Raw genomic sequence first — 50,473 nt, 5'->3', positions numbered from 1 at the left:
CCCTCATCGCCCTCGCCATGCTCAGCCTCGGCGGCCACAAACCAGTGCTCCCCGGCCGGGTTTAACCCACGGTTACGACAGGAGAGCCAAAATCTCCGTCGAATTCGTTCACGCCGGAGACGTGGTCGGGGACATGGTCGGTGCAGACGGGGCTGCGGGCTTCTAGCGGGCGTCGTGGGCGCCGAGGTTCGTGGAGTGCTTCTCGGTGCCGCATTCCTCGCACTGGAACCAGATTTCCTCATCCGCCAGCGTCTCGCCGGCTGGAGCGCGCGTGCGCATCCGCCCGTGGCATGCCTTCTTCACGCAGGGGGGACTGAACTCCATGCCGACCTTCTTCTTTTGGACTGCGTCACAGTGCTGGGGGGGAGCGCTCTCAGGCGAGAAGAAACGTGAGAGTCAGCGCACCGGATGTCCTGTCCAACCCCTCCGGGTCCGTGAATGGCGACGAGGGTGCATGACAGGCTGCCCGAAACGTTACCCCGGATTCGCGCCCGAGACCAGAGTGGGTTTCCGGGGAGTGCGCTCCAGCCGGCGGCTCACCTGCTGAACAGGAGGGGAAGTGTGTTCGTGAGAACGCCGAAGGCCAGCACCGTCGCCCCGATCACGGCCGGGATGAGGCCGGAGGACGCGCCCAGGCGCCGCGCCCGGAAGCCGAACCACATCGCCGGGACGGTCGGCGCGATCAGGACCAGCACGGCGGGAATACCGGCCAGCAGCAGGACTCCGATCGGGATCGGCGATTCCGTGCCGCTGTCGTAGCCCTGGAGGCTGAGCAGGGCGTCGCCGAGGATCATGGCCGCGACGAAGGAGACCGGCAGCACCGCCACGCAGATCCACGCGTAACGAACCATGCGACGGCCCTCGACCGGCGCGCGGTGGGCCGGAGGGTGGACGCCTCGATCAGATATGGACATGCTGCTCCCGTCGTCCGTCCCAGAATGCCCGGAAGGCGCCGCCCGGTCTAGGCTCCGCGGAACCCGGGAGTTCCGTGCTAATTTCGCCAGACTATGTCCGTACTTCCCGAGGGATCCTCCCCTCCTGCCGACGCGTCCCGGCAGCACCGACCGCTCTCCCGGGTGGCTGTCGCCGATATCGCCGTGCGCCTGTTCCTCGAGCAGGGCTATGAGGCGACGAGCACCGTGGACATCGCCGAGGCGGCGGGGGTCTCCCGCAGCACCTTCTTCCGGCAGTTCCGCTCGAAAGACGATGTGATCTTCGCCGACCACGATGAACTGATCGCGCTGATCGGCGCCTACTTCACGGCCCCGCACGACGATCCCTGGCGTGCCGTCACCGAGGCCGCCACCATGGTCTTCAAGCGGTTCCGCGAACGCCTGGAGATCGTGCGCATCCGGGACCAGGTGGTGCGGCAGACCCCCGTGCTGCGAGACCGGGAAACCATCATGGCGATCCGGTACGAACGCATTTTCGCCAGCTATCTCCGCGCCGCAGTCCCCGATGTTCCGGCCCTGACGACGATTCGATTCGCGGCCGCAGTGACGGCCACGCACAACTACGTTCTGCGCCGGCTGATCCGCGGCGCCGAGCAGGTCGGGACCGACGCGCTGGATGCCGAGCTGGCGGAAGTCAGTCGTCTGTTCCACCCGGATGGGGTCGCGAACGGCCGTGGCAAAACGCAGACGGATGCCGTGATCGTCGCCGTTTTCCCGGCGGCCACACCGCCGGGCGCGGTGGCCCGCGCCATCGAGGCGCAGCTCCGTTCCGCCTCCGTAGCGCCCTCGGCGTGAGACTGAGTATCACTTGACCTGAGACTGAGTCTCAGGTACAACTTGTACTTACGCATTTCATGACCGGCGCAAGGGGGCACCGTGCACAATGGGCTGAGCACACAAGTCGACGTCAGCAACCGAACCGTCGGTGGCCGCCGATTCGCCCTGGTGGCCTTCAGCCCTCCTCCCGGCGCACTCCTCTCCTGGACCTGGGACGCGCTCACGGCCCTGCGCGACGCGGTGGACTCGCTCGACGCCGGCCAGGTGGACGCCGTCGCCTTCACCGGCGAGGGGGCCATCTTCGGGGCCGGCGCCGATCTCGGCCCGTTCCGGTTCGCCACCTCCCGGTCAGACGGCGAACGCATCGCCCGCGAGGGCTACTCGGTGCTGGACCGGATCAGCCGGCTCGGCCTGCCGACCTTCGCCTTCATCAACGGCACGGCCCTGGGCGGCGCCCTCGAACTCGCACTCCGCGCCGACTACCGCACCGTGGCCCGCTCCGCCCGTAGCATCGGCCTGCCCGAGGTGCGGCTGGGGCTGGTGCCCGGCTGGGGCGGCCTCTCCTCGCTGAGCGAGCTGATCGGGGTCGCGGATGCCGCCGACATCGCGGTCACCCGGTCGCTGTCCGGGCGACACCTCGCCGCCGGAGAGGCCCTGCGGCGAGGCCTGGTCGATGTGGTCCTGGGCGACGAGGACTTCGTCACGGATTCCCTCGCCTGGGCGGCGGAGGTGCTGGCCGGAACGGAGACCCCCGCCCCGACGGCGGCCGCGACCGCCGCGGCATCCGTGGCACGGCCCGGATCGCGCCCCGCCTCGTGGGACCCGGCCGACGTGCGCGCCGCCGTGGCCAGGCGGATCCCCGGGGCCATCCCGGCCGTCGACGCCGCACTCACCCTTCTGACCACCTGGCAGGCCGGCACCCGAACGGCCGCCGAGACCCGCGGGTCCGCCGCCGGCACCGCCGGTACAGCCCACGCCGGACCCTCCACCCGCACGGAGCAGCGGCTCGCCGGCGGCGGCGACCCGGTCGCGGCCGAGACCATCGCCGCGTTCGGCACGCTGCTCTACAGCGACGAGTGCCGGGCCAGCATCTACGCCTTCTATGCCCTGCAGGCCGCCCGTAAGCGCAGCCGCCACGGCGGGTCCGGTGAGTCGGCCGCCGCGGTCGGCGTGGTCGGCGGCGGGCGCATGGCCACCCAGCTCGCGCTCGTCTTCGCCGAGCGCCTCGACGTCCCCGTGCTGATCACCGACCTCACGCCCGACCGGGTCAGCCAGGCCATCGACTGCATCGCCGACCAGCTCGAACGGGCCGTCGCCCGGGGCACGATGACGGATGCGCAGAGCGCCCGCGTCTCCGCCCTGATCAGCGGCACGACCGACGTGGCCGACCTGTCCGGCTGCGACATCGTGATCGAGGCGGTCTTCGAAGACCTGACCGTCAAACGGGACGTCTGGGCCTCGATCGAGGCGGTCGTGAAACCGGGCGCTTTACTGCTCACCAACACCTCCTCGCTCTCGATCGCCGACCAGGGCGCACACCTGCTCCACCCGGAACGCCTGGTCGGGTTCCACTTCTTCAACCCGGTCGCCGTGCTGCCCCTGGTGGAGATCGTGCGGGCGCCCGACACCAGCCAGGAGACCGTCGAGGCGGCCTTCACCCTCGCCGGCCGCTTGGGCAAGACGGCCGTGCTCGTGGCCGACTCGTCCGGGTTCGTCGTCAACCGCCTGATCACCCGCTGGTTCAGCGACGCGCTCGCCCTGATCGATGCCGGTGCGGACGCGCAACTCGTGGACACCGCCCTCGTCGGCGACGGCTTCCCGATGACGCCGCTCGCCCTCATCCGTCACATCGGCCCGGCCGTGCAGCTGCACATTCTCGACACCATGGAGCAGGGCTTCGCCGACCGGTTCACGGTCAGCCCGAGCCTGCGCCGGATCGTGCAGCTCTCGCTGCCCAGCTACGTCGGCCCCGACGGCGTGCTCACGCCGGCGGCCGCCGCGGCCGTCGCGGAGATCCTGCCGCCCGTCGACGCACGTCCGGTCGTGCCCGGCAGCCAGGCGGACGTGCGCCGGCACCTGCTGCACGGCCTCGCCGACGAAGCCGGGCGGATGCTCGCCGAGGGCACCGTGCAGACGGCCGCCGACATCGACGCCTGCATGATCCTCGGGGCCAACTACCCGCACCACACCGGCGGGCTGACCCCGCTGCTCGACCGGTCGGGGGCCTCGATGTCCGCGCACGGCGTCCTCTTCCACCCGGCCGGGGTGGCCACCGTGGCCACCCGCTGAACCCCTCGCCTGTCCTCCACGAAAGGGAAACCGTGCCCGACTACGACGTCTCCATGCCCCTCGACACCGACTACTACGGTGTGTTCGCCGACGTGCCCGCCGCCGACCGGGCCTTCTGGGACCGCGCCCGCACGTTCGCCACGGAGACGCTGGACGAACTGACCGAGGCCTGGGACAAGGCCGAATACCCGATCCACCTGGCCCGCCGGCTCGGCGAACTCGACCTGCTCACCGACGGGGTCGAGGGCCCGGGCCTGACCGAGATGTCGCCGCTCGCCGCCGGCCTCGTCAACATGGAGATCTCCCGCGGCGACGGCTCGATGGGCACGGTGGTCGCGGTCCAGGGCGGACTGGCCCTGCGCAGCATCGCCCTGTTCGGCAGCGATGCGCAGAAGGAACAGTGGCTGGTGCCGCTCGCCCGAGCCGAGAAACTCGGGGCCTTCGCCCTGACCGAGCCGGACCACGGCTCCGACTCGGTGGGCCTGGAGACCACGGCGCACCGCGACGGCGACGAGTGGGTCATCAACGGAGAGAAGAAGTGGATCGGCAACGGCTCGGTCGGCGACGTGACCGTCGTCTGGGCCAGGGACGACGACGGTAACGTGCGCGGTTTCCTGGTCGAGCAGGACACCCCCGGCTATCGCGCGGAGGCGATCACCGGAAAGGGATCGCTGCGCGCCATCCATCAGGCCCGGATCTGGTTCGACGACGTGCGGGTGCCGCTCGACGCCGTCCTGCCCGGTTCCCGCACGTTCAAGGATGCCTCCGCGGTGCTGTTCGCGACACGGCTGGGGGTGGCGTGGTCCGCTCTCGGCCACGCGACCGCCGTCTTCGAGGCGGCCCTGAACTACTCGACCCAGCGCATCCAGTTCGGCAAGCCGCTCGCCGGCTTCCAACTGGTGCAGGAGCGCCTGACCATCATGCTGTCCCAGCTCACGTCGATGCAGCTGCACTGCCTGCGCCTCGCCGAACTCGACGCCGCCGGCACGCTGCGGCCGATCCAGGCGTCGCTGGCGAAGTACCACAACACCCGCGCCGCGCGGGAGATCGCGGCCATCGCCCGCGACATGCTCGGCGGCAACGGCATCCTGCTGGAGAACCACGTCATCCGGCACCTGGCCGACATCGAGTCCATTCACACCTATGAGGGCACCGAAAGCGTGCAGTCCCTCCTGATCGGGCGCGACCTCACCGGGATCAGCGCCTTCCGCTGATTCACCGCGCTTCACCGCGCTTCACCGCGCTTCACCGCACTTCGCTCGGCGATTTGCTCTGCCGATTTCGCTCTGCCGGCACGAATCTCTCGCACGACACGCGCACCAAACGACGGACAAGGGAGTCCCCATGTTTGAACAGATGACGACGCTCGAGCCCGCAGCCGGGCTAGCCAACGATTCCCCGCTCACCCCGCTGCGATTCCTGCAGCGGTCGGCGGAGGTCTACCCGAACAAGGACGCCATCCTCTACGGCAGCCGCCGCTACAGCTACACCGAGTTCAAGGCGGCGGCCGAACGGATGGCGCGGGGCATCCGTGCCCGCATCGCACCGGGTGACCGGGTCGTGTTCCTGGCCCCGAACGTGCCGGAGATGCTGATCGCGCACTTCGCCGTGCCCCTGGCCGGCGGAATCCTGGTGGCCCTCAACTCCCGGCTGGCCCGGCCCGAGATCGAGTACGTGCTCAAACACTCCGAGGCGTCACTCTTGTTCGTCGACGCCGAGCTGGCCGCCACGGTCGGCGACGCCCGGCCGTCCTCGAAGTTCCTTCGCGGCGTGATCGAGATGGCCGACGCCGAATTCGGTCTCGCCGCGAGCGGGCTGGACTTCGGCCAGCAGACCCTCGAGTCCTTCCTGGCCGACGGCGACGCCGCCGCCCTGACGGATGCCCGGCCGCTGCGCTGGGACGTCGACGACGAGCGGGCGCCGCTCACCATCAACTACACGTCCGGCACGACCGGCAAGCCCAAGGGGGTTGTGTACTCGCACCGCGGTGCCTACCTCAACTCGTTCGGCGAGGTCTTCCACAATTCGTTCACGAGCGCATCCGTGTACCTGTGGACCCTGCCGATGTTCCACTGCAACGGCTGGTGCACGCCCTGGGCTGTCACCGCGGCCGGGGCGACCCACGTGTGCCTGCGCGCCGTGCGCGCCGACAGCGTGTGGGGCGCCATCGACACGCTCGGCATCACCAATCTCTGCGGCGCCCCCACGGTGTGCAGCCTGATCGCGAACGCCCCCCAGGCGCACGAGCTGGACCGGCCGCTCAGCATCACCACGGCCGGGGCGCCGCCCGCGCCCAGTGTGATCGAGCAGCTGGAGCGGCTGAGGGTGAACGTCGTGCACGTGTACGGGCTGACCGAGGTCTACGGGCCGTACACGATCTGCGAATACCAGCCGGAGTGGGACGACCTGCCCGCCGATGAGCGTGCCCGAAGGATCTCGCGCCAGGGCGTCGGGATGCTGCAGGCCGAGAGCGCCCGGGTGGTCGACGAGTTCATGGTCGACGTGCCGAAGGACGGGGTCACGATCGGGGAGATCGTGCTGCGCGGCAACAACGTCATGCTCGGCTACTACCGGGATCCGCAGGCGACCGCCGAGGCGTTCCGGGGCGGCTGGTTCCACACCGGTGACCTGGGCGTGATGCACCCCGACGGCTACCTCGAGCTGCGGGACCGGGCCAAGGACATCATCATCTCCGGCGGTGAGAACATCTCCTCGATCGAGGTGGAGAATGCGATGCTCTCGCACCCGACCGTGCTCGACGTGGCCGTGGTAGGCATCCCGCATGAGAAGTGGGGCGAGCGTCCCAAGGCCTACGTGGTGCTCCGGCCCGACCACGCCGCCACGGCCGTCGACCTGCTGACGCACACGCGCTACCTGATCGCGAGCTTCAAGGTTCCCGACGACGTGCAGTTCGTCGAGACGCTGCCCCGCACGGCCACGGGCAAGGTCATGAAGATGATGCTGCGCGACCTGCACCTCGAGCTGGAGCAGTAGAGCGCATCCGTCGCGACGGTCTGATCGGGCCGCCGCCACCAATTCGGTAACGGAAGTGACCAATGCTCGGGTTCGTGCTGGCAATCGCGACTCACCCCCGTACGCTGTCAAAAACAGAACCAGCCTCGCACGGCCCTGCACGGAGCAGGATCACCAGCGCGGAGTGACGACTGGCCCGCTGAAAACCGGGTGAACCACCAGAACCACCGAAGCGGAAACGCAGCGGCAGAACCAGGAAACACGCAGCCATGACCGACGACGAACTCCTTCTCGAAACCGATTACACCAGCTATGCGAACTCGTGCCGTGACCCGCACATCACCCCGGCGAACGACCTGGTCGAGTGCCGGCGCCAGAACGGCCACGACGACACCCACGCCACCCGGGCCGGCCGGAACGCCATTCGCTGGTCCGGATACACCGGCCAGGCTCCGCACGCCGCCTGACGCTTTCCCGGCTTCGGTTCCCGGCGAACCGGGACCCGGCCGGGACCGGCGAGGCTCAGGCCAGCAGGCCGGAGGGTGCCGCGGCGGCGGGCCGGGCACTGGGGGACCACGAGTGCATCTCCTTGATGTCCCCGTGTCGAGCGAGCTGGCAGTCGGTTTCGTGCACGATCTCCGGCCAGACGAAATTGTGGTCATCGCGGATGGTGGCCGTGCCGTAGACCCCGCAGTCCCGGCAGTACGCGATCGAAACCCAGTCGGTGTCTTTCATCACTTAAGGGTGAGCCACGACCGGCGGTCCCGGCAAGAGTCCGGGGCACAAATCCTTGATTTCGTGATGCTTTCGCAGGATGCCAACCAGCTGGGAATCGTTTGTCGGGCTCGGGCCGCACCGCCGCCCGAACGAGGGGTAGCACGTCTTGCCCCGTTAGGCTGGGGGCGGCACGCTCGATGGATCTTCGACGTGCTCACGCTGATGAGCTGAGCTCGACGGAAATAAGGCCGAAATGAAGCAGAACGTATCCGAACTCCCGCGCATCCGCGCGATGATCCGCAGCGACGGCACGGGGGACCTCACCATCGATGGCGTGAGCCAGCACATCGTCGCCGCCGACGAGGCCGGCGTTCGCGAGGAGATCATCAACCGGGTCACGGATGCCGCCCTCAAGGTCGGCCGTCCGGTGCGCCTGACCGCCGAGGACGAGCAGGGCCAGTCGCCACTGATCGTGCACCCTGACGGGGACGTGGAATCCGACGGCGCCTTCATCCCGAAGCCCGCGGCCGCCGCCGCCCGCTCGTTCGGGGTCACCAACCCGCCTGCTCCCGCGGCCGATCCGGCCGATCCGGCCGATCCGGCCGAGCCGACCGGGACCATGGTGATCGACGTGGTTGCCTCGCCGCAACCGTACCGTGCCGACATGGCGAACGCCACGCCCCACGCCGACATCGAGGCCCTGTTCCTCGAGGCCGACACCCTCGGTGCGAGTGACGGGTTCCCGACGGATGCTGACGCGACGGATACTGACGCGACGGACGCTCACGAGACCGACGCCGACGCGCCCGACCGCGACCTGACCGGCTCCGAGCCGGCGCCCCTGGATGCTGTCGTGCTCGAGGCCTCCCAGGCGGACTTCGTGCCGGCCCGACCGGCCGACCCGTTCGAATCCGTCATGGTCCAGCCGTTCGAGAACCTCATGTTCGATCCGTCGACCGACCTGGATTCGGACCTCAAGGACTCGGACCTCGACTCAGACCTCGACTCAGACCTCGACCTCGGCTCCGAGGCCGACGCGCACAGCGTTCCCCGCTCTGCCTCGGCCTTCATCGGGCTGGTGCCGGCTGCCCCGGCTGCCCCGGCTTCCTCGAATGGCGTCTCCGGCGACGAGGCGGGCCCCAATCTCTCCGATTTCATGAACTCCCGTCCGGCGATGGTGGCCGGCCCGGCGATTCTGGGCTGGCAGGGAACGGTTCGCCGCCTGACCGGCGGCGTGGTGTCCCCGGCTCCGGGAGGCGCGGAGATGGCGCACCGCGCCGCCGTGGCCTCGGTGCAGCGCCGGCTGGTCGGTCCGCGCACCATCGTCGTGCTCAACCCCAAGGGCGGCGCGCACAAGACGACGGCCACTCTCCTGATCGCGGCGACCTTCGGCATCCATCGCGGTGGGTACACGCTCGCCTGGGACAACAACGAGACCATGGGCACACTCGGTGTGCGGGCACAGACCGCTTCGCACACCAACACCGCCGTCGACCTGCTGCGCGACCTGGACAACTTCGCCTATTCGAGCTCCGCCCGCGTCGGCGACCTCGACAACTACGTGCGCAACCAGGGCGATGCCCGGTTCGACGCCCTCGCCTCCGACCTCGATCCGGCCGGAGCGGCCAGCATCGACGACGTGGCCTTCGGCAAACTGCACGCTGCCCTGAGCCGGTTCTACCGCGTGCTCATCATCGACACCGGCAACAACATGCGGGCCTCCAACTGGGAAGCGGCCGTCGAAACGGCCGACCAGCTCGTCGTCGTCTCGACGATCCGCGAGGACACCGCCTACGGGGCGGCCGCCCTGCTGGACGGGCTGCGACAGAAGGGCCACGCCGACAAGGTCGCGCAGGCGGTCACCATCCTCGCGTCGCCGGCCAAGACGGCGGACCACCAGTTGTCCAAACGGCTGCACGACCACTTCAGCCAGCTGACCCGCGCGGTGGTCGACGTTCCCTATGACGCCGCCCTCGTCGCCGGCGGATCGCTCAACATCGACGCTCTCGACCCTCGCACCAGGGAGGCGTGGCTCCTCGCCACCGCGGCGATCGCCGAGGGCCTCTGACCCGGGGACTCAGCCGGTACAGATGTCGTTCCGGCATACTGGCGAAGGCCCGGCGTTGGGCGGCTGTTCCAACCCGCCTCAATCCAGCCACACCAGGCTTTGACGAATAGAAAGATCAGCGTGCGTAAACTTCCTGCCCTCATCTCCGTTGCCACCGTCGCCGTTCTCGCGCTCGCGGGCTGCAGCGCCTCTCCCTCGACCGACAAGGCGGCCGGCGCGTCGTCGATCTCCTGCACCGATTCCGGGAAGGTCTCGGATTCCGTCAAGGTCGCCGGGAAGGCCAACGCGGAACCCACGGTGAAATTCTCGAAGCCGTTGAGCACGAAGACCACCGAACGCAGCGTCATCACCGAGGGCAAGGGTGGCGCCGTGAAGACCGGCGACGTCGTCGAACTCGCTTTCGCGGTCTACAACGCGACCACGGGCGAGAAGATGAACGCCGGCGGCTACGGTGACGCCGCCGGCGCCTCCATCACCCTCGACGAGAAGTCGGGCGTCTTCCCGGCCATCATCAAGGGCGTGGCCTGCTCCAACTACGGAGCGCGTGTCGCCGTCGTTTCGCCGCCGGCTGACGCCTTCGGCGGTGCCGGAAACGCGGACCTCAAGGTCGGCGCCAAGGACAACATCATCTTCGTCATCGACGTCAAGGGCCAGATCCCGACCCGCGCCAGCGGCAAGGACCAGAAGCCCCAGGACGGCTTCCCGACCGTGGCGCTGGCCAAGGACGGCGCCCCGACCGTGACCATCCCCAAGGCCGACGCCCCAGCCGACCTGAAGACCGAGGTGCTGAAGAAGGGCGACGGCCGCAAGGTCGCGGAGGGGGCGACCGTGACCGTGCAGTACTCGGGCGTCGTCTGGTCCAGCGGCAAGGTGTTCGACCAGTCCTGGGGCAAGGGCGGACCGACCCCGATGTCACTGAGCAGCGTCGTTCCCGGGTTCGCCCAGGGCCTCGTCGGCCAGACGGTCGGTTCCCAGGTCGTCATCATCATCCCGCCGGCGCTCGGCTACGGTGATGCGGGACAGACCCAGGCCGGGATCACGGGCACCGACACGCTCGTGTTCGTCGTCGATATCCTCGCCGCGGGCAAGGCGTAGGCCCCGCGGGTTTCTCCGACTCGGGCCTTCTCGAACTCAGGCCTTCTCGAACCGGCCGGTCTTCTCGGTCAGCCGGATCCGGTAGATCACGGCGTGCGGGGATGACCCCGCGGCGGCGTGGTCCGGGGGCAGCACGGATGTCCCGGGACCCGGCTTCGGCCGGGGCCCGGGCCCCGGTTTGGGCACCGATTTCGGCTCCGGTGCCGGGCCCGGCAGAACGGTGCCGTCCGGGCCCAGGTGCGGCTCGGCGGTGACGCTCGTGACCAGCGGCGCGAACCGGGTCAGCAGCACCCGCATCCCGGCCGCGGCATCCTCACCGGTCAATTCCTCATAGCTGCCCCAGCCGATCACGCTGCGCCAGTTCGCGAGATCGTCGACCTCCTCGACCTCGAAGCAGACCGACGGGTTCGCCCGCATCATCTGCACCTTGCTTCCGGATGCGCTGTGGCCGTACACGGCGTCACCGTCGTAGGCGTAGGAGATCGGCACGATATAGGTGCAGCCCTCGGCGTGGCAGCCGATTCGGCCGACCACGGCCTGGCGCAGCACAGCGTCGATCTCAGGCTCGTTCAGTTCACCCAGCATGCGGCCAGTGTGGCCCCGCGCCGGGCACCTCGCCAGTGGCTGCGGCCGCGGAGTGGCCGTCACGCACGGCGCCGTGTCAGGATCGAGGCATGAAACGCACCGTGGCCGCGCACCTCTCGCTCGAGGCCCTGGCGCCCGCACGCCTCGTGTTGTCCATCGCCGTGGCGGGCGGCCCGACCGCATCGCGGGAATCAGTCGGCGCGGCCGGTGCGGCCGGTGCGGCCGACGCTGCCGGTGCCGCTGCCGACCGGGTCGAGCTCCTCAGTGTCATGCAGGGTGGCGCCGAGGTGCCGGTTCGGGAGGTCACCGACGAGCACGGCACCCGCCTGCATCTGGCCGAGGTGGCAGCGGGCCCCGTCGAGGTGGATTACCACGCTGACCTGGCCGGCCCGGCGCATCCGTCGCCAGGGGCCGACATCGACCTGGTGCGGTACCTGCGGCCGAGCCGCTACTGCGAGTCCGACAGCCTCGGTCCCACCGCCCACGCCGAATTCGCCGGGCTCGAGGGGGCCGACCTGCTGCACGGGGTGACGTCGTGGGTCGGGCAGAAGCTCAGCTACGTGCCCGGGGCCAGACTGCCGACCGATGGCGCCGTGCGCACCCTGCTGGCCCGCCGGGGCGTCTGCCGGGACTACGCCCACCTGGTCGTGGCGCTGCTGCGGGCGCGCGACGTGCCCGCTCGGCTGGTCTCCGTCTACGCGCCCGGGTTGGCGCCAATGGACTTCCGCGCCGTGGCCGAGGCCTTCGTCGACGACGCCTGGCAGGTGGTCGACGCGACCCTGCTGGCGCCCCGGCAGTCGCTGGTGCGGATCGCGACGGGCCGCGACGCCGCAGACACGGCGTTTCTCACCACCATCGGCGGCGGGGTGCTCCTGCACTCGATGGCGGTGTCGGCCGTGGTCGACGAGCTGCCGAGGGACGACCTGACGGAACTCGTGCGGCTGCGCTAGTCGTACCCGCCTTCGGGCCGCTGCCGCTGCCGCTGCCGCTGCCGCTGCCGCTGCCGCTGCCGCTGCCGCCGGACCATCGTCGCGGAACGAATTCGACGGAGATTTTGCCGGAATCGGGCCCAAACCGGCCGGAAACGTGGTTTTAACTCAAAATCTCCGTCGAATTGGTTAGTGCTTGCCCGCTCGGGACCGCTGGTCCTGGCCGACGGCGGCGATGCGGTCGATGATCCAGGAGGCCAGGGTCGCCGTGATCACACCGACCAGCGTGACGCCGCCGAGCATCAGCCCCACCGTGATGAGCCTTCCGACACCGGTGACGGGAAAGTAGTCTCCGTAGCCCATCGTCGACACGGTGACGAACGCCCACCAGACGGAATCGCCGATGGTGGTGATGTTCGCGCGGGGCGAGGCCCGCTCCGCGTCGAGCACCGCCAGCGCGCCCATGCAGATCAGCAGGCTGGACGCCCCGACCAGGTAGAGGCCGACCCGGGACCGAACGGCCGAGCCCGGGGTTTTCTGGAACACCGGCAGCATCGTGACCAGTCTGAGCAGGCGAAGCGGCCGGAGGACCGGCAGGAAGACCACCAGCAGGTCGAACAGATGGGTGATGAACCAGCGTCCGCGCTGCGGCGCCAGATAGAGGTTGACCAGGTAGTCGGCCAGGAACACCAGCCAGGCGAGCACCAGAATGGCGAACGTGAGCGTGTACCGGGGGCCGTCGAGGTCGGCCAGCACGCGCCAACTGTAGCTGAGCAGGAAGAGCACGGATGCGGCGAGCAGCGGCCACTGCACGAGCCTGTCCCAGCGCGCCTGATCCATGAGCACACCATAGTCACGGGGGTGCCGGTGCGCGCGGGCGGCGACCGCCGTCGCATCCGTTTATTGCCCGGATCGGTCATTGTCGAAGCCGGTGCGGGTGGTTAAAATGTTGAGTCTGTGGTTCACCGCGTTTCCACCTCGTGTGTCGCCCCCGACCAGGCAGGGATCAACCGAATGACCATCATCGAGGCCACTGGCCTGACCAAGACCTACCGTTCCAAGTCCGGGCCCGTGCGGGCGCTCGCCGGACTGGACCTGTCCGTGCCCCGCGGCAGCGTGAAGGCGCTGCTGGGGCCCAACGGCGCCGGCAAGACCACGGTCGTGAAGATGCTGACCACCCTGATTCGACCGGATGCCGGCACCGCCTTTGTCGACGGCATCGACGTGGCCGCCGACCCGAAGTCCGTGCGGCGCATCATCGGCGTCTCGGGCCAGTACGCGGCCGTCGACGAGAACCTGACTGGTTTCGAGAACCTCGAAATGGTCGGCCGGCTCTATCACCTCGGCGGTACCGCGTCCCGGCGTCGCGCCCAGGAACTGATCGACCTGTTCGAACTCACCGCGGCCGGGAACCGCCCGGTCAAGGGGTTCTCCGGCGGCATGCGCCGGCGGATCGACCTGGCCGGCGCGCTGGTGATCAACCCGAAGGTGCTGTTCCTCGACGAGCCGACCACCGGGCTCGACCCGCGCAGCCGGATCGCGCTCTGGGCTGTGATCAAGCGTCTGGTCGCCGACGGCACCACGGTTCTGCTGACCACCCAGTACCTCGAAGAGGCCGATCAGCTCGCCGACGACATCGTCGTGATCGATGACGGCCGGGTGATCGCCGAAGGGACCTCGGACCAGCTCAAGGCCCAGATCGGCGGGCACCGGCTCGAGCTGGCCCTGGTCGAGGGTGACGATGGCCCCGCGGCCCGGGAGATCCTGGCCCGGTACGGCGCGGGTGTGCCGACGTCGACCAGCGACGGCCGCGGACTCGAGGTCGCGGTGATCGACGGGCCCCACGCGCTGAAGCATGTCCTGTCCGAACTGGGCGCCGCCAACATCCGTCTGCACGACGCCGGGATGCGCCGGCCCACCCTCGACGACGTGTTCCTGAAGCTCACCGGGCACAAGGCCGACCGGGCCGCCGACGCGGCGGAGGACGGCGAATTGGAGAAGTCGAAATGAGCGCCGCCGGCAGCCTGGCGGCCTGGAACCCGCTCGCCCTCTGGTACTCCGACGGCTGGACGGTGACCAAGCGCAACCTGATCAAGATCAAGCGGTCCCCGGACGTGCTCGTCTTCGCGGTGATCCAGCCGATCATGTTCGTGCTGCTGTTCAGCCAGGTCTACGGCGGCGCGATCTCCGTGCAGGGCACCGACTACGTGCAGTTCCTGATGGCCGGCATCTTCGCGCAGACCGTCGTGTTCGGGTCGACCTTCTCCGGCTCCGCGATGGCGCAGGACCTCAAGGAGGGAATCATCGACAGGTTCCGCAGCCTGCCGATGAGCTCGTCCGCCGTGCTGATCGGACGCACCAACGGCGACCTGCTGCTGAACACGATCTCGATGGTGATCATGATGGCCACCGGGCTCTTCGTCGGTTGGCGGGTGAATTCGTCCCCGGCGGAGTTCTTCGCCGGGGTCGGGCTGCTGCTGCTGTTCAGCTACTCCTTCAGCTGGGTGATGGCGCTGCTCGGCATGAGCGTGAAGTCACCGGAGGTGATCAACAACGCGTCCTTCCTGATCCTGTTCCCCCTGACCTTCGTCTCGGTCGCCTTCGTCCCCAGCGATACCCTGCCCGACCCGCTGCGCATCTTCGCCGAGTGGAACCCGGTGTCCGCGCTCGTGCAGGCGGCCCGGGAGCTGTTCGGCAACGAGGGCACCGCCCCGGTTCCCGACATCTGGACCCTGCAGAACCCGATCACCACGGTCCTGATCGGGGTCACGGTCATGCTGGTCGTTTTCGTGCCGCTGTGCATCCGCAAGTTCGCCTCGATCAGCTCCCGCTGATGCCGCATCCGGCCGACATCCGGCCGCCCTCGATGACTGGAGTCCTGACATGAGTATTGGAATCGTGCACGCGTTCGGCGGATTCGCCGTTCCCGAGCTGGCGGCCGCACGCCGCTTCTACGGTGAGACGCTCGGGCTCGAGGTGACGGATGACGCCATGGGCCCGCTGCGCCTGCGCCTGCCCGGCGGGGCCGAGGTGATCGTCTACCCGAAGCCGGACCACGTGCCGGCCGTCTTCACCATCCTCAACTTCGTGGTGGAGGACATCGACGCCGCGGTGGCCGAGCTCACGGCCCGGGGAGTCGCATTCGAACGCTACGAGGGGATGGACCAGGACGCGGCGGGCGTCTCCCGGAACGGGGACCCGAAGGTCGCCTGGTTCACCGACCCGGCCGGCAACATCCTCTCGGTGTTGCAGAACGCGGCGCCGCAGAACGCGGCGCCGCAGGATGCCGCAGCGTCGGGTGGGACCGCAGAATGAGCGGCGAAGTGCCGTTTCGCACCGACCGCCGCACCGGACAGCTGCGCTCGCCCCGCAACACCGCGCCGGCCGGGGCGGGCCCGTGGGACGTGAAACGCGTGCTGAAGCCGTTCTACGCCCCCGCGAATCGCGACTGGGAGCTGATCGAGGTGCCCGCGCAGCGCTTCATCGCGGCCGACGGCAGCGGCGACCCGGCCACCGCGCCCGCCTATGCCGAGGCCGTCGAGGCGCTCTACGCGGTCGCCTACGCGATCAAGTTCGCCGGCCGTCGCACCCTCGGCCAGGACCTGGTCGTGGCACCGCTCGAGGGCCTCTGGTACGCCGACGACGCATCCGTCTTCACGGCCGGCGAGAAGGCGAGATGGCAGTGGACCATGCTGATCAGCCAGCCGGACTGGGTGACGGATGCCTTCATCGCCGACGCCATCGCGGTGGTCCGGGCGAAGAAGAAGCTGCCCGCCCTTGCGAGCGTGCGGGTGGAGGCCCTCGACGAAGGCCTGTGCGCGCAGCTGCTGCATCTCGGGTCCTACGCCGATGAGGCGCCCACGCTCGCCGGCCTGCACGGGGAGTTCCTGGCCGAGCACGGGCTGCGGATGAACGGCCGGCACCACGAGCTCTACCTCGGCGACCCGCGCCGAACCGAGCCCGCCAAGCTCCGGACCGTACTCAGGCAGCCGGTCGCCCCGGTGTGACACGGCTAGTCCGGCAGGCGCCCCAGCTCCGCCTGGATCAGGAGGGCGAGTTCGCGCAGCAGGACGATGTCGATGTCGGCGGCGGGCCGGGGCTCCGGGTCGAACACGCTGAGCACGCCGATCCGCTCGCCGGTGTCTGCCTCGATCGGGAACCCGGCGTAGAAGCGGGTCTGCGGGGCGCCCGTCACGAGGGGATGGTCGCGAAACCTCTCCTCCGCCTGAGCGTCGGGCACGACCGTCGCTCCGGGCTCGCTCACCGCGATGGCCGTGATCGACCCTGCCAGCGGAAAGACCCGCGGGGCCCGGCCGATGTTCGTCTTGTCCCAGAGCCGGTCGCCGTCGATGAAGGTGAGCGCGGCCGATGCGGTGCCGTACGATCTCTTCGCGATGGCCACGATCCGGTCGAGCCTGGCGTCCGGGTCTCCTTCCAGAATGCCGAGCCGGTCGATCGCGCGACCCGGATCGGGTGAGCGCTGCTCGGCGTCACGGGCCTTCGAACGGCCGTTGCCGGACGTGTCGACCTCGAGGTGTTCGGCGTCGAGGGATGGCCCCATCCGTGCGGCGAGGAGTTCGGCCCACCGGCTGTAATGCGCCGCAGTACGCACCCGCCCGGGCGTCACGGCCAGGTTGGCCGTCATCGGCACGAAGTGGGCCTGGGGGCGTTGGGAGCAGACCCAGGCACTGATGTCGTTCTGGGACCGGGCATTCTTCTCAGCCACGGCGCCGAGGGGGGAATCGAAGGCGGCTATCGACCGGATCGGCTGCACGCCGAGCACGAAGATCCTCGTCGTGAGCGAGGATTCCAGTTCGATCCGGTCCAGCAGCGCCGTCAATTCCCGCTGCCACACCCGCGCGGGAATCAGGCTGACGGCGTCGCTCGTGCCCAGGCTCACGACGATGGCGTCGTACCGCCAGAGCCCCAGCCCGTCGAGTTCGGCCCGGGCCGTTCGGATGGTGACGTGCGGGTTCGGGACCACATCGACATCCGTACCCCGGCCGGTGCGGGCGGACAGGGCTCGCGCGAGCGACCCGGGCAGGGCGACGTCGTGACTGAGCACCCCCCAGCCGACTGCGGGGCCGCTGCCGAAGATCAGGATGCGATCGCTGTTGATTCCGGGGGAGTGGGCGCGCTGGCCATCCGTCGGACGCGGGATGCCCGCGTAGTCGCGAGTCGTGGCCGCGGACCACGCACGCATGAGCGGGACCAACACCCACCGGATGAGTTCGGGCACTCGTGCTCCTTGGCCTGAAATGGGTCTTCAGCCTGCACTGAGGGCAGATGGCTGAGCCTATCTCAGGTGTGTGGTTTGCGGTGACCTGGTTTGGCCGCGGTCGGCGGTTCCGTGCTTGGGGTCGTGCGGGTCAGCGGCCGCCGCGGCGCTTGCCGGCCCGGGGGCTCGGCGTGTTGCGGGTGCGCCCGGTCACGCTGGTGGCCTTCTTGGTGACGGGCTTGGCCTTCGCGGCGGCCACCCGCACGGCCTTCGCGGCCGCCTTGGCCTTGTCGGTCTTCTTTTCCTTCCGCACCTTTTCGGCGCCGGCCGGCACGGTGTCGACCCTCGAGCTGTCCCGGGTGCGGCCGCGCACGATGCCGATGAACTCCTCAACGTCTTCGGTGGTCTCCCGTGTCAGCCAGGCCAGGGACACCTGGCTCTCCGAGACGTCCTCGACCGGGCGGGACACGACATCCTTGCGGCTGTGCAGTCGCGCCAGCGAATGGGGCAGGATGACGATGCCGACGCCCGCAGCGACCTGCTCCATGGTGTCGTCCAGGTCGCGCATCTTCGGCAGGGGGCGGCGGGTGCCGTCGCGCACCTCGGTGGCGACATCGCGCCATTCGGGCACGGCGTCCGGGTCCTGGAGCAGGTGATCGTCGGCGAGGTCGGCCACGACGACGCTGTCGGCGTCGGCGATGAAATGGTCTTTCGCCGCGACGACCACGGGGATCTCACGGTAGAGGGCGATCAGGCTCAGGTCGGTTTCGTCGACGGGCAGGCGCACCAGGCTCACCTGGGCCCGGCCGTCGCGCAGCACCGCATCCTGTTCGGACGGGTCGGTGCGGAAGACCTCAAGGGGCTGGTCGGGCCTGCGATCGGCCCAGATCCGGGTCCATTTGGTGGGGGTCACACCGGCGGTGAAGGCAATGGAAAAGGTCACCGGCATCCTCATACTTTCTGGCTCTCGTATCGTGTCTTCCGCCGGAACGACAGGCTCTTACGGCTATACGGGTCTTCTCAGGCTATACGCTTGACTGATGACCGAGAAGAAGACCCAGACCATGAAGCCCTCCACGGCGGCCCAGAAGCTCGGGATTCTGCTCGAAGCAGCACCCGAGGATTTCCAGGCCGCACCCATCTCGCGCACCGAGCTGGCCGCGCTGGAGGCGAACCCGCCCGCCTGGTTGCTGGACCTGCGCGCCAACGGCCCGCACCCCAAGCAGGTCGTCGCCGCCAAGCTGGGCGTGTCGATCTCCGGCCTCGTCCGCGGCGACGTGACCGAGCCGCTCACGAGCGCCGAGATCCTGGCCCTGCTGCAGCAGCCGCCGACCTGGCTGGTCACCGAGCGGGCCACCCAGTTCGAGGTGCGCGAAGAACAGATCCGCGTCAAGGACCGCGACGCCGAGCGCGCACGCAAGATCGCGCACGTCGCCCGCCAGGCGGCCCAGAACGAGAAGGCCGGCCGCGGCCGCTAGCCCGCTCGGCCCGGCCCCTGTCGGCCCGGCCTGTTCTGATCGGCGCGCCGTCTAACCAATTCGACGGAGATTTTCGCGCTGCGAACCGTTTTTCGCCCGTTTGAGCCCTTTTTGGCCAAAATCTCCGTCGAATTCGTTCGGGCGAACGGATGCCGCGGTCCCGGCGCGTCTAGGCGGCCGGCGCGGCGTACTGTGCGCGCAGGAACGTGACGATCTCGCCGAGCTCGGCCTCGGAGATGGAGTGTTCGAGGCCCTCATAGATGCGCTCGGTGAGCGTCGAGTGGCCGGGCAGCCAGGCCTGCGTGCGGTCGATCGCATCCTGAGGGATGACCGGGTCCGCCGTGCCGCGACCCCAGAACACCGGCAGGCGGCGTTCGGCGAGGCGTTCGTCGCCCGTATGCGTGCTGCGCCCCACGAAGCCGCTCAATTGCACCGCGAAGTCGAACCGGTCGGGGGCCTGGCGCAGCAGCTGAAGCGCCATCGCGCCGCCCTGCGAGAAACCGAGCAGGCCCACGGATGACGGCTGCTCCGGCAGGGTGTCCAGCCATTCGAGCACTCCGGCGGTCGCCGCCTCCAGGGCGTCGGCGCTCGGCGAGCCGGGGTTGACCTTGGCCCCCGCCGCTCCGATCGGGAACCAGGCCCAGCCCGGTCCGGCCGCCAGCGGGGCGCGCAAAGCGGCGATGACCGGATGCAGCGGCAGGTGCGGGGCGAGGGAGAAGAGGTCTCCCTCATGCGAGCCGTAACCGTGCAGGATGAGCAGCAGCGGTCGCCCGGCCCGGTCGGCAGCTGACGCGGACCACAGCACGGCGTCCGGGTTGATCGGTTCGGCGCGGACCGTGCGGGCATCCCCGGTGGCGCCGGGGCTCTCGGCGTTGGCGGTGTCGTCGTTGCCGGCGCCGGTGCTGTCGCTGCTCTGATCGTACTGGTCCATGGCGGTCCTCCTGCTCGAGGTCGACATCGTGACCGTCGACCAGTCAATCCTTCCATTGCGGTGCGGTTTTCGGCACCGCGATCAGGGCCGCCCGGCGGCATCCGTCGCCCGCGAAGGTCGCTGACGTGTCGGTGTCACGACCCCGGGCGGCCGCAAATCGGCATCCGGTCGCGGCGTAGTACAGAATGGCTTCATGAGCGTGCGCACCCCTGACCCTGATCCGGACTGGACGCCTGGCCCCGAGGACGCTCCGCCGCCGAGCACCAACCAGGGCTGGCTGAGCGACGTCGAGCTGGCCGAGGTGCGTCGTCGGCTGCCGATCCTCTACATCGAGGCCGTGCCCGTGCGGGTCGACGGTCTCGGCCAGGTCGTCGAGGTCGGCGTGCTCCTCCGCGCGCGGTCGACCGGCGAGATGACCCGGATGCTGGTGTCCGGCCGGGTCCTCTACGGCGAGACCCTGCGTGACGCGCTCTTCCGTCACCTCGAGAAGGACCTCGGGCCGATGGCCTTCCCCCAGCTGCCGGTGAGCCCGGTGCCGTTCACGGTCGCCGAATACTTTCCGATGCCGGGCATCACCGCGTTCACGGATGACCGCCAGCACGCGGTCTCGATGGCCTACGTCGTTCCCGTCACCGGCACCTGCGACCCGCGCCAGGACGCCCTCGAACTGACCTGGATGACGCCCCGGGAGGCAGCCTCGGACGCCGTGGCAGCGGAGATGGAGGGCGGTCGCGGCGCCCTGCTGCGGATGGCGCTGGCCTCGGTCGGACAGCTCCGCTAGATCGGGCTGCCGCACCAGCTCGGGCCGGTGTGCCAGAACGGGCCGGTGTGCCAGCTCGGGCCGGTGTGCCAGAACGGGACGCAGCGCGGGCTTCGGGCTCCCTCAGCGGGAGCCCGAAACCGGGCTACTCGTCTGCGGGACTACTCGGACGTGACGAGCGAGAGCCGGCGAGCGAGCGACCGGGGACGCACCAGACGCACCTCGTGCAATTCTTCGCCGAGGACTTCCTGGTCCTGGTCGTGGCCGTCGGCGGCGTAGCCGTTGCGCTTGTAGAACGAGTGCGCGCGGGGGTTCACTTCGGCGACCCATAGGTAGGACGGGCCCTCGTCGACGACGGCGTCGAAGAGCTGCTGGCCGATGCCGGTGCCGTGATACGCATCGAGCAGGTAGATGAAGTAGAGCTCCTGCGGCGCCGGCTTGTCGGTGTCGCGGGCCGGGCCGCTGCCCGCGAATCCCACGATCTCGCCGTCGACGAGGGCGGCGACCTGCCGGTACTGCGGCCCCTGGGAGCTGAACCTGCGCCACATCGCGGCGAGACGGGCCGGCTGCAGCTGCTCGAGGGCGGCCGTGCTGAGCAGCTGGTCGTAGGTTTCGTGCCAGCAGGTGGCGTGCACGCGGCCGAGGCTTTCGGCGTCCGCTTCTTCGACAGGACGGATGACTGCAGTGGTGACCATGACCCGAGACTAACCCAGCGACGCGGTGCTGAATTACACCCCGGGGTCACGGCCTGATCACGCCGCAGAACGCGCGCCGGCTCCCGTCGCGGTCGCCTGCTGCCGTGGCCAACTCAGGAGATCCGCGGCGGGCAGGTGCGCAACCGGCGGATGGCCGCGTGATTCCGGGCCGAGCATCCGGCGCCGTCACGTTTCTCCTGAGTTAGCCACGAGGGGGAGGGGCGACCCTGTCGCTGAAGTGTGGCAGCACTGCTGCGGCGGGGTGCACAATCGTCTCAACTGCCACTCCGGCAACGCAAAACGGGCCGGCCTCGTGAGAGACCGGCCCGTTCAGACGGCAAGACGTGGTGCTGAGGGGTTAGCCCTGCGCGCGGCGCGGAGCCGAGCGGCGTGCGCCTCCGGTGGAACCGGCACCGCGGACGAGGCCGCCGACCTGCAGGCCGCCGGAGCGACCGGAGCCCTGAGCCGAACGACCCTGGCCGCCGCCGTTGCCCGCGGGGGCGTGGCTGTGACCGGATGCCGCGGGGCGGCCCGAACGCTCCTGGCGCGATCCGCCGGCCGGCGCGGCATCGCCGCCGCGTCCGCCACGGCCGTTGCCCTGGCCGCCGCGTCCGCCGCCGTCACGCTCGTCGCGGTTGACGCGCTTGCGCTGGGCGTTGGCGCCCTGCGAACGGCCGCCCTGGGACTGGCCCTGCGGCTGCTCGACGCGGGGGACCGGCTTGACGTAGGCGGCGACGTCGCCGACGAGGGCGTCCACGGCCGGGGAGCTCGCGGTCACGCGCTGCGGGGACACCTTGATGGCGGCCTTGCGGAGGAGTGCGTCGGTGTCGCGACGCTGCTCGGGGAGGACCAGGGTCACAACGTCACCGGCGCTGCCGGCGCGGGCGGTGCGGCCCGAGCGGTGCAGGTACGCCTTGTGCTCGGCCGGCGGGTCGACGTGGATGACGAGTTCGATGTCGTCGACGTGCACGCCGCGGGCCGCGACATCCGTGGCGACGAGCACCTTCACGTCGCCGGCGCTGAACGCCGCGAGGTTGCGGTCACGAGCCACCTGCGAGAGGTTGCCGTGCAGGTCGACGGAGGGGATCCCGGCGTCGGTGAGCGACTTGGCGAGCTTCTTGGCCTGGTGCTTGGTGCGCATGAAGAGGATCCGGCGGCCGGAACCGCTGGCCAGCTTCTCGACGAGCGCCTTCTTCGATTCGACGCCGTCGATCTCGAACACGTGGTGGGTCATCGCGGAGACGTGGCTGTTGGCCTCGTCGACCGAGTGCATGACCTCGTTGTGCAGGAAGCGGCGCACGATCTTGTCCACGCCGTTGTCGAGCGTGGCCGAGAACAGCAGGCGCTGGCCGCTGCTGGGCGTCTTGTCCATGATGCGCGTGACGACGGGCAGGAAGCCCAGGTCGGCCATGTGGTCGGCCTCGTCGAGCACGGTGATCTCGACGGCGTCCAGGCTGATAAAGCCCTGCTTCATCAGGTCTTCGAGGCGGCCGGGGCAGGCCACGACGATGTCGACGCCCGCCTTGAGCGCGGAGACCTGGCGGCCCTGCGAGACGCCGCCGAAGATGGTGGTCGTGTTGAGGCCGTAGGCCTCGGCCAGCGGGGTGAGTGCGTTGGTGATCTGCGTGGCCAGCTCGCGGGTCGGGGCGAGGATCAGGCCCAGCGGACGACCGGGGCGGCGCTTGCCGCCGGCGAGCTTGCCGCCAAGGCGCGACACCATGGGCAGCGCGAACGCGAGCGTCTTGCCCGAGCCGGTCTTGCCGCGGCCGAGAACGTCGCGACCGTTGAGGGTGTCGGGCAGGGTGTCGATCTGGATCGGGAAGGGGCTGTCGATACCCTGACTCGTCAGGACGGAGACGAGAGGGGCCGGCACGCCAAGCGCGCTAAAGGACGAAATTTCAGACAAAGTGGTGCCTTTCGGGCATCAGATTCCCCCGGTATCCGTTCCGCAAGGGCGGTAACTCGGAGACCAAAGAGGATTCACATGGCGAAGGTGCCGATGGGCACATCCGTTCGCCGTAAGAAGGTTTCATTCGAAAAATCCGGCCGGCCCACGAGTGGGTGGCCGCAATAAGAAGAGGGCGTTCTACGACGCAGCGAGCGCAACTACGCACTCGCAAGCCTTCAGTCTAGCGGATGCTGTCAAGCCTCCGGGTCGAACGCCCGGCTGTGCAGCTGCGCCGGGTGGCGTTCCTCACCCGGGGAGAGCTCCCCGACGGGCACCTCAGCGGTCACGATATTGCCGGCCTGGGGCAGGGGACAGGCCCACATCGGGTCGTACGCGCAGGACGGGTTGTAGGCGAAATTGAAGTCGAGGATGAGGGTGTTGTCGTCGGCGCCGGCCCCGAGGTCGGCCCCCTTCACGGTGTCGAGAAGGTAGCGGCCGCCGCCGTAGGTCCCACCCGGCTTGCCGGCCAGCCCGTCCCGGAACGGCAGGAACAGCCCGCCGCCGTAGCAGGAGAGCCGCCACAGGTCGATCGCGCCCAGGTAGGGCAGCCGCACCGAGCCGACCAGGTCGAACGGCACCTTGCCGTCCGTACCGGTGTCGACGGCGATGTGCACCGGCTGTTCCGCCCGGTGCACCTCCACCTCGAACCGCCAGTCGGGGTCGTACGCGGCGACCGGCAGCCCGGTGAAGACCGCTCGGTCGTCGGGCAGCAGAGGCGACGACGGATGTCCCGCGAACAGGTCGTCGCGACCGCTTCGCCACAGCTCGTGGCCGGCGGCCGGGTCGTGCGCGCTGATCTGGCGCACGCCGGCGTACAGCCCGAACACCCGCCGGCGCCAGTCGGCCACCTGCAGGGCGCCGAGGGTGGTGCTCACTGGGTCACGCCGGTGTCGGGGACCGAGTCGGCCGGGGCCTGCTCGGCCGGGGTCTGCCCGTCCGGGGCCTGCCCGTCCGGGGCCTGCTCGGCCGGGGTCTGCCCGTCCGGGGCCTGCCCGTCCGGGGCCTGCCCGGCCGGGGCCTGCCCGGCCGAGGCCTGCCCGGCCGAGGCCTGCCCGGCCGAGGCCTGCCCGGCCTGCTCGGGGGACGGCTGCACATCGACGCCGAGGTCGAGCTGCCAGGTCGGCGCGAGGCGCTTCAGCTGGCGCATCCGCCACTGCCACAGGGCCCAGAACACCGGCCAGCTGGCGACGGTGAGGGCGCCGGTGCGGAAGATCAGCTGGTCGCGGAAGAGGGTCTTGCCGGTGCCGGCCGGGTCGGGGGCCACGGCCATCCGGTGGTCCCACAGCGTGACCGCGGCCAGGGCGCCGGACACGCCGCGCCCGGTGTCGCGCAGAATGCGCACCCCGTCCGGGCGGGTCGTCGCCATCGCCAGGCGGATCACCTGGTCACCCATCGGCACCAGGCCGAGCGCTGTCATGCTGACCGGGTGTTCACCCGGTTCCCAGGCCGTGGGGAAGCCGTCCGCCTCGAGGGATTCGACGCTCACCACGGGGGAGCTCACCTCCCGGAACACGGCGGGGCTCCGCAGGGCGCGCCAGGCGGCATCCGGGGAACAGTCGAGAATCTCTTTCAGAAGAACGCGCATGACCCCAGTCTGTTGTGCTTCGGCATGCAGTACAACTAAGAGGGTGGCAATTCGATACTGGCTGGGCGTCGCGTCACGCGAACACGTGCTGCGCGCCGTCTCGGTGGGGCTCGTGCAGGCCCGCCACAGCGCGCGTGCGGCGCTCGAAGACATGGGCGAGTCCGACGGGATGGTCTACTACTCGCCGAAAACCGACCTCGACGGCGACCGGCTCCGCGAGTTCACCGCCATCGGGCGCATCGCCCCGGGGCTCGTGCACCAGGGCGAGTCCGCCGCCCCCACCTCCTACCGGCCGTGGCGCCGCCGCGTCGACTACGACCCGGATGCCATCGCCACCTCGATCCGGCCGCTGCTCTCGGTGCTCGAGTTCACCCGCGACGATCCGAACTGGGGCTACCGGCTGCGGCGGGGCCTGCTGCAGCTCTCCCGGCACGACTACGACGTGATCCGGCGGCAGATGCGCCGCCTGTAACCGCCCCAGCTATCCTCGTGCCGCACTCACCCGCGCCATACTTCGCCGAGTTCGCCACTTGCGGTCGAGTTCGCCGCACACACCTGTCGAAGTCGACCGGAAGTGGCGACTTCGGCGCGGGTCGCCGGGTGTAGCCGCACGGATGCGCCGGGTCCCGCGCCTGCCTGCCGCGTTCGCTCGCACTCCGCGCGCCAGTTCGTCCCGGTCCACCTTCGCCGAGTTCGCCACTTGCGGTCGAGTTCGCCGCACACACCTGTCGAAGTCGACCGGAAGTGGCGACTTCGGCGCGGGTGGGGCGCGGGTGGGGGGCGAGTGGGCGCGAGCGGCGACGAGTGGCCACGAGGCACCGGGTGTGCGGCCGCACGGAGCCGCCGGGTGTGCGGCCGCACGGATGCGCCGACGCGGCCCGGTGCGCCGGCGATTGTCGGCGGGATCGGCGATTTTCAGAGCAGAGTGCCAGTGAGGCCGCCCTGTCGCGCCGGCATCCGTTGATTAGACTTCGAGCATGACAGGCGAGTTGTGGTGGGTGCCTTCGGCGGTCGTCTTCGGCGGGGCGGGCGCGATCGTGGTGCTGCTGGGGGCGCTTGCCCGCCGCCGCGGCCGGACGCACGCCCGGGAAGACCGCTCCCTGGCGGACGGGCGGGTGCGGGCGGCCTCCATCGCGCTGGTTCGCGCGGACGACGTGGTCCAGGCCACCGCCGACGAACTCGGTTTCGCGGAGGCGCAGTTCGGGCAGAACGCCACCCATGACTTCGCCGCGGCGCACGACGCCTCCCGCCGGCAGGTGCGCGACGCCTTCGCCCTGCAACAGAAACTCGACGACAGCGAGCCGGAGAACGAGAGCGAACGCCGCCACTGGACCGAGCAGATCATCGTGCTCGCCGACGAGGCCACGAAGCGACTGACCGAGCAGGACCGCGACTTCTCCAGCCGCCGCGGCCTCGAACGTGACGCGCCCCACCTGCTCGATCAGCTGCGCCGGCGCCTCACCCGGGTCGCCGAGCGGGTCAAGGCCGGGGAGGCCAGCCTCAAACGGCTCGGCGCGACCTATGCCCCATCGGCCCTCGCCCCGATCAGCGGCAATGTGGTGCGTGCGCAGGCCGCCCTGGACGAGGCCAGGCTGGCCACGGATGCCGCCGCCGCGCGGCTCGACCGGGCCTCCTCCGAACCCGTGGGCGACCAGTTGCGCGAGGCCGAGCACGGTCTCTACCGCGCCGGCAAGCTCCTCGACGCGATCGAAACCGGCGAGGACCAGCTGCATATCGGCTTCGCCTCGCTGACCCGGGCCCTCGTGGATGCCGACGCCGAGCTGGCCGAGGCGCGCCGGCTGCGGGACACCCACGAGGAGACCGAGGCGCGCACCGAACTCAACCGTGTGATCGCGGTGTCCGACCGGGTGGTCGGCGAGCTCCGGCATCCGTCGCGCCTGAGCGATCCGGCGGCCGACCTGGCTCGGCTGCGGGAAGCGATCGACGGCCTGGACGTGACCCGCTCCGAGGCCCGCAACCGCCAGTTGCGGCTGGAGAACGCCCGCGGGGCGCTGATCGGCGCGCTCCTGGCCGCCCGCAGCCAGATCAGGGTCACCCGCGACTTCATCGCCGCGCACCCCGGACGCGTCGGGTCGCCCGCCCGCACCCGCCTCGCCGAGGCGGAACGGCAGTTGAGCCTGGCCACCGCGGAGGCCGACCCGGTCGCCGCCCTGGACACCGCCCGCCGCGCGATGACCCATGCGACGGATGCCGACGCGCTCGCCCGTTTCGACACCCTGTAGCGCGCTCTGCCCGCTGCGCAACCGCGCCGTGCGCCGCGGGCCCCTGTGCCCCGGACCCGCGCGCCCCGCGCCCCGCGCCCCGGACCCCCGGACCCTCGCGCCCCGGACCCCCGCGCCCCGCTACCCTTGTGGCGTGATCAACGCCCAGCCCCAGCAGAAGTACCAGGTTCGGTTCGACGTCGGCCTGGCCGGATTCGAGGCCCTCGCCGGTGCGGCGGATGTGGTCGTGCTGGCCGACGCCCTGCCGCCCGCACCGGGTGAGGCCGGCCCCACGGTGTCGCTGGCCGCGCACCAGGTCATCACGGCGAACCTCGACACCAGTTCCCGGGTCGCCGAGTGGGTGCTCGCCCGCCAGACCGAGAAGGGCGACCGGTTCGCCGTCGCCGTGATCGCCGTGGGCGGGCGCCGCGCCGATGGCGGCGGCCGGTTCGCGGTGGAGGACTTCCTGGTCGCCGGGGCCGTGATCGACGCCCTGTCCGCGCTCGGCATCGACCACTGCTCACCCGAGGCGGCCGCCGCGTCCGCCGCGTTCTCCGGCCTCCAGCGGGCCGTGCGCCACCTCGTCACCGCCTCCGAAACCGGCCTGGCGCTCGCCGCAGACGGGCGCCAGGCCGAGGTGCAGGCCGCGCTCGCGCCAGACCTGTCGACGACGGATGCCGGAGCCGGCCGGCCGGGAATCTCCCGGGTGCGGGAATTCGCCTTCCCCGTCTGAGGTTTGCTCCAGCACGACCGGAATCCCGTCCGGAATCCCGTCCGGAACGGTCGCCTCGAATCGAAGGAGCAGCTCCCATGCAGGCAGTACTCAACGGCGTCGTAGTCGCCGAAGCACCCCAGTCCGACCTGCTCAAGATCGAGGGCACCTGGTACTTCCCGCCGACGAGCGTGAATGCGGACCTGCTCGTGAAGAGCCCGACCCGGTACACCTGCTCCTGGAAGGGCGAGTGCCAGTACTTCAGTGTCCTGGACGGCGAGACCCTGCTTCAGGACCGCGCGTTCAGCTACCCGGCCCCGCCGGCGGCCTCCTTCGCCCGGGTCGGCCAGGACTACAGCAACTACATCGCCTTCTGGAAGGAAGTCCGGGTCTCCGAGTAGCGGTCGCTGAGTAGCGGTCTCAGAGTCGCCCGTGATGCGCCGGGCGGTTGCTCGGCGGGTGGCGCGCGGCTCGAGGCTCTCGGGCTGCGGCCTTCGGTGCCGCCCCGGGTTCCAACGCACTGCCGGTGTTGGCCACCTCAGCTGCCGGTGGCGGCCGCGGCGCGTCTCCGGGCCACCGCGGTGATCTCGCGCCGGGTCCAGTTGATCAGGAACGCCCGGTCGAACCCGCGCCCGCACAGCCCACAGGCGAAGGCGCGGGTCGGCTGGCGGTAGCGGTAGTGCACGTGCCCGGCCGGGCAGGTGCCGACCCAGGGCGCGAGCTCGTCGGCGATCTCCCCGTCGTGCGTGCGCTTGCCGTCGTAGCCGAGGTTGAACGCGGTCAGTTTCCACTTCGGGCCGTGGCCGGCGCGGGGCCCCGCGAGGGCGTGTGCCACCTCGTGCAGCAGGATCTGGTGCACCTCGTCATCCTCGTAACGCGCGGCCAGGTACCGGGACACGGTGATGCGCCGGGCGGTGAAGTTGCAGAGGCCGGCCCGCTTCTTCGCGTTGTCGAACGCGAACGACCAGGTGGGGTCGAGGTGCAGGGCGATGAGGGCGTCGGCCCAGTGTCGCACTCGGTCGAGGTCGGCCATCAGGGCGCCACCCTCACCTGGTAGAGCCTGTCGTCGCCGGGGGAGGGTGTGCCGCGGCCATCCGTGTTATTACTCACGAACCACAGTGTGCCATTGGGGCCGGACACCACATCACGCAGTCGCCCGAAGCTGCCTGCGAACCAGTCGTCGACCTCGCCTGTGGAGGGAACGATGCGCCAGAGGCGCTCGCCGCGGAGAGCCGCCATGAAGAGGGTGTCGTTGACGACGGCCAGGCCGCTGGGGCTGGCCTCGCTGGTGGGCCACTGCTCGACCGGGTCGATGAAGCCGGAATCATTGGCCTGGCCGGTGCCCCTCCCCTCGACGGTGGGCCAGCCGTAGTTGCCGCCGGGAACGATGCGGTTCAGTTCGTCCCAGGTGTTCTGGCCGAACTCGCTGGCCCAGAGGGCCCCGGTGCTGTCCCAGGCGATGCCCTGCGGATTGCGGTGACCGTAGGAGTAGACGAGGGTGCCGAACGGGTTGCCGGCCGGTACGCCACCGGTCGGCGTCATGCGCAGGATCTTGCCGCCGACCGAGCTCAGGTTCTGCGCGTTGGCGGTGTTCCCGGCGTCCCCGGCGGTGGCGTAGAGCAGGCCGTCCGGTCCGAATCCGAGCCGGCCGCCGTTGTGGTTGCCGGCCTTCGGGATGCCGCGGAGCACCGGTTCCGGGTCGCCGAGGGTGTGGCTGCCCGCGGCGCCGAGGAGCGGCATCCGCACGATCTGGTTGTCGTCGGCGGTCGTGGCGTAGGCGTAGACCCAGCCGGTCCCGCCCGGTGCGGCCGAGTCGGCCAGGGCGGCGAGGCCGAGCAGGCCGCCTTCGCCCTGCGGTCGCACATCGGCGACCCGTCCGGCGTCCCGCAGGGTGCCGTCGGGCAGGAGCTCACGAACGAGCGCCGTGTCACGCTCGCTGATCAGGGTGCTCCCGTCGGGCAGGCGCAGGATCGACCACGGCGCCTCGAGCCCGGACGCGATCACGACGGGGTCCCCGACCGGGCGAACCGGCGGCACGCTGGTGCCGCTGGTGCCGCCGCTGCCGCCGGCAGGCGACCCCGTTTGCGACGGATCAGGTCGGGCCGGGGTCTCGCTGGCCGCCGTCGGCGCCGGAGCGCCTGACGTGCAGGCGCTGAGCAGCGGCACCGCGCCGAGCACCAGCGCCAGGCCCACGGCGATGGCGACCATCCGCCCTCGGCCGCCGGGACGCATCCGCCCGTTCATGTCCTACCTCGTTTCGCGCCGGGTGTCCTGTGCTGTCCTCTGCACGTTCCGGCATGCCCCGGATTTCGGCTGCGGGTCGGGCACCGTTCCCGTGCATAACTCCTGCAAAACCGTTCGGGGTGCCGGCGTGGGCCGCGTGATTCCGGCTTCGGCACAACTGGCGCGCACAAATTGCAGGAGTTACGTTCGGGGTGCCGGGGTGCCGGGTGCGGGTGCGGGGCGCCGGAGTCAGCTGCGCGCGGTGCCCTCGGCGATGTACGACTCGACCACGGCAACCGCGATCAGGGCGCTCTCCAGCAGTGCGGGGGTGGCGCCCGCCTTCTCCTGCAGGAACACCGCCGCCGTGAAGTCGGCCATAGCCGCCTCGAGTTCGCCCTGTTCGAAGTAGACCTTGCCCCGGTTCTCCCGGGCGGACGCGGCCACGGCGGTCCACTCGTGCGTCTCGGATTCGAGAACGCAGTGGGTCAGCTCGGCGGCCGCCTCGTCGAGCTTGCCCATGAACTGCTGCACCTGCGCACGACGGATGCGGCAGTTCGCGAGTTCTTCCCGCGACCCGGTGAACCGGGCCTGGCGCAGGGCCGTGCTGGCGATGTCCCAGGCCTCGTCGAGCCGGCCGATCAGCCGCAGCAGCGTGACCTTCTCGTTGAGGGCGGACTGGCTGCGCAGGGCCCCGAGCTCGTCGAGGCGCAGTTCGGCGGCATGGAGGTCGACTTTTTCACGCAGGGTGACGGCGTCGTAGCCAGTGATGATGGGCAGGGTGTGGTCCTGAGGCGAAGGCGGCAGCTGCCGCGGGAGGAACGTGGTCCCGTCCACACTAACCCCGGCCGGGCGAGGCCGGTCCCCGTTCAGGGGATATCCGCCCGCCAGTTGTGGCCAACTCAGGAGATACCGGCCCGGCAGCCCGCCGCGCCGCATAGAAACGGATGCCCGGAGTCGGCTCCCGCAGGATCTCCTGAGTTAGCCCCAAGCCGCCGGGAGCCCCCTGCCGAGCTAGGTCAGGCACCCGTTGAGGGGATATCCACCCGCCAGCTGTGGCTAACTCAGGAAATACCCGTTGGACAAGTTGCAGGGCCGCGCAAAGACGGATGCCCGAAGCCCGCCTCCGCGAGATCTCCTGAATTAGCCACCATGACGCCCATCACGCCCATCACGCCCATGACGCCCATCACGCCCATCACGCGCGACGAGGCGGCGGCTCAGTTGCCGACCTGGAAGACCGTGCGGCCGGGCAGCGGGGACGGGGTCGCCGTCGCATCCGTCGTCACCATGGCGGTGGCCATGAACTGCGCGAGCTCGGCGCCCTCGACCACCTTCGACGGGTGCGGCCCGCCGGCGAGCAGCCGCTGCACCCAGGTCGTGTCGATCGGCGTGTGGGCGGCCACGAAGACGATGTTGCCGAACCGGCGCCCCTTGAGCACCTGCGTCTCGGCGAGGGCGAGCACGTGGGCGAACACGGCCGACAGCGTCGCGGCCTGCGAGCGCGCGAACGGCAGTCCGGGCCCGTCGGCGGCGTTCACGACGAGCACCCCGCGCGGGCTGAGCAGGGGAGCGGCCAGCTTGTAGAACTCCCGGCTGGTGACGTGGGCCGGGGTGCGCGCCCCGGAGAAGATGTCGACGACGACCAGGTCGACCGCGCCGTGCAGCCCGGCCGGCAGCTTGGCCAGCACCTCGCGCGCGTCGCCGTGGCGCACCCGCAGGTTCGCGCGCTTGTCCCAGGGCAGCTCCGCCCGCACGAAGTCGATCAGGTCGCTCTCCAGCTCCACCACCTGCTGCCGCGAACCGGGGCGGGTGGCCTCCACATATCGCGGCAGCGTCAGCGCGCCGGCGCCGAGGTGCACGGCCGTGATCGGCTCGCCCACGTCGCCGATCAGGTCGATCACGTGGCCGATCCGCTGCACGTACTCGAAGAACAGGTCGCCGGGGTTGTCCAGGTTCACGTTCGACTGCGGGGTGCCGTCCACGATCAGGTTGAAGCTGCCCGGGGTGAACCGGTCGGGTTCGATCACGGCGTGGTGACCGCTCAGTTTCAGGGTGATCGACGGATGCTCTGCTGCAGGCCTGCTCATCCCTCCAGTTTGCGCCCTCCCCGGCCGCGGCGGGCACGGAGGTCGCCCCGCGGTGGGACCCGACTTATACCTGAGAATTTGCAGACGGTCAAGAATTCGGTGGACAACAGGGGTATAAGCCGCATACACTTGACCTTTGCGCTCCCAGACAAATTAATGCCTTCATATTGCGGTCGGCTTTGCGTGCTCAAGCCACCTTGACGCATACCTCGTTCCAGAACTTTTGAACACAGAGGGTCTGAGGAGTTCGTACTCAGTATTCATTACTGGTACTCGGTATTCATTTCTAACAGTGACTAGACCTGACGGGGTCTACGGAGGTTATTTCCTTGGCTGCTGCGCGCAACGCAACCACCAATTCACCCAAGAACGGACGCGCCGCTGGGCGTCTTTCGTTCGCGAAGATCACCGACAATCTGACTGTTCCGGACCTGCTCGCTTTGCAGACCGAGAGCTTCGATTGGCTCGTTGGCAACGACAAATGGAAACAGCGCATTGCTGAAGGCCAGGCGGCCGGTCGTCAGGACCTGCCGACCCGCACCGGCCTCGACGAGATCTTCGAAGAGATCTCCCCGATCGAGGACCTCGGCGAAACGATGCAGCTGTCGTTCACCAACCCGGAGCTCGAGCCGGAGAAGTACACCATTGACGAGTGCAAGGAAAAGGGTAAGACCTACTCCGCACCCCTCTATGTGAACGCTGAGTTCATGAACCACCTCACCGGTGAGATCAAGACCCAGACCGTGTTCATGGGTGACTTCCCGCTGATGACCCCCAAGGGCACCTTCGTGATCAACGGCACCGAGCGTGTCGTCGTCTCGCAGCTCGTCCGCTCGCCCGGCGTGTACTTCGACCGCCAGCAGGAGAAGACGTCCGACAAGGACATCTACTCCGCTCGCGTCATCCCGAGCCGCGGCGCCTGGCTCGAATTCGAGATCGACAAGCGCGACCAGGTCGGCGTTCGCATCGACCGCAAGCGCAAGCAGTCGGTGACTGTCTTCCTCAAGGCCCTCGGCCTCACGAGCGAAGAGATCCTCGAAGAGTTCAAGGGCTTCGCGTCCATCGAGCTCACCCTTGAGAAGGACAACATCCTGACCAAGGAAGAAGCCCTCAAGGACATCTACCGCAAGCTGCGTCCGGGCGAACAGGTTGCCGCCGAGGCCGCCCGCGCGCTCCTCGACAACTTCTTCTTCAACTCCAAGCGCTACGACCTGGCCAAGGTCGGTCGTTACAAGATCAACCGCAAGCTCGGCCTCGAAGCGCCGCTCGGCGACTCCGTGCTGACGCTCAAGGACATCCTGGCCACGATCAAGTACCTGGTTGCGCTGCACGACAACCAGACCACGATCGCCGGGATCCGCGACGGCAAGCCCACCGACATCCGCATCGACATCGACGACATCGACCACTTCGGTAACCGTCGCATCCGTGCCGTCGGCGAGCTCATCCAGAACCAGGTCCGCACCGGCCTGTCCCGCATGGAGCGCGTCGTTCGCGAGCGCATGACCACGCAGGACATCGAAGCGATCACCCCGCAGACCCTGATCAACGTGCGCCCCGTCGTCGCCGCGATCAAGGAGTTCTTCGGTACCTCGCAGCTGTCGCAGTTCATGGACCAGAACAACCCGCTCGCCGGACTGACGCACAAGCGTCGCCTGTCCGCGCTGGGCCCGGGTGGTCTGTCCCGTGACCGCGCCGGCGTCGAGGTGCGAGACGTTCACCCCTCGCACTACGGCCGGATGTGCCCCATTGAGACCCCGGAAGGCCCGAACATCGGCCTGATCGGTTCGCTCGCCTCGTTCGCGCGGATCAACGCCTTCGGTTTCATTGAGACCCCGTACCGCCGCGTCGTCGATGGAGTGGTCCTCAACGACCAGATCGACTACCTGACGGCCAGCGAAGAAGACGAGTTCATCGTCGCCCAGGCGAACGCGCCGCTCACCAAGGACTGGCGCTTCGCTGATGCCCGTGTTCTCGCCCGCAAGAAGGGTGGAGAGGTTGACCTCTTCCCCGCGGAAGACATCGGCTACATGGATGTTTCGCCTCGCCAGATGGTGTCCGTCGCCACCTCGCTCATCCCGTTCCTCGAGCACGACGATGCGAACCGCGCCCTCATGGGTGCCAACATGCAGCGTCAGGCCGTCCCGCTCCTGATGAGCGAGAGCCCGCTCGTCGGTACCGGCATGGAGGTCTTCGCGGCCATCGACGCCGGTGACGTGCTCACCGCCGACAAGGCCGGCGTGGTGATGGAGGTTTCGGCCGACGTCGTCACCATCCAGCTCGACGAGGGTGGAACGCAGGAGTACTACCTGCGCAAGTTCGCCCGCTCGAACCAGGGCACGAGCTACAACCACCGCGTGATCGTCACCGCCGGCGAGCGGATCGAAGTCGGCGAAGTCATCGCCGACGGCCCCGCCACCGAGAACGGCGAGCTCGCGCTCGGCAAGAACCTGCTCGTCGCGTTCATGCCGTGGGAGGGTTACAACTTCGAGGACGCGATCATCCTGAGCCAGAACCTGGTCAAGGACGACACACTCTCCTCGATTCACATCGAGGAATACGAGGTTGACGCTCGCGACACCAAGCTGGGCAAGGAAGAGATCACTCGCGACCTGCCCAACGTGTCGCCCGACCTGCTCGCCGACCTCGACGAGCGCGGCATCATCCGGATCGGTGCCGAGGTTCGCCCCGGCGACATCCTCGTCGGCAAGGTCACGCCCAAGGGCGAGACCGAGCTGTCCGCCGAGGAGCGCCTGCTGCGCGCCATCTTCAACGAGAAGAGCCGCGAAGTTCGCGACACCTCGCTGAAGGTTCCCCACGGTGAGCGCGGCACCATCATCGGTGTCAAGGTGTTCGACTCGCAGGATGGCGACGACGAGCTCGGCTCGGGCGTCAACCAGCGCGTTGCCGTCTTCATCGCTCAGAAGCGCAAGATCACCGAGGGTGACAAGCTCGCCGGCCGTCACGGCAACAAGGGTGTTATTTCCCGCATCCTGCCGATCGAGGACATGCCGTTCCTCGCCGACGGAACCCCGGTCGACATCATCCTCAACCCGCTGGGCATCCCCGGTCGAATGAACTTCGGCCAGGTCCTGGAAACCCACCTGGGCTGGATCGCCAAGCAGGGCTGGCAGGTGGAAGGCAAGCCCAAGTGGGCCGGCCGTCTGCCCGAGGCCGCTCACAGTGCAGCCCCGAACACCAAGGTCGCGACCCCGGTGTTCGACGGCGCGCTCGAGGTCGAGATCGAGGGTCTGCTGAACTCCACGACCAAGACCCGTGACGGCGACCGCCTGATCGACTCCACCGGCAAGACCCAGCTCTTCGACGGCCGCTCCGGCGAGCCGTTCCCGAACCCGGTCTCCGTGGGCTACATGTACATCCTGAAGCTCCACCACCTTGTCGATGACAAGATCCACGCCCGTTCCACCGGCCCCTACTCCATGATCACGCAGCAGCCGCTGGGTGGTAAGGCGCAGTTCGGTGGACAGCGTTTCGGTGAGATGGAGGTGTGGGCGCTCGAAGCATATGGAGCCGCTTACGCACTGCAGGAACTCCTGACGATCAAGTCTGACGATATCCTCGGCCGCGTGAAGGTCTACGAGGCCATCGTCAAGGGCGAGAACATCCAGGAGCCCGGCATCCCGGAGAGCTTCAAGGTTCTGATCAAGGAAATGCAGTCGCTGTGCCTGAACGTGGAGGTGCTGTCTTCCGACGGAACCGCCGTCAGCCTGCGCGACACGGATGACGAGGTGTTCCGCGCTGCGGAAGAACTCGGCATCAACATTTCCACCCGGTTTGAGTCGTCCTCGATCGACGACATCTAGGCCCGGCCGATGACGAACACTTCGAATACTTTCCAAGGAGAGAAATTGCTCGACGTAACCACATTTGACGAGCTTCGCATTGGCCTTGCGACCGCCGACGACATCCGTCGCTGGTCTCACGGTGAGGTCAAGAAGCCCGAAACCATCAACTACCGCACGCTCAAGCCGGAAAAAGACGGCCTGTTCGGCGAGCAGATCTTCGGCCCGTCACGGGACTGGGAATGCTCGTGCGGAAAGTACAAGCGAGTGCGCTTCAAAGGCATCGTTTGTGAGCGTTGTGGCGTAGAGGTCACGAAGTCGTCGGTGCGCCGTGAGCGCATGGGCCACATCGAGCTCGCCGCCCCGGTCACCCACATCTGGTATTTCAAGGGTGTCCCCTCGCGTCTCGGCTACCTGCTGGACATGGCTCCGAAGGACCTCGAAAAGGTCATCTACTTCGCCGCGTACATGGTCATCACGGTTGACGAAGACGGCCGCCACCAGGACATGCCCGGCCTTGAGAACGAGCTCCGCCTCGAGATCAAGACCATCGAGGGTCAGCGCGATTCCCGGATCGCCGACCGTCTGCAGCGACTGGAGACCGACCTCGCCGCACTGGAGGCCGAAGGCGCCAAGAGCGACCAGAAGAAGCGCACCAAGGACGCCGCCGAAAAGGAGATGAGCCAGGTCCGCAAGTCTCTCGACGAGCAGATCGCTCACCTTGAGCGCGTGTGGGAAGACTTCCGCACCCTCAAGGTCGGCGACCTCAAGCCTGAGGACTCGGTCTTCCACGAGCTGCAGGACCGCTTCGGCATGTACTTCGAGGCCTACATGGGCGCCGAAGCCATCAAGAAGCGCCTGCTGGCCTTCGACCTGGTCACCGAAAGCGAAAACCTGCACCTGCAGATCGCGGAGGGCAAGGGCCAGAAGAAGATCCGTGCGATCAAGCGCCTCCGCGTGGTCAACGCGTTCATTATCACCGGCAACTCGCCGGCCGCGATGGTTCTCGACGTCGTCCCCGTGATCCCGCCCGAACTGCGCCCGATGGTGCAGCTCGACGGTGGCCGCTTCGCGACGAGCGACCTCAACGACCTCTACCGTCGTGTGATCAACCGCAACAACCGCCTGCGTCGTCTGCTTGACCTCGGTGCCCCCGAGATCATCGTGAACAACGAGAAGCGGATGCTGCAGGAGGCCGTTGACGCACTGTTCGACAACGGTCGGCGTGGTCGCCCCGTCACGGGTACCGGTAACCGCGCCCTCAAGTCCCTGAGCGACATGCTCAAGGGCAAGCAGGGTCGTTTCCGTCAGAACCTGCTCGGCAAGCGCGTCGACTACTCCGGCCGTTCGGTCATCGTCGTCGGCCCGCAGCTCAAGCTGCACCAGTGTGGTCTGCCCAAGCAGATGGCACTCGAGCTGTTCAAGCCGTTCGTGATCAAGCGCCTGATCGACCTGAGCCACGCTCAGAACATCAAGGCGGCCAAGCGCATGGTCGAACGTTCACGCCCGCAGGTCTGGGACGTGCTCGAGGAGATCATCCGCGAACGCCCCGTGCTGCTCAACCGTGCGCCCACGCTGCACCGTCTGGGTATCCAGGCGTTCGAGCCTCAGCTCGTGGAGGGTAAGGCCATCCAGCTGCACCCCCTCGTCTGTGCCGCGTTCAACGCCGACTTCGACGGTGACCAGATGGCAGTCCACCTGCCGCTGTCGATGGAAGCCCAGGCCGAAGCGCGCATCCTGATGCTCGCCTCGAACAACATCCTCAAGCCGTCAGACGGCCGCCCGGTGACCCTGCCCACCCAGGACATGATCATCGGTCTGCACCACCTGACCACGCTCAAGGAAGGCGTCATCGGCGAGGGCCGCGCGTTCTCCTCCGTTGCGGAAGCGATCCTTGCTTTCGACCAGAAGTCGCTCGACCTCAACGCCAAGGTGCGCATTCGCCTGGCCGACAAGTACTTCGAAGAGGGCACGCAGCCTGACGGCGTCGAACTCGTGGGCGGTCAAGCTGTCGGTGTCACCCTGGTCACCACGACGCTCGGCCGGGCCATCTTCAACGAGGCCATGCCGGTCGACTACCCGTACTTCGAAAAGGTCGCCGACAAGGGCAGCCTCTCGGCGATCGTCAACGACCTCGCCGAGCGGTACCCGAAGGTGGAGGTTGCCGCGACGCTGGACCGCGTCAAGGACGCCGGTTTCTACTGGGCTACCCGCTCCGGTGTGACCGTGGCGCTCAGCGACATCCTGACCCCGCCGAACAAGCCGCAGATCGTTGCCGGCTACGAGAAGCAGGCCGCCAAGGTTCAGTCGCAGTTCGAGAAGGGTCTCACGACTGACCTCGAGCGTCGCCAGGAGCTCATTCAGATCTGGACGAAGGCGACCGAAGACGTAGCCACGGCCATGCAGGCGAACTTCCCGAAGGACAACACCATCAACCGCATGGTGACGTCGGGTGCTCGTGGTAACTGGCTGCAGGTGCGAAACATCGCCGGTATGCGAGGCCTGGTCAACAACCCGAAGGGTGAGATCATCCCTCGCCCGATCATCTCGAGCTACCGCGAAGGCCTGTCCGTCGCCGAGTACTTCATTGCTACTCACGGTGCTCGTAAGGGTCTGGCCGACACGGCTCTGCGTACCGCTGACTCGGGGTACCTGACCCGTCGTCTCGTGGACGTCTCGCAGGATGTCATCATCCGTGAAGACGACTGTGGAACGACCAAGGGCCTCGAGCTGCCGATCGCCGAGATCAACCCGATGGGTGAGCTCGTTCGTCACCCCAACGTGGAGAACGCGGTCTACGCTCGCAGCCTCGCCACCCCGGCGGTCAACGCCAAGGGCGAAGTTGTGGCCGAAGCCGGCGCCGACGTGGGCGACGTGATGATCCAGAAGCTGGTCGAGGCCGGTGTCGAGAACATCAAGGTGCGCTCGGTGCTGACCTGCGAGTCGGCCGTCGGTGTCTGTGCGGTCTGCTACGGCCGTTCACTCGCCACCGGGCTGCTCGTCGACATCGGTGAGGCCGTCGGTATCATCGCCGCACAGTCCATCGGTGAGCCCGGCACGCAGCTCACCATGCGTACCTTCCACACCGGTGGATCGGCATCCGCCGACGACATCACCCAGGGTCTGCCTCGCGTGCAGGAACTGTTTGAGGCTCGTACCCCCAAGGGTGCGTCGCCGATCGTCGACACCGCCGGTCGCATCACCATCGAAGACACGGACCGCAGCCGCAAGGTGATCCTGACCCCCGACAACGGCGATGAGCCGATTGCCTACCCGGTGCTCAAGCGCTCCACCCTCCTCGTGGAGGATGGCCAGCACGTCGAGCTCGGCACGCAGATCATCATCGGCGCCGTCGACCCGAAGGAAGTTCTCCGGGTCAAGGGTGTCCGCGCCGTGCAGAAGCACATCGTCGGCGGCGTGCAGGATGTCTACCGTTCGCAGGGCGTGCCGATTCACGACAAGCACATTGAGGTCATCGTTCGCCAGATGCTCCGCAAGGTGACCGTCGTCGAACACGGCGACACCGGCCTGCTCCCGGGCGAGCTCGTCGACCGGTTGAAGTACAACGACCTCAACCGCACCGCGCTCACCGAGGGCAAGAAGACGGCCTCGGCTCGTCAGGAAGTCATGGGTATCACCAAGGCTTCGCTGGCAACCGAGTCCTGGCTGTCGGCCGCTTCCTTCCAGGAAACCACCCGGGTTTTGACCCAGGCGGCCATGGAAGGCAAGAGCGACCCGCTGATGGGCCTCAAGGAGAACGTGATCATCGGAAAGCTGATCCCGGCCGGCACCGGCCTCCCCCGTTACCGCGACGTCACCGTCGAGGCAACGGATGAAGCTAAGGCTGAGCGTTACCCGAACCGCATCTTCACCGATGATGCCGCGTTCAACGAGGGTGACCTGAGCTTCGTCGACTTCGAGAGCTTCTCGTCGGATGACTTCACCCCCGGCACCTACAACTAGCCACTAGTTCAGGTTCCACGGATGGCCCCCTGCTTCGGCAGGGGGCCATCCGGCTTTAACCCGCCGGACCCCGTTGTCGTGTCCTCGGTTCCGGCTAGGCTGATCGCAAAAGTCAGGGGGGGGTCTCGCATGGGTGCTGAAAGTCCGATGTACGGTTCCGGCACAGGCAGCGGACGGCGGCGCGCGCTTCTGGCCGCGATCGGCATCCTGGTGATCGTCCCGCTGGTCGGAGTCATCGTCTACCTGTCCGGTGAGGCCAGGTCAGAGGATTCGGCCGGGCGACCGCACCCCACGTCCACGCCCACCCCGGTGGCGGTGGCGCCACCCGCGCCGATCACGACCGGGCCGCATCCGTCGTCCTGCGAGGCGTTGTACAGCCCCGCCATGGTGGCGGCCTTCGGCGATCTCGTGCTCAACCCGGCCTGGGTGAAAGGCGCCGACGCCGGCGTGCGCCGCGGCACGGACGACCCCGAACTCGGCGCCCTGATCGACGGTTCGGCGGACAAGCTCACCTGCGTCTGGGGGAGCGCGGCCGGCGGATCCGGCACCGGTGTCAGCACGAACCTGGTCTGGGTGACGCCCGAGCAGAGCGCGGCCGTCCAGGCGCGGCTGGTCGCCGCGGGCATGAACTGCTACGAGGAACTCGGCGGGATGCGGTGCATCGTCGAAGGGGTGAATGCGGGCGGCACCCAGGGGGAGTCGCACTTCCTGCGGGACGGCATCTGGCTGGCCACCCGGTATGTGAACGCGGGTCCCGACGGTTACACCCACGACATGGTCGCCAACATCTGGGCCGGCGCGTAGAGCCGTCAAACCCGCGTCGCGTTTCCGGCCCCGATCCCAGTAAGATAAAGGCATCAACCGACATCCGGCGTGTCGGGATCAGAGGGACAATGTGCGGATGCGTGTAATCAGCCGGGTCGGTGCAGCCTCGGTCGGAGTCCTCGGGCTCATCGTTCTCGTGGGCTGGTATCTGGGCGTCGCCACCGTGCCCGATTCCGTCGCGGGGCTCTGGACCATGAAGCCCATGCCGGCGTTGGCGTTCGTTTTGCTCGCCGTCGCCGTGCTCGCACTCGATCGACGGCGGGCGGTTCTCGGCCTGGGCCTGGCGGTCGGGTTGATCGGCGGCCTCACCCTCGCGGAGTACATTCTCGGCGCCTCCCTCGGCATTGACGTGCTCCTGCCGGGGATCGATTTCGGTGGCCAGGCCGCCCGGATGGCGCCCGCGACGGCGATGTCCCTGCTGCTGCTCGGGGCATCCGTCGTCGCCAGCCGGTTCGAGCGCACCACCGTGATGCTCACCCTCGTGCTGGCCGCGCTCGGGGTCAGCCTGGTCGCGGTACTCGGGTATGCCTACGGGGTGTCTTCGCTCTATACCGTCGCCGGCCTGACGAGCATGGCCCTGCCCACGGCACTGGCCCTGGCCGTGCTGTCGGTATCCATCATGCTGCAGCGCCCGTCTCTCGGGCTGTCCGGTCTCCTCCGCGACCGCGGGAGCGCGGGGCGCCTGCTCCGCCAGGTGATCCCGTTCCTGGTCTTCGGGCCATTCCTGCTCGGCTGGCTCCGGTTGTGGGCCGAGCGTGAAGGCTGGTTCGGCTCGGCGTTCGGCGTGGCCCTGCTGATCATGAGCATGACGTTGCTGAGTTGCGCGCTGGTCTGGGTGGCGGCCCGGCGGCTGCTCGAACTCGACCGGCAGCGTGACGGCGCGATGCAGGCTCTGGCCGAGGCCAACCACACCCTGGAGGCGACGGTCGAGAGCCGCACGCACCAGCTCGCGGAAACAGCCGACACGCTGCACGCACTCATCAAGATCGCCCCGGTCGGCATCGTGCAACTGAACGCGGCGGGCGGCCTGGTCGACGCCAACGACCGGTGGCTGGCTCTGAGCGGGCTCACCAAGAGCCAGTCACGCAGCGACGGCTGGGCGTCGGCCATCCACCCCGACGACACTGACCGGGTGCTGCGGGAGTGGCAGGTCGCCGCGGGCGAGGGCGCGCCCTACGAGACCAGCCTGCGTTTTTACACCCCGACCGGGCAGGTGAACTGGGTTCAGGTGAGTACCGCGCCGATCCGGGACGCGGGGGGAGTGATCGGGCACCTCGCCACTGTCACCGACGTGACCGCGCTGCGGATGGCAGAGAATGCCGCGTCCGCGGCCAGTGCACGGTTCGAGGCCGCTTTCGACTCCTCGCCGCTGGGAACGGCCATCGTGTCGCTCGACGGCACGGTATTGGAGGCCAACCGGCGACTTCTCGACCTGGCCGGTCGGTCCTCCCCGGTCGTGAACGAGCCGATCGAGGCGATCTTCCTGGGTGTCGAAGTCGGTGGCGACGGCGACGAGGGCGGCGAAGCCGGGCAGCTGGTCGACGGCGCGGTCAACGCTCCGTCCACCCGTCAGCGTCTGGACCGACGGATGCGACGTGCCGACGCCGAGGAGACCTGGGTCAAGGTGAGTATCGCCGAGATTCAAGAAAGCGAGGAGACCGGGCAGCTGCTGTACCAGCTGGAGGACATCACGGCCCGTCGTCTCGCCGAAGCCCGGGTGGAACACCTGGCCTTCCACGACCCGCTGACGAACCTGCCCAACCGGCTGCTCCTGCTGGACCGGCTGAACCAGGCTCTGCTGCAGGCGTCGCGCCGGGGTTTGGGGGTCGCGGTGCTGTTCCTCGACCTGGACCGGTTCAAGTTCGTCAATGACAGCCTCGGCCATCAGGCCGGCGACGCGGTGCTGACCGAGGTTGGCATCCGTCTGCGGCAGAGTGTCCGCTCCACCGACACGGTCTCCCGCATCGGGGGAGACGAGTTCGTGGTGATCTGCCCGGACGTCGGCAGCGGCGCTGACGTGGAGAAGATCGCGGAGACGATCCAGAGGGCCATCGCGATCCCGATCGCGGTGGGCGAGCAGACCGCATCCGTCGATGCGAGCATCGGCATCGCCTTCGGTCTCGGCCAGGACGATGCCGAGACGCTGCTGCACAACGCGGACCAGGCGATGTACCTGGCGAAGGGTCGAGGGCGCGCACGCTACGAGATCTTCGACGACGACCTGCGCACTCGCATCCACCAGCGACTCGACTCTGAGCTGGCGCTGCGCGACGCGGTCGAACTGGGCGAAATCGAGACGTGGTACCAGCCGATCGTCGACCTGCAGCAGAACACGGTCGTGGCGACGGAGGCCCTGGCGCGCTGGCGCCGACCCGCGCGCGGTGTGATCCAGCCGGGCGATTTCATTGCGATCGCGGAGGAGGTCGGGCTGATCAAGCAGATCGGCACCGAGGTGCTCGGCCAGGCCTGCCGCGCGGCGAACGCGCTGGAGCGGGGGATGGCGGTCAGCGTCAACGTCTCGGCCCGGCAATTCGTGCAGGATGACTTCGGCCAGGTCGTGAAGCGCGCGCTGGACGAGTCGGGCCTGCCGCCCGAGCAGTTATGGCTGGAGCTGACCGAGAGCGCTGTGCTCGAAGCGATCGACTCGGCCGCGAAGACCTTCCAGGAACTGCGCGGACTGGGGGTGCGGCTGGCCATCGACGATTTCGGAACCGGCTACTCCTCGTTCACCCACCTGCGGGCGTTCACCGTGGACCTGTTGAAGATCGACCTGACGTTCATTCGCGATCTCGAACGCTCACAGCACGATCGCGCGATCGTGGAGGGCATCCTGCGTCTGGCGGATTCTCTGCATGTGGATGTCGTCGCGGAGGGAATCGAGACGACGAACCAGCGCGACCTGCTGAAAGCCATGGGCTGTCGCTTCGGCCAGGGCTACCTGTTCTCCAAGCCGGCTCCCTCCGTGCAGCCCATGGTGCAGTTCGTCCACTAGCCGTGGCTGCCGCCCCGCCTGCCGCCCCGCCGGTGACTGTTCCCGTTCCGGTCGAGAGTGCCCGCTGTAGCGGTCACTCTCGACCGGAACGGGAACTCTCGGGTTCGAGTCTGCCTTGAGACCAGCCAGGAACCTGATCGGACGGGTCAGGCGTCCAAGATCAGGCGTCTTGGTGGGGATCGGGCAGGAGGGGGTTTTTGCCGGGCAGGGGTACCGGCGCGGTCCTCATTTAGGGGGACAAGCACCCCCGTCCGCGGTCCAGGCGGAGCGGGGCCCGACTGATAAATTCGGGTCAGGCGGTGAAGCCGGCCGCCCTTGCGACAGGAACCATGATGAGCGTCAGCGAAGCCCAGGTACTGTCCGGCTTCGAGGGTTCCGACTGGTCGAACGGCACGACGGGAACGCAGGCCGCGCCGGGGATCCGCCGGGCGCAGTTCACCGCGTCTGACACCCGGCAAGCCGCCCGCGAATTCCACGCCGGCGTCGCCCAACCCGACACCGCGCTGGTGATGTTCTTCTGTTCGGTGCAGTATGACCTCGACCTGATGGCCTCCGAACTGCAGCGGCTCTTCGTCGGCGTGCAAGTGGTCGGCTGCACGACCGCGGGTGAAATCGGCCCGTCCGGCTATCTGGACCACAGCATCACCGGAGCGAGCTTCCCCCCGGGCAGCTTCAAGGTTGTCAGCGGCGCCCAGAACCAGCTTCACCAGTTTGAACCGGCCCAGGCCCAGAACCTCACGCAGCACCTTCTGCGCCAACTTGACCGCGCCGAGCCGCTGGCCGGCGGCAGCAACACCTTCGCGTACCTGTTGATCGATGGGCCTGTCCGTGCGCGCAGAAAAGGTCAGCCGCGCCGTGCAGAACGGGCTGGGTCGAATTCCCGTGCTCGGCGGTTCGTCGGGCGACGGCATGCAGTTCACCGAGACCCGCGTCTGTGCAGACGGCGCGTTCCGAACCGGTAGTGCGGTTCTGGTCCTGATCAGCACGATGCTGCCTTTCCGCACGTTCAAGACCGACCATTTTGTTCCGACCGACGACCGGGTCGTCGTCACGAGAGCGGATGCCGACCGCCGGGTCGTGTACGAAATCGACGGGCGGCCGGCGGCGGAGGCCTACGCGCAGCTGGTGGGGGTGCCGGTGGCGGAACTGACCGTCCAGCACTACGCAGAATGCCCGATGGTCGTCATGATCGCGGGAACCAAATACTTGCGCGCCATCCGATCGGCCAACGCCGACGGAAGCCTCACCTTCTACTGCGCGATCGAGGAGGGCTTGGTTCTGCGCGCGGCCCGCGGCGTGGGCCTCGCGGAGAAGCTGGAGGACACGTTCGTCGAGATCGAGACGGCGATCGGCCGACCTCAGCTGGTGATGGGGTGCGATTGCATCCTGCGCAAGGTCGAGGCGAAGTTTCGCGGGCTGGTCGGTCAGTCGCTGGTCGGGATCGTGCTGATCGAAGACGGCCGGTTCACCTATTCCAATGCCCGGTTCGACGACATGTTCGGCTACTCCGAAGCGGAAATCTGGGAGCGCGGTCCGCTCCAGCTCACCGTCCCGCACGATCGTGAGTTCGTCGCAGACAACCTCCGTCGGCGGCTGACCGGGGCGATCGACCGCACCGACTTCGTGTTCCGCGGGCTGCGCAAGAACGGCGAGGTGCTCGACGCGGAGTGCCACAGCACGGTGATGCAGGTCGGCGGCAGACGGATGCTGATCAGTATGGTGCTCGATATCTCCACCCGGGCCGCGGCCGAGCGCGAAATCCTAGTGCTGCAGGAGCAGCTCCGCGAGGAGTCCGCTCACGATTCGCTGACCGGCCTCTACAACCGGCGCTTCCTCGACGCCTCCTTCGCCCGCGAACTCACGCTGGCCGAGCGCTCGGGTCAGCCCGTCAGCGTGATCATGTGCGATCTCGATCACTTCAAAAGGGTGAACGACCGCTACGGGCACCAGGCCGGGGACGAGGTGCTGCGGGCCTTCGGCGAGCTGATGAAACAGCATGCCCGGGCCAGCGACATCTTCTACCGCTACGTTGGTGAGGAATTTCTGATGGTGCTCCTCGGCCTGGCCAGCGAGGGCGCCCTGGAACGCGCCGAACAGCTGCGGAGCGCCCTGGCGAAGTTGACCGTGGAGCACGGGGACGGCCGCATCCGCGTCACGTCATCGTTCGGCGTCGCCACTTTCCCGGCGGACGGCCGCTCCAGCGACGCCCTGATCGCCGCGGCCGACGGCGCGCTGTATACGGCCAAGGCCGCCAGGCGCAATCAGGCGCAATCGGGCCGGTAGGATCACTAGAACGAGCCGTTTTTCGTGCCGCTACCCCCTCAAAGTGGGTCTGGCCCGACCGCCGGCCCGGCGATAGCGTTATCCCTATATACCTGAGCCTGTTCGAGAGGATCGAGTGGCAAGCCTCACCGAGATCCTGATCCTGCACGGCCTACTCCCGATCGAAGAGCTCGACCACCTCATGGCCGGCGATCCCGCCGACGAGAGTGCGGTGCGCGCCCTCGTCGCAAGGGGAGTCATCACCGAGGTTCAGTTCGCCCGGGCCCGAGCCCAGCAGGCGAACCTGCCGTTCGTCGAGCTGGCCGACTATCCGGTCGACCGACTGGCCGTGGCCCTCGTGCCTGTTGCCGTCTGCAAGCGCCACGAAGTCATCCCGATCGCCGTCGACGACGGCCGTCTGATCCTCGCGATGGTCGATCCCGGCAACGTCTTCGCCGTCGACGACGTGCGCGAAGCCTCACGGATGCGCGTCACCCAGGTCGTCGCCGAGCGCAGCGACCTGCTCGCCGCCATCACCCGCTACCACCGTGCCGACGACGAGCTCAGCGACCTGACCTCCACCCTCGAAGAAGAGAACGCGGCCACCGAGAGTTCCTCGTTCGGCGTCTCGGATTCGATCGACGACGACGCCCCGATCGTGCGGTTCGTGAACCTGCTGGTCAGCCAGGCCATCCAGGACCTCGCCTCGGACATCCACATCGAGCCCGGCGAGCACAGCCTGCGGGTGCGCTACCGCATCGACGGTGTGCTGCACGAGATGCAGACCGCGCCCAAGAGCATTCAGGCCGGTGTCATCTCCCGGCTCAAGATCATGAGCGATATCGACATCGCCGAGCGGCGCAAACCGCAGGACGGCCGCATGACCGTGCGTCACGCCGGCCGCCAGATCGACCTGCGCGTGGCGACCCTCCCCACGGTGTGGGGCGAGAAGGTCGTCATGCGTATTCTCGACAACTCGAGCACGACCCTCGACGTGCGCGCGCTGGCCCTGCTCGAGTACAACTTCGAGGCCTACAAGACCTCCTATTCCAAGCCCTACGGAATGATTTTGATCACGGGCCCGACCGGCTCGGGCAAGTCCACCACGCTGTACACGACCCTCGGTGCGGTCGCCCGCCCCGAGATCAACGTGATCACGGTCGAAGACCCGGTCGAGTACCGCATGGCCGGCATCAACCAGGTGCAGGTGAACCCCAAGGCGGGCCTCACGTTCGCGAGCGCGCTGCGGTCAATTCTGCGAAGCGACCCGGATGTTGTTCTGCTGGGTGAGATCCGCGACCACGAGACCGCGCAGATCGCCATCGAGGCCTCGTTGACCGGTCACCTCGTGCTGTCCACCCTGCACACCAACGACGCTCCCAGCGCCATCACCCGGTTGACGGAGATGGGGATCGAGCCCTTCCTGGTGGGGTCGGCCCTGGACTGCGTGGTCGCACAGCGGCTGGCGCGACGCCTCTGTGACAAGTGCAAAAAGCCATCCGCCCTGACCGCGGAATACCTGACCCGGCTGCGTTTCTCGTTCAACCCGGACCGGCCGTTGCCCACGATCTACGAGGCTGTCGGCTGCTCGCACTGCTCGAAGACCGGTTACCGCGGCCGCCTGGCCGTGCACGAGGTGATGACGGTGACCGAGGAGATCGAGCACCTCGCCGTCGCCCATGCGTCCAGCGCCGAAATCGGCCGGGTCGCACGCGAGCAGGGCATGATCACGCTCCGCGAAGACGGCTGGGCGAAGGCTCAAATGGGTTTGACATCGATCGAAGAAATCTTGCGAGTGGTCGCATAGTGCAAAAGGGGATATCTGCATGAGCCAGCCCATTTACGAAATCCCGGTGACGCCTTCGGGCGCGGCTGACGGCAGTTGGAGTCTTGGCGATCCCGACCGGCGTGCAGCCACACCGGTAGCATCGCCGGCCGCCGATGCCGCCACGTTCGAGCTTGACGTCGTTGAACTGGCCCAGCCGGTCGACACCGCTGTTCGTTCGGTCGAGCCGTCGACCGGACCGGCCGAAGACACCGGGCGTCGAGTGCGCACCAGGACCATTGACAACAACGTCTCCGACCTCGACCTGCTCAACGCTCTGGCCGAGGTTCTCGACCTCAATGCCTCCGACCTGCACATCACGGTCGGCGCGCCCCCCAGCATCCGTGTCGATGGTGGTCTTCGGCCGATCGAGGGCTCGAGCAAATGGATGGGTGACAAGGTCACCTCGGCGCTCTACAGCATCCTTTCGCCAAAGCAACGGGCGCAGTTCGAGGAAGAACTCGAACTCGACTTCGCCTACACCGCGGGCGGCGCACGCTTTCGCGTCAACTACTACTACCAGCGCAACTCCATCGGCGGCGCGTTCCGTCTGATCCCGCGCGAGATCAAGCCGCTGAAGGAGCTTGGAATCCCCGAGACCGTCGGGCAGTTCGCCAAGCTTCCCCGTGGTCTCGTACTCGTCACCGGCCCGACGGGTTCGGGTAAGTCCACCACGCTGGCCGCACTGATCGACCTGGTGAACCGCACCCGCGCCGACCACATCGTCACCGTCGAAGACCCGATCGAGTTCTTGCACAAGCACCAGAAATCGCTGGTGAATCAGCGCGAGGTCGGTCACGACACGAAGAGCTTCGCCTCGGCGCTGAAGCACGTGCTGCGGCAGGACCCCGACGTGATCCTGATTGGCGAGCTGCGCGACCTTGAGACCATCTCAGTCGCCCTCACCGCGGCTGAGACCGGCCACCTCGTCTTCGCTACCCTGCACACGCAGTCGGCGGCCCAGACCATTGACCGTGTCATCGACGTGTTCCCGCCCCACCAGCAGGGCCAGGTGCGCGCCCAGCTCGCCGCCACCTTGCAGGGCGTGGTGTGTCAGACACTGGTTAAAAAGGTCGGCGGCGGCCGCGTTGTCGCCACCGAGGTCTTGGTTACGACCTCTGCGGTCGCGAACCTCATTCGCGAGGGCAAGACCTACCAGGTCGCTTCCGCCATGCAGGCCGGCCGTGCGCTGGGCATGCACACCATGGACCAGCACCTCGCGGAACTCGTGGACGCCGGTCTGATCACCCGCGCGTCGGCGGAGGAGAAAGCGCAGGACCTCGAGGGGCTGAACCAGCTGATCCGCCGCGTGGACCCGACAGAGGCCAGCGGCCGAGGCATGTCGGCCGGTGGAATCGACTTCGGCGACTCCTACTCATCCAGAGGAAACTAAATGGCGACAACTCAGGCCTACGCCTACAAGGCGCGCAACGCTGCCGGCAAAGCCGTAAAAGGGCGCCTGGACGCCGCCTCTGAGAGTGCTGCCATGGCGCGCCTGAGCACCATGGGTCTCTCACCGATCTCCGTGGCCGAGGCGCCGGATGGAACCGGGCTCAGCACAGAGATCCGAATTCCTGGGCTGAGCAAGAGCATTGGCCTCAAGGATTTGGCTATCATGAGCCGCCAGATGGCGACGATGACTTCGGCTGGTTTGTCGCTGCTGCGCACCCTGCACATCCTGTCCGAGCAAACCGAGAACAAGGAACTCGCCAAGATACTTGCGAAGATCCGCACAGATGTGGAGACAGGAGTCTCCCTGTCGGAGGCGATGGATAAGCACGCCATCGTCTTCCCGCCGATTATGATCAACCTGGTCAAGGCAGGTGAGGCGGGCGGCTTCCTGGAAAAGTCGCTCAATTCGGTGGCCGGAAACTTCGAGTCTGAAGTGAAGCTTCGAGATACCGTCAAATCCGCGATGGCCTACCCCACCATTGTGCTCATCATGGCTGTTGTCGCCGTGATCGGCATGCTCACCTTCATTGTTCCCGTTTTCGAGAAGATGTTCGCGGGCTTCGGCGGGCAGCTTCCGGCGCCCACCCTAGTTCTCGTCGTGCTTTCGAAGGCCATGGTGTGGCTCCTTCCGCTCCTCCTGGTCGCTGGGATCACGTTCAGTATTTGGTGGAAGAAGAACAAGAACACTGAGCCCGTGCGCAAAGTCGTCGACCCGGTCAAACTCAAGCTTCCGGTCTTCGGGCCACTCATGACGAAGCTAGCCATTGCGCGATTCAGTCGGAACTTCTCAACGATGATTGGGGCGGGTGTTCCCATCCTGCAGTCGCTCAGCATTGTGGGTGAAACCTCCGGCAATTGGGTTGTGGAGTCGGCACTGCACAAGGTTCAGGAATCCGTGCGTCAGGGCAAGTCGATCGCTGGGCCGCTAAGCCTTGAGCCCGTTTTCCCGGCGATGGTGACTCAGATGATTGCCGTGGGTGAGGACGCCGGAGCACTTGAACAAATGCTGGGCAAGATCGCCGACTTCTATGACCAGGAGGTGCAGGCGACCGCTGAGCAGCTCACGGCGTTAATCGAACCCCTGATGATCGCATTTATCGGTGTTG

44 protein-coding genes are annotated in these 50,473 nt (G+C 68.2%); 28 read left to right on the top strand and 16 right to left on the bottom strand.

What is annotated here, in order from left to right; genetic code table 11:
* Window positions 1–162: 162 nt before the first annotated feature.
* The gene (locus E3T24_RS17195; RefSeq protein ID WP_160141071.1) at window positions 163–324 is read right to left on the bottom strand and encodes a hypothetical protein; all 162 of its coding nucleotides are present in this window, start codon (window positions 322–324) and stop codon (window positions 163–165) included.
* Between the two features lie 212 nt (window positions 325–536).
* On the bottom strand, window positions 537–851 hold the full coding sequence (locus tag E3T24_RS03475) for a hypothetical protein (RefSeq protein WP_134366801.1): 315 nt from the start codon (window positions 849–851) through the stop codon (window positions 537–539).
* A 156-nt stretch (window positions 852–1,007) separates the two neighbouring features.
* Here E3T24_RS03475 and E3T24_RS03470 point away from each other — a divergent pair, with 156 nt between their 5' ends.
* The 5 genes from E3T24_RS03470 to E3T24_RS03450 all read left to right on the top strand — a co-directional run bounded on the left by E3T24_RS03470 (window position 1,008) and on the right by E3T24_RS03450 (window position 7,459).
* Window positions 1,008–1,748, top strand: a complete 741-nt coding sequence (locus tag E3T24_RS03470) for a TetR/AcrR family transcriptional regulator (RefSeq protein WP_134366800.1) — start codon at window positions 1,008–1,010, stop codon at window positions 1,746–1,748.
* Between the two features lie 81 nt (window positions 1,749–1,829).
* Entirely contained in the window at window positions 1,830–4,019 is a 2,190-nt protein-coding gene (locus E3T24_RS03465; protein ID WP_134366799.1) for a 3-hydroxyacyl-CoA dehydrogenase NAD-binding domain-containing protein, read from the top strand.
* A 53-nt stretch (window positions 4,020–4,072) separates the two neighbouring features.
* Window positions 4,073–5,233 (top strand): acyl-CoA dehydrogenase family protein, encoded by a 1,161-nt coding sequence (locus E3T24_RS03460; protein WP_134366852.1) that lies wholly within the window; start codon window positions 4,073–4,075, stop codon window positions 5,231–5,233.
* 130 nt (window positions 5,234–5,363) lie between these two features.
* Window positions 5,364–7,013: an AMP-binding protein gene (locus E3T24_RS03455; protein ID WP_241978605.1), complete on the top strand. Its 1,650-nt coding sequence runs from the start codon at window positions 5,364–5,366 to the stop codon at window positions 7,011–7,013.
* A gap of 248 nt (window positions 7,014–7,261) precedes the next feature.
* On the top strand, window positions 7,262–7,459 hold the full coding sequence (locus E3T24_RS03450; RefSeq protein WP_134366798.1) for a hypothetical protein: 198 nt from the start codon (window positions 7,262–7,264) through the stop codon (window positions 7,457–7,459).
* Window positions 7,460–7,514: 55 nt separating this feature from the next.
* Here the strand turns inward: E3T24_RS03450 and E3T24_RS03445 are convergent, their stop codons facing one another.
* Window positions 7,515–7,727, bottom strand: a complete 213-nt coding sequence (locus E3T24_RS03445; protein ID WP_134366797.1) for a hypothetical protein — start codon at window positions 7,725–7,727, stop codon at window positions 7,515–7,517.
* Between the two features lie 235 nt (window positions 7,728–7,962).
* Between E3T24_RS03445 and E3T24_RS03440 the strand changes: the two genes are divergently transcribed.
* Together E3T24_RS03440 and E3T24_RS03435 are read left to right on the top strand one after the other, a co-directional pair.
* Window positions 7,963–9,777 (top strand): chromosome partitioning protein, encoded by a 1,815-nt coding sequence (locus tag E3T24_RS03440; protein WP_134434296.1) that lies wholly within the window; start codon window positions 7,963–7,965, stop codon window positions 9,775–9,777.
* A 120-nt stretch (window positions 9,778–9,897) separates the two neighbouring features.
* Window positions 9,898–10,872, top strand: coding sequence for an FKBP-type peptidyl-prolyl cis-trans isomerase (locus tag E3T24_RS03435; protein WP_134366795.1), 975 nt, complete (start codon window positions 9,898–9,900; stop codon window positions 10,870–10,872).
* Window positions 10,873–10,908: 36 nt separating this feature from the next.
* On the opposite strand, the gene E3T24_RS03430 is transcribed toward E3T24_RS03435, so the two are convergent.
* Entirely contained in the window at window positions 10,909–11,457 is a 549-nt protein-coding gene (locus E3T24_RS03430) for a pyridoxamine 5'-phosphate oxidase family protein (RefSeq protein WP_134366794.1), read from the bottom strand.
* Window positions 11,458–11,546: 89 nt separating this feature from the next.
* On the opposite strand from E3T24_RS03430, the gene E3T24_RS03425 reads away from it, so the two are divergent.
* Window positions 11,547–12,407: a transglutaminase family protein gene (locus tag E3T24_RS03425; protein WP_134366793.1), complete on the top strand. Its 861-nt coding sequence runs from the start codon at window positions 11,547–11,549 to the stop codon at window positions 12,405–12,407.
* 168 nt (window positions 12,408–12,575) lie between these two features.
* On the opposite strand, the gene E3T24_RS03420 is transcribed toward E3T24_RS03425, so the two are convergent.
* Window positions 12,576–13,226, bottom strand: a complete 651-nt coding sequence (locus E3T24_RS03420; RefSeq protein WP_134366792.1) for a potassium channel family protein — start codon at window positions 13,224–13,226, stop codon at window positions 12,576–12,578.
* Window positions 13,227–13,400: 174 nt separating this feature from the next.
* Here E3T24_RS03420 and E3T24_RS03415 point away from each other — a divergent pair, with 174 nt between their 5' ends.
* Genes E3T24_RS03415 through E3T24_RS03400 form a run of 4 tightly spaced genes read left to right on the top strand, consistent with a single transcriptional unit; the run spans window position 13,401 to window position 16,393 of the window.
* Entirely contained in the window at window positions 13,401–14,396 is a 996-nt protein-coding gene (locus E3T24_RS03415) for an ATP-binding cassette domain-containing protein (protein ID WP_134366791.1), read from the top strand.
* Entirely contained in the window at window positions 14,393–15,220 is an 828-nt protein-coding gene (locus E3T24_RS03410; protein WP_134366790.1) for an ABC transporter permease, read from the top strand. Before E3T24_RS03415 ends, E3T24_RS03410 begins: the two co-directional genes overlap by 4 nt.
* Window positions 15,221–15,269: 49 nt before the next feature.
* Complete coding sequence (locus E3T24_RS03405) at window positions 15,270–15,701, top strand: VOC family protein (RefSeq protein WP_134366789.1); 432 nt, start codon at window positions 15,270–15,272, stop codon at window positions 15,699–15,701.
* Window positions 15,698–16,393 (top strand): GyrI-like domain-containing protein, encoded by a 696-nt coding sequence (locus E3T24_RS03400; RefSeq protein ID WP_134366788.1) that lies wholly within the window; start codon window positions 15,698–15,700, stop codon window positions 16,391–16,393. Before E3T24_RS03405 ends, E3T24_RS03400 begins: the two co-directional genes overlap by 4 nt.
* 5 nt (window positions 16,394–16,398) lie before the next feature.
* On the opposite strand, the gene E3T24_RS03395 is transcribed toward E3T24_RS03400, so the two are convergent.
* A complete protein-coding gene (locus E3T24_RS03395; protein WP_134366787.1) occupies window positions 16,399–17,625 on the bottom strand; it encodes a GAF domain-containing protein in 1,227 nt (408 codons plus the stop codon).
* Between the two features lie 130 nt (window positions 17,626–17,755).
* Window positions 17,756–18,547 carry a LysR substrate-binding domain-containing protein gene (locus E3T24_RS03390; RefSeq protein WP_160141070.1) on the bottom strand — a complete coding sequence of 264 codons (792 nt, stop codon included), beginning with the start codon at window positions 18,545–18,547 and terminating at the stop codon, window positions 17,756–17,758.
* A gap of 97 nt (window positions 18,548–18,644) precedes the next feature.
* Here E3T24_RS03390 and E3T24_RS03385 point away from each other — a divergent pair, with 97 nt between their 5' ends.
* A complete protein-coding gene (locus E3T24_RS03385; RefSeq protein ID WP_134366785.1) occupies window positions 18,645–19,082 on the top strand; it encodes a DUF5997 family protein in 438 nt (145 codons plus the stop codon).
* Between the two features lie 169 nt (window positions 19,083–19,251).
* On the opposite strand, the gene E3T24_RS03380 is transcribed toward E3T24_RS03385, so the two are convergent.
* Complete coding sequence (locus E3T24_RS03380; protein WP_134434295.1) at window positions 19,252–20,013, bottom strand: alpha/beta hydrolase-fold protein; 762 nt, start codon at window positions 20,011–20,013, stop codon at window positions 19,252–19,254.
* Between E3T24_RS03380 and E3T24_RS18155 the strand changes: the two genes are divergently transcribed.
* Both E3T24_RS18155 and E3T24_RS03375 read left to right on the top strand, forming a co-directional pair.
* Window positions 20,012–20,137: a hypothetical protein gene (locus E3T24_RS18155; protein WP_255572818.1), complete on the top strand. Its 126-nt coding sequence runs from the start codon at window positions 20,012–20,014 to the stop codon at window positions 20,135–20,137. The genes E3T24_RS03380 and E3T24_RS18155 overlap by 2 nt on opposite strands.
* 69 nt (window positions 20,138–20,206) lie before the next feature.
* Window positions 20,207–20,794: an NUDIX hydrolase family protein gene (locus tag E3T24_RS03375; RefSeq protein ID WP_134366783.1), complete on the top strand. Its 588-nt coding sequence runs from the start codon at window positions 20,207–20,209 to the stop codon at window positions 20,792–20,794.
* 140 nt (window positions 20,795–20,934) lie between these two features.
* Here the strand turns inward: E3T24_RS03375 and E3T24_RS03370 are convergent, their stop codons facing one another.
* The 4 genes from E3T24_RS03370 to E3T24_RS03355 form a co-directional block, all read right to left on the bottom strand.
* Window positions 20,935–21,468 carry a GNAT family N-acetyltransferase gene (locus E3T24_RS03370; protein WP_134366782.1) on the bottom strand — a complete coding sequence of 178 codons (534 nt, stop codon included), beginning with the start codon at window positions 21,466–21,468 and terminating at the stop codon, window positions 20,935–20,937.
* A gap of 358 nt (window positions 21,469–21,826) precedes the next feature.
* Window positions 21,827–23,374, bottom strand: a complete 1,548-nt coding sequence (locus tag E3T24_RS03365) for a DEAD/DEAH box helicase (protein WP_134434294.1) — start codon at window positions 23,372–23,374, stop codon at window positions 21,827–21,829.
* A gap of 236 nt (window positions 23,375–23,610) precedes the next feature.
* Window positions 23,611–24,291 (bottom strand): DUF1684 domain-containing protein, encoded by a 681-nt coding sequence (locus E3T24_RS03360; RefSeq protein ID WP_134368336.1) that lies wholly within the window; start codon window positions 24,289–24,291, stop codon window positions 23,611–23,613.
* Complete coding sequence (locus E3T24_RS03355; RefSeq protein WP_174776536.1) at window positions 24,288–25,001, bottom strand: hypothetical protein; 714 nt, start codon at window positions 24,999–25,001, stop codon at window positions 24,288–24,290. Before E3T24_RS03355 ends, E3T24_RS03360 begins: the two co-directional genes overlap by 4 nt.
* 43 nt (window positions 25,002–25,044) lie before the next feature.
* Here E3T24_RS03355 and E3T24_RS03350 point away from each other — a divergent pair, with 43 nt between their 5' ends.
* From E3T24_RS03350 to E3T24_RS03335, 4 genes are all read left to right on the top strand, one after another.
* A complete protein-coding gene (locus E3T24_RS03350) occupies window positions 25,045–25,473 on the top strand; it encodes an EVE domain-containing protein (protein ID WP_241975916.1) in 429 nt (142 codons plus the stop codon).
* Between the two features lie 505 nt (window positions 25,474–25,978).
* Window positions 25,979–27,244 carry a hypothetical protein gene (locus tag E3T24_RS03345; RefSeq protein WP_134405873.1) on the top strand — a complete coding sequence of 422 codons (1,266 nt, stop codon included), beginning with the start codon at window positions 25,979–25,981 and terminating at the stop codon, window positions 27,242–27,244.
* A gap of 133 nt (window positions 27,245–27,377) precedes the next feature.
* A complete protein-coding gene (locus E3T24_RS03340) occupies window positions 27,378–27,956 on the top strand; it encodes a 2-phosphosulfolactate phosphatase (RefSeq protein ID WP_134402685.1) in 579 nt (192 codons plus the stop codon).
* Between the two features lie 77 nt (window positions 27,957–28,033).
* Window positions 28,034–28,336 (top strand): DUF427 domain-containing protein, encoded by a 303-nt coding sequence (locus tag E3T24_RS03335; RefSeq protein WP_134368340.1) that lies wholly within the window; start codon window positions 28,034–28,036, stop codon window positions 28,334–28,336.
* 137 nt (window positions 28,337–28,473) lie between these two features.
* Here E3T24_RS03335 and E3T24_RS03330 read toward each other — a convergent pair whose 3' ends face one another.
* The 4 genes from E3T24_RS03330 to E3T24_RS03315 all read right to left on the bottom strand — a co-directional run bounded on the left by E3T24_RS03330 (window position 28,474) and on the right by E3T24_RS03315 (window position 32,245).
* Window positions 28,474–28,968, bottom strand: a complete 495-nt coding sequence (locus E3T24_RS03330; RefSeq protein ID WP_134368341.1) for a SprT-like domain-containing protein — start codon at window positions 28,966–28,968, stop codon at window positions 28,474–28,476.
* On the bottom strand, window positions 28,968–30,179 hold the full coding sequence (locus tag E3T24_RS03325; protein WP_241978604.1) for a PQQ-dependent sugar dehydrogenase: 1,212 nt from the start codon (window positions 30,177–30,179) through the stop codon (window positions 28,968–28,970). The genes E3T24_RS03330 and E3T24_RS03325 overlap by 1 nt, the downstream gene beginning before the upstream one ends.
* A gap of 228 nt (window positions 30,180–30,407) precedes the next feature.
* The gene (locus E3T24_RS03320) at window positions 30,408–30,992 is read right to left on the bottom strand and encodes a hypothetical protein (RefSeq protein WP_241975878.1); all 585 of its coding nucleotides are present in this window, start codon (window positions 30,990–30,992) and stop codon (window positions 30,408–30,410) included.
* A 383-nt stretch (window positions 30,993–31,375) separates the two neighbouring features.
* Window positions 31,376–32,245 carry a fused MFS/spermidine synthase gene (locus tag E3T24_RS03315; protein ID WP_134368342.1) on the bottom strand — a complete coding sequence of 290 codons (870 nt, stop codon included), beginning with the start codon at window positions 32,243–32,245 and terminating at the stop codon, window positions 31,376–31,378.
* A 329-nt stretch (window positions 32,246–32,574) separates the two neighbouring features.
* Here E3T24_RS03315 and rpoB point away from each other — a divergent pair, with 329 nt between their 5' ends.
* From rpoB to E3T24_RS03270, 9 genes are all read left to right on the top strand, one after another.
* The gene (rpoB, locus tag E3T24_RS03310) at window positions 32,575–36,069 is read left to right on the top strand and encodes a DNA-directed RNA polymerase subunit beta (RefSeq protein WP_134368343.1); all 3,495 of its coding nucleotides are present in this window, start codon (window positions 32,575–32,577) and stop codon (window positions 36,067–36,069) included.
* A 45-nt stretch (window positions 36,070–36,114) separates the two neighbouring features.
* Complete coding sequence (locus E3T24_RS03305; RefSeq protein ID WP_134368344.1) at window positions 36,115–40,011, top strand: DNA-directed RNA polymerase subunit beta'; 3,897 nt, start codon at window positions 36,115–36,117, stop codon at window positions 40,009–40,011.
* Between the two features lie 129 nt (window positions 40,012–40,140).
* Window positions 40,141–40,815: a hypothetical protein gene (locus tag E3T24_RS03300; protein WP_134402684.1), complete on the top strand. Its 675-nt coding sequence runs from the start codon at window positions 40,141–40,143 to the stop codon at window positions 40,813–40,815.
* 97 nt (window positions 40,816–40,912) lie between these two features.
* The gene (locus E3T24_RS03295; protein WP_134402683.1) at window positions 40,913–43,828 is read left to right on the top strand and encodes an EAL domain-containing protein; all 2,916 of its coding nucleotides are present in this window, start codon (window positions 40,913–40,915) and stop codon (window positions 43,826–43,828) included.
* 332 nt (window positions 43,829–44,160) lie between these two features.
* Complete coding sequence (locus tag E3T24_RS17845) at window positions 44,161–44,790, top strand: FIST N-terminal domain-containing protein (RefSeq protein ID WP_241978603.1); 630 nt, start codon at window positions 44,161–44,163, stop codon at window positions 44,788–44,790.
* Complete coding sequence (locus E3T24_RS03285) at window positions 44,684–46,111, top strand: diguanylate cyclase (RefSeq protein WP_241978607.1); 1,428 nt, start codon at window positions 44,684–44,686, stop codon at window positions 46,109–46,111. The genes E3T24_RS17845 and E3T24_RS03285 overlap by 107 nt, the downstream gene beginning before the upstream one ends.
* A gap of 115 nt (window positions 46,112–46,226) precedes the next feature.
* Window positions 46,227–47,897 carry an ATPase, T2SS/T4P/T4SS family gene (locus E3T24_RS03280; RefSeq protein WP_134434290.1) on the top strand — a complete coding sequence of 557 codons (1,671 nt, stop codon included), beginning with the start codon at window positions 46,227–46,229 and terminating at the stop codon, window positions 47,895–47,897.
* A 19-nt stretch (window positions 47,898–47,916) separates the two neighbouring features.
* On the top strand, window positions 47,917–49,308 hold the full coding sequence (locus tag E3T24_RS03275) for a type IV pilus twitching motility protein PilT (protein WP_134434289.1): 1,392 nt from the start codon (window positions 47,917–47,919) through the stop codon (window positions 49,306–49,308).
* The coding region (locus E3T24_RS03270; protein ID WP_134434298.1) for a type II secretion system F family protein at window positions 49,309–50,473 on the top strand (1,165 nt) is incomplete at its 3' end.

This window comes from Cryobacterium sp. TmT2-59, from assembly GCF_004403545.1.
Taxonomy (GTDB): Bacteria; Actinomycetota; Actinomycetes; order Actinomycetales; family Microbacteriaceae; genus Cryobacterium; species Cryobacterium shii.
Note: the sequence above shows the minus strand (reverse complement) of the source record. Positions and strands in the feature narration are given on the sequence as shown.

Excerpts from the sequence above, each read along its gene's own strand:
- E3T24_RS17195 (WP_160141071.1), bottom strand. The coding sequence starts at position 324 with ATGGAGTTCAGTCCCCCCTGCGTGAAGAAGGCATGCCACGGGCGGATG.
- E3T24_RS03475 (WP_134366801.1), bottom strand. The coding sequence starts at position 851 with ATGGTTCGTTACGCGTGGATCTGCGTGGCGGTGCTGCCGGTCTCCTTC.
- E3T24_RS03470 (WP_134366800.1), top strand. The coding sequence starts at position 1,008 with ATGTCCGTACTTCCCGAGGGATCCTCCCCTCCTGCCGACGCGTCCCGG.
- E3T24_RS03460 (WP_134366852.1), top strand. The coding sequence starts at position 4,073 with ATGCCCCTCGACACCGACTACTACGGTGTGTTCGCCGACGTGCCCGCC.
- E3T24_RS03455 (WP_241978605.1), top strand. The coding sequence starts at position 5,364 with ATGTTTGAACAGATGACGACGCTCGAGCCCGCAGCCGGGCTAGCCAAC.
- E3T24_RS03450 (WP_134366798.1), top strand. The coding sequence starts at position 7,262 with ATGACCGACGACGAACTCCTTCTCGAAACCGATTACACCAGCTATGCG.
- E3T24_RS03445 (WP_134366797.1), bottom strand. The coding sequence starts at position 7,727 with ATGAAAGACACCGACTGGGTTTCGATCGCGTACTGCCGGGACTGCGGG.
- E3T24_RS03440 (WP_134434296.1), top strand. The coding sequence starts at position 7,963 with ATGAAGCAGAACGTATCCGAACTCCCGCGCATCCGCGCGATGATCCGC.
- E3T24_RS03430 (WP_134366794.1), bottom strand. The coding sequence starts at position 11,457 with ATGCTGGGTGAACTGAACGAGCCTGAGATCGACGCTGTGCTGCGCCAG.
- E3T24_RS03425 (WP_134366793.1), top strand. The coding sequence starts at position 11,547 with ATGAAACGCACCGTGGCCGCGCACCTCTCGCTCGAGGCCCTGGCGCCC.
- E3T24_RS03420 (WP_134366792.1), bottom strand. The coding sequence starts at position 13,226 with ATGGATCAGGCGCGCTGGGACAGGCTCGTGCAGTGGCCGCTGCTCGCC.
- E3T24_RS03415 (WP_134366791.1), top strand. The coding sequence starts at position 13,401 with ATGACCATCATCGAGGCCACTGGCCTGACCAAGACCTACCGTTCCAAG.
- E3T24_RS03410 (WP_134366790.1), top strand. The coding sequence starts at position 14,393 with ATGAGCGCCGCCGGCAGCCTGGCGGCCTGGAACCCGCTCGCCCTCTGG.
- E3T24_RS03405 (WP_134366789.1), top strand. The coding sequence starts at position 15,270 with ATGAGTATTGGAATCGTGCACGCGTTCGGCGGATTCGCCGTTCCCGAG.
- E3T24_RS03400 (WP_134366788.1), top strand. The coding sequence starts at position 15,698 with ATGAGCGGCGAAGTGCCGTTTCGCACCGACCGCCGCACCGGACAGCTG.
- E3T24_RS03385 (WP_134366785.1), top strand. The coding sequence starts at position 18,645 with ATGACCGAGAAGAAGACCCAGACCATGAAGCCCTCCACGGCGGCCCAG.
- E3T24_RS18155 (WP_255572818.1), top strand. The coding sequence starts at position 20,012 with ATGGCGGTCCTCCTGCTCGAGGTCGACATCGTGACCGTCGACCAGTCA.
- E3T24_RS03380 (WP_134434295.1), bottom strand. The coding sequence starts at position 20,013 with ATGGACCAGTACGATCAGAGCAGCGACAGCACCGGCGCCGGCAACGAC.
- E3T24_RS03375 (WP_134366783.1), top strand. The coding sequence starts at position 20,207 with ATGAGCGTGCGCACCCCTGACCCTGATCCGGACTGGACGCCTGGCCCC.
- E3T24_RS03370 (WP_134366782.1), bottom strand. The coding sequence starts at position 21,468 with ATGGTCACCACTGCAGTCATCCGTCCTGTCGAAGAAGCGGACGCCGAA.
- E3T24_RS03355 (WP_174776536.1), bottom strand. The coding sequence starts at position 25,001 with ATGCGCGTTCTTCTGAAAGAGATTCTCGACTGTTCCCCGGATGCCGCC.
- E3T24_RS03345 (WP_134405873.1), top strand. The coding sequence starts at position 25,979 with ATGACAGGCGAGTTGTGGTGGGTGCCTTCGGCGGTCGTCTTCGGCGGG.
- E3T24_RS03335 (WP_134368340.1), top strand. The coding sequence starts at position 28,034 with ATGCAGGCAGTACTCAACGGCGTCGTAGTCGCCGAAGCACCCCAGTCC.
- E3T24_RS03330 (WP_134368341.1), bottom strand. The coding sequence starts at position 28,968 with ATGGCCGACCTCGACCGAGTGCGACACTGGGCCGACGCCCTCATCGCC.
- E3T24_RS03325 (WP_241978604.1), bottom strand. The coding sequence starts at position 30,179 with ATGAACGGGCGGATGCGTCCCGGCGGCCGAGGGCGGATGGTCGCCATC.
- E3T24_RS03315 (WP_134368342.1), bottom strand. The coding sequence starts at position 32,245 with ATGAGCAGGCCTGCAGCAGAGCATCCGTCGATCACCCTGAAACTGAGC.
- E3T24_RS03300 (WP_134402684.1), top strand. The coding sequence starts at position 40,141 with ATGGGTGCTGAAAGTCCGATGTACGGTTCCGGCACAGGCAGCGGACGG.
- E3T24_RS03295 (WP_134402683.1), top strand. The coding sequence starts at position 40,913 with ATGCGTGTAATCAGCCGGGTCGGTGCAGCCTCGGTCGGAGTCCTCGGG.
- E3T24_RS17845 (WP_241978603.1), top strand. The coding sequence starts at position 44,161 with ATGAGCGTCAGCGAAGCCCAGGTACTGTCCGGCTTCGAGGGTTCCGAC.
- E3T24_RS03275 (WP_134434289.1), top strand. The coding sequence starts at position 47,917 with ATGAGCCAGCCCATTTACGAAATCCCGGTGACGCCTTCGGGCGCGGCT.